44 protein-coding genes are annotated in these 56,299 nt (G+C 74.4%); 24 read left to right on the forward strand and 20 right to left on the reverse strand.

The genetic code is table 11. From position 1 onward, the window contains the following. The 4 genes from ACFQRF_RS26525 to ACFQRF_RS26540 all read left to right on the forward strand — a co-directional run. Nucleotides 1–1,399 (forward strand): acyl-CoA carboxylase subunit beta (locus ACFQRF_RS26525; protein ID WP_379874062.1); only part of this gene is annotated, 1,399 nt, incomplete at its 5' end. A 46-nt stretch (nt 1,400–1,445) separates the two neighbouring features. Continuing rightward, nucleotides 1,446–2,438 carry a dTDP-glucose 4,6-dehydratase gene (gene rfbB, locus ACFQRF_RS26530; RefSeq protein WP_379874064.1) on the forward strand — a complete coding sequence of 331 codons (993 nt, stop codon included), beginning with the start codon at nt 1,446–1,448 and terminating at the stop codon, nt 2,436–2,438. Nucleotides 2,439–2,494: 56 nt separating this feature from the next. Continuing rightward, entirely contained in the window at nt 2,495–3,349 is an 855-nt protein-coding gene (locus ACFQRF_RS26535) for a sugar nucleotidyltransferase (RefSeq protein ID WP_379874066.1), read from the forward strand. Nucleotides 3,350–3,384: 35 nt separating this feature from the next. Continuing rightward, on the forward strand, nt 3,385–4,422 hold the full coding sequence (locus ACFQRF_RS26540) for a ketoacyl-ACP synthase III family protein (protein ID WP_379874068.1): 1,038 nt from the start codon (nt 3,385–3,387) through the stop codon (nt 4,420–4,422). A gap of 90 nt (nt 4,423–4,512) precedes the next feature. On the opposite strand, the gene ACFQRF_RS26545 is transcribed toward ACFQRF_RS26540, so the two are convergent. Then, the gene (locus ACFQRF_RS26545; RefSeq protein WP_379874070.1) at nt 4,513–4,983 is read right to left on the reverse strand and encodes a nuclear transport factor 2 family protein; all 471 of its coding nucleotides are present in this window, start codon (nt 4,981–4,983) and stop codon (nt 4,513–4,515) included. 207 nt (nt 4,984–5,190) lie between these two features. On the opposite strand from ACFQRF_RS26545, the gene ACFQRF_RS26550 reads away from it, so the two are divergent. From ACFQRF_RS26550 to ACFQRF_RS26560, 3 genes are all read left to right on the forward strand, one after another. Continuing rightward, nucleotides 5,191–5,967 carry an SDR family NAD(P)-dependent oxidoreductase gene (locus ACFQRF_RS26550; protein ID WP_379874072.1) on the forward strand — a complete coding sequence of 259 codons (777 nt, stop codon included), beginning with the start codon at nt 5,191–5,193 and terminating at the stop codon, nt 5,965–5,967. Between the two features lie 17 nt (nt 5,968–5,984). Then, on the forward strand, nt 5,985–6,935 hold the full coding sequence (locus tag ACFQRF_RS26555; RefSeq protein ID WP_379874074.1) for an aromatase/cyclase: 951 nt from the start codon (nt 5,985–5,987) through the stop codon (nt 6,933–6,935). A gap of 137 nt (nt 6,936–7,072) precedes the next feature. After that, nucleotides 7,073–7,846: a cyclase family protein gene (locus tag ACFQRF_RS26560; RefSeq protein WP_379874076.1), complete on the forward strand. Its 774-nt coding sequence runs from the start codon at nt 7,073–7,075 to the stop codon at nt 7,844–7,846. A gap of 18 nt (nt 7,847–7,864) precedes the next feature. Here the strand turns inward: ACFQRF_RS26560 and ACFQRF_RS26565 are convergent, their stop codons facing one another. Further along, nucleotides 7,865–8,821, reverse strand: a complete 957-nt coding sequence (locus tag ACFQRF_RS26565; RefSeq protein WP_379874078.1) for a Gfo/Idh/MocA family protein — start codon at nt 8,819–8,821, stop codon at nt 7,865–7,867. A gap of 604 nt (nt 8,822–9,425) precedes the next feature. On the opposite strand from ACFQRF_RS26565, the gene ACFQRF_RS26570 reads away from it, so the two are divergent. Continuing rightward, on the forward strand, nt 9,426–10,061 hold the full coding sequence (locus ACFQRF_RS26570; RefSeq protein WP_379874080.1) for a LysE family translocator: 636 nt from the start codon (nt 9,426–9,428) through the stop codon (nt 10,059–10,061). A 169-nt stretch (nt 10,062–10,230) separates the two neighbouring features. Here the strand turns inward: ACFQRF_RS26570 and ACFQRF_RS26575 are convergent, their stop codons facing one another. After that, on the reverse strand, nt 10,231–11,112 hold the full coding sequence (locus ACFQRF_RS26575) for an SDR family NAD(P)-dependent oxidoreductase (protein WP_379874082.1): 882 nt from the start codon (nt 11,110–11,112) through the stop codon (nt 10,231–10,233). Between the two features lie 92 nt (nt 11,113–11,204). Here ACFQRF_RS26575 and ACFQRF_RS26580 point away from each other — a divergent pair, with 92 nt between their 5' ends. Beyond that, nucleotides 11,205–11,807 (forward strand): TetR/AcrR family transcriptional regulator, encoded by a 603-nt coding sequence (locus tag ACFQRF_RS26580; RefSeq protein WP_379874084.1) that lies wholly within the window; start codon nt 11,205–11,207, stop codon nt 11,805–11,807. Here ACFQRF_RS26580 and ACFQRF_RS26585 read toward each other — a convergent pair. Beyond that, a complete protein-coding gene (locus ACFQRF_RS26585) occupies nt 11,792–12,376 on the reverse strand; it encodes a helix-turn-helix domain-containing protein (RefSeq protein ID WP_379874086.1) in 585 nt (194 codons plus the stop codon). The genes ACFQRF_RS26580 and ACFQRF_RS26585 overlap by 16 nt on opposite strands. 147 nt (nt 12,377–12,523) lie before the next feature. Between ACFQRF_RS26585 and ACFQRF_RS26590 the strand changes: the two genes are divergently transcribed. Together ACFQRF_RS26590 and ACFQRF_RS26595 are read left to right on the forward strand one after the other, a co-directional pair. Next, entirely contained in the window at nt 12,524–13,126 is a 603-nt protein-coding gene (locus ACFQRF_RS26590; protein ID WP_379874088.1) for a class I SAM-dependent methyltransferase, read from the forward strand. A gap of 1,170 nt (nt 13,127–14,296) precedes the next feature. Then, nucleotides 14,297–15,259 carry a chitinase gene (locus ACFQRF_RS26595; RefSeq protein WP_379874137.1) on the forward strand — a complete coding sequence of 321 codons (963 nt, stop codon included), beginning with the start codon at nt 14,297–14,299 and terminating at the stop codon, nt 15,257–15,259. Between the two features lie 159 nt (nt 15,260–15,418). Here the strand turns inward: ACFQRF_RS26595 and ACFQRF_RS26600 are convergent, their stop codons facing one another. Continuing rightward, nucleotides 15,419–15,829, reverse strand: a complete 411-nt coding sequence (locus ACFQRF_RS26600) for a RidA family protein (protein WP_379874090.1) — start codon at nt 15,827–15,829, stop codon at nt 15,419–15,421. A 78-nt stretch (nt 15,830–15,907) separates the two neighbouring features. Between ACFQRF_RS26600 and ACFQRF_RS26605 the strand changes: the two genes are divergently transcribed. Then, nucleotides 15,908–16,537, forward strand: coding sequence for a TetR/AcrR family transcriptional regulator (locus tag ACFQRF_RS26605; RefSeq protein ID WP_379874092.1), 630 nt, complete (start codon nt 15,908–15,910; stop codon nt 16,535–16,537). Nucleotides 16,538–16,933: 396 nt separating this feature from the next. Here the strand turns inward: ACFQRF_RS26605 and ACFQRF_RS26610 are convergent, their stop codons facing one another. Continuing rightward, nucleotides 16,934–17,473 carry a MarR family winged helix-turn-helix transcriptional regulator gene (locus ACFQRF_RS26610; protein WP_379874094.1) on the reverse strand — a complete coding sequence of 180 codons (540 nt, stop codon included), beginning with the start codon at nt 17,471–17,473 and terminating at the stop codon, nt 16,934–16,936. A 204-nt stretch (nt 17,474–17,677) separates the two neighbouring features. Here ACFQRF_RS26610 and ACFQRF_RS26615 point away from each other — a divergent pair, with 204 nt between their 5' ends. The 8 genes from ACFQRF_RS26615 (at nt 17,678) to ACFQRF_RS26650 (ending at nt 25,007) form a co-directional block, all read left to right on the forward strand. After that, nucleotides 17,678–18,640: an MBL fold metallo-hydrolase gene (locus ACFQRF_RS26615; protein WP_379874096.1), complete on the forward strand. Its 963-nt coding sequence runs from the start codon at nt 17,678–17,680 to the stop codon at nt 18,638–18,640. 15 nt (nt 18,641–18,655) lie between these two features. Beyond that, nucleotides 18,656–20,320, forward strand: coding sequence for an FAD-dependent monooxygenase (locus ACFQRF_RS26620; protein WP_379874098.1), 1,665 nt, complete (start codon nt 18,656–18,658; stop codon nt 20,318–20,320). Continuing rightward, nucleotides 20,295–21,497 carry a homogentisate 1,2-dioxygenase gene (locus ACFQRF_RS26625; RefSeq protein ID WP_379874100.1) on the forward strand — a complete coding sequence of 401 codons (1,203 nt, stop codon included), beginning with the start codon at nt 20,295–20,297 and terminating at the stop codon, nt 21,495–21,497. The genes ACFQRF_RS26620 and ACFQRF_RS26625 overlap by 26 nt, the downstream gene beginning before the upstream one ends. A gap of 97 nt (nt 21,498–21,594) precedes the next feature. Next, complete coding sequence (gene fahA, locus ACFQRF_RS26630; RefSeq protein WP_379874102.1) at nt 21,595–22,836, forward strand: fumarylacetoacetase; 1,242 nt, start codon at nt 21,595–21,597, stop codon at nt 22,834–22,836. Nucleotides 22,837–22,897: 61 nt separating this feature from the next. Then, on the forward strand, nt 22,898–23,032 hold the full coding sequence (locus ACFQRF_RS26635; RefSeq protein WP_379874104.1) for a hypothetical protein: 135 nt from the start codon (nt 22,898–22,900) through the stop codon (nt 23,030–23,032). A gap of 179 nt (nt 23,033–23,211) precedes the next feature. Next, on the forward strand, nt 23,212–23,349 hold the full coding sequence (locus ACFQRF_RS26640; protein WP_379874106.1) for a hypothetical protein: 138 nt from the start codon (nt 23,212–23,214) through the stop codon (nt 23,347–23,349). Then, a complete protein-coding gene (locus ACFQRF_RS26645; RefSeq protein WP_379874108.1) occupies nt 23,346–24,527 on the forward strand; it encodes a methyltransferase domain-containing protein in 1,182 nt (393 codons plus the stop codon). Before ACFQRF_RS26640 ends, ACFQRF_RS26645 begins: the two co-directional genes overlap by 4 nt. 168 nt (nt 24,528–24,695) lie before the next feature. Continuing rightward, complete coding sequence (locus ACFQRF_RS26650; protein ID WP_379874110.1) at nt 24,696–25,007, forward strand: protein kinase domain-containing protein; 312 nt, start codon at nt 24,696–24,698, stop codon at nt 25,005–25,007. Between the two features lie 133 nt (nt 25,008–25,140). Here ACFQRF_RS26650 and ACFQRF_RS26655 read toward each other — a convergent pair whose 3' ends face one another. From ACFQRF_RS26655 to ACFQRF_RS26670, 4 genes are all read right to left on the reverse strand, one after another. After that, nucleotides 25,141–30,630 (reverse strand): DUF4132 domain-containing protein, encoded by a 5,490-nt coding sequence (locus ACFQRF_RS26655; RefSeq protein ID WP_379874112.1) that lies wholly within the window; start codon nt 30,628–30,630, stop codon nt 25,141–25,143. A 158-nt stretch (nt 30,631–30,788) separates the two neighbouring features. Then, on the reverse strand, nt 30,789–31,571 hold the full coding sequence (locus tag ACFQRF_RS26660) for an SDR family NAD(P)-dependent oxidoreductase (RefSeq protein WP_379874114.1): 783 nt from the start codon (nt 31,569–31,571) through the stop codon (nt 30,789–30,791). A 30-nt stretch (nt 31,572–31,601) separates the two neighbouring features. After that, nucleotides 31,602–32,762 carry an acyltransferase family protein gene (locus ACFQRF_RS26665; protein ID WP_379874115.1) on the reverse strand — a complete coding sequence of 387 codons (1,161 nt, stop codon included), beginning with the start codon at nt 32,760–32,762 and terminating at the stop codon, nt 31,602–31,604. A gap of 29 nt (nt 32,763–32,791) precedes the next feature. After that, complete coding sequence (locus tag ACFQRF_RS26670) at nt 32,792–33,433, reverse strand: TetR/AcrR family transcriptional regulator (RefSeq protein WP_379874117.1); 642 nt, start codon at nt 33,431–33,433, stop codon at nt 32,792–32,794. A 954-nt stretch (nt 33,434–34,387) separates the two neighbouring features. Between ACFQRF_RS26670 and ACFQRF_RS26675 the strand changes: the two genes are divergently transcribed. Continuing rightward, nucleotides 34,388–34,951, forward strand: coding sequence for a septum formation family protein (locus ACFQRF_RS26675; RefSeq protein ID WP_379874118.1), 564 nt, complete (start codon nt 34,388–34,390; stop codon nt 34,949–34,951). Nucleotides 34,952–35,131: 180 nt separating this feature from the next. On the opposite strand, the gene ACFQRF_RS26680 is transcribed toward ACFQRF_RS26675, so the two are convergent. After that, nucleotides 35,132–36,193 (reverse strand): Lrp/AsnC family transcriptional regulator, encoded by a 1,062-nt coding sequence (locus ACFQRF_RS26680; protein WP_379874120.1) that lies wholly within the window; start codon nt 36,191–36,193, stop codon nt 35,132–35,134. Nucleotides 36,194–36,334: 141 nt separating this feature from the next. Here ACFQRF_RS26680 and ACFQRF_RS26685 point away from each other — a divergent pair, with 141 nt between their 5' ends. Together ACFQRF_RS26685 and ACFQRF_RS26690 are read left to right on the forward strand one after the other, a co-directional pair. Further along, nucleotides 36,335–37,597 carry a metal-dependent hydrolase family protein gene (locus tag ACFQRF_RS26685; RefSeq protein ID WP_379874121.1) on the forward strand — a complete coding sequence of 421 codons (1,263 nt, stop codon included), beginning with the start codon at nt 36,335–36,337 and terminating at the stop codon, nt 37,595–37,597. An 88-nt stretch (nt 37,598–37,685) separates the two neighbouring features. Further along, nucleotides 37,686–39,233: an AbgT family transporter gene (locus tag ACFQRF_RS26690; protein ID WP_379874123.1), complete on the forward strand. Its 1,548-nt coding sequence runs from the start codon at nt 37,686–37,688 to the stop codon at nt 39,231–39,233. A gap of 25 nt (nt 39,234–39,258) precedes the next feature. On the opposite strand, the gene ccrA is transcribed toward ACFQRF_RS26690, so the two are convergent. Genes ccrA through ACFQRF_RS26705 form a run of 3 tightly spaced genes read right to left on the reverse strand, consistent with a single transcriptional unit; the run spans nt 39,259 to nt 42,897 of the window. Then, nucleotides 39,259–40,617 carry a crotonyl-CoA carboxylase/reductase gene (gene ccrA / locus ACFQRF_RS26695; protein WP_379874124.1) on the reverse strand — a complete coding sequence of 453 codons (1,359 nt, stop codon included), beginning with the start codon at nt 40,615–40,617 and terminating at the stop codon, nt 39,259–39,261. A 34-nt stretch (nt 40,618–40,651) separates the two neighbouring features. Further along, nucleotides 40,652–41,416 (reverse strand): thioesterase II family protein, encoded by a 765-nt coding sequence (locus tag ACFQRF_RS26700; RefSeq protein WP_379874126.1) that lies wholly within the window; start codon nt 41,414–41,416, stop codon nt 40,652–40,654. 50 nt (nt 41,417–41,466) lie between these two features. Continuing rightward, a complete protein-coding gene (locus ACFQRF_RS26705) occupies nt 41,467–42,897 on the reverse strand; it encodes an acyl-CoA carboxylase subunit beta (protein ID WP_465262342.1) in 1,431 nt (476 codons plus the stop codon). Nucleotides 42,898–43,311: 414 nt separating this feature from the next. On the opposite strand from ACFQRF_RS26705, the gene ACFQRF_RS26710 reads away from it, so the two are divergent. Then, nucleotides 43,312–44,154 carry a metallophosphoesterase family protein gene (locus ACFQRF_RS26710; protein ID WP_379874141.1) on the forward strand — a complete coding sequence of 281 codons (843 nt, stop codon included), beginning with the start codon at nt 43,312–43,314 and terminating at the stop codon, nt 44,152–44,154. A gap of 19 nt (nt 44,155–44,173) precedes the next feature. Here ACFQRF_RS26710 and ACFQRF_RS26715 read toward each other — a convergent pair whose 3' ends face one another. From ACFQRF_RS26715 to ACFQRF_RS26740, 6 genes are all read right to left on the reverse strand, one after another. Continuing rightward, on the reverse strand, nt 44,174–44,905 hold the full coding sequence (locus ACFQRF_RS26715) for an SDR family oxidoreductase (protein WP_379874127.1): 732 nt from the start codon (nt 44,903–44,905) through the stop codon (nt 44,174–44,176). A gap of 444 nt (nt 44,906–45,349) precedes the next feature. Then, a complete protein-coding gene (locus ACFQRF_RS26720; RefSeq protein WP_379874129.1) occupies nt 45,350–46,339 on the reverse strand; it encodes a zinc-binding dehydrogenase in 990 nt (329 codons plus the stop codon). Between the two features lie 86 nt (nt 46,340–46,425). Then, nucleotides 46,426–47,379: a quinone oxidoreductase family protein gene (locus ACFQRF_RS26725; RefSeq protein WP_379874130.1), complete on the reverse strand. Its 954-nt coding sequence runs from the start codon at nt 47,377–47,379 to the stop codon at nt 46,426–46,428. 189 nt (nt 47,380–47,568) lie between these two features. Continuing rightward, nucleotides 47,569–48,789, reverse strand: a complete 1,221-nt coding sequence (locus ACFQRF_RS26730) for an FAD-dependent oxidoreductase (RefSeq protein ID WP_379874132.1) — start codon at nt 48,787–48,789, stop codon at nt 47,569–47,571. Beyond that, nucleotides 48,786–55,910, reverse strand: coding sequence for a type I polyketide synthase (locus ACFQRF_RS26735; RefSeq protein ID WP_379874133.1), 7,125 nt, complete (start codon nt 55,908–55,910; stop codon nt 48,786–48,788). Before ACFQRF_RS26735 ends, ACFQRF_RS26730 begins: the two co-directional genes overlap by 4 nt. Before the next feature lie 14 nt (nt 55,911–55,924). Next, a partial coding sequence (locus ACFQRF_RS26740) for an acyl carrier protein (protein ID WP_379874135.1) occupies nt 55,925–56,299 on the reverse strand: 375 nt, incomplete at its 5' end.

Genomic DNA, 56,299 nt, shown 5'->3' on the forward strand with positions numbered 1-56,299 from the left:
CCCACGCGTCCCCCACCACCGCCTCACCCGGCTCCTCGACCCCGCGACCGCCACCCCCACCAGCCCCCGCGACGACGCCGGCGTCCACACCGCCCACGGCCGCATCAACGGCCACCCCGTCACCGCCTACTGCACCGACGCCACCCGCATGGGCGGCGCCCTGGGCACCGAAGGCTGCCGCCGCATCGCCCACGCCATCGACACCGCCGCCGCCCACGGCCACCCCGTCATCGGCATCTGGCACTCCGGCGGCGCCCGCATCGCCGAAGGCGTCGAAGCCCTCCACGCCGTCGGCCAGGTCTTCGCCGCCATCGTCCGCGCCTCCGGCCGCGTCCCCCAGATCTCCATCGTCGTCGGCCCCGCCGCCGGCGGCGCCGCCTACGGGCCCGCCCTCACCGACATCGTCGTCATGACCCCCACCGCCCGCATCTTCGTCACCGGCCCCGACGTCGTACGCAGCGTCACCGGCGAACACACCGACCAGAACCACCTCGGCGGCCCCGACGCCCACACCCGCCGATCCGGCGTCGCCCACGTCCTCGCCACCGGCGAAACCGACGCCTACACCCGCGCCCGCCACCTCGCCACCCTGCTCGCCGCCCCCGGCACCTGCGCCCCCCACACCCTCCACGGCGAACCGCCCCGCCCCGACCCCCGCACCCTCCTGCCCGACCGGCCACAACGCGCCTACGACATCAGACCCCTCGCCCGCGCCCTCCTCGACACCCACCCCGACGGCACCACCACCCTCGAAGAACTCCAGCCCCGCTGGGCCCCCAACATCGTCACCGCCCTCGGCCGGCTCGCCGGCGGCACCGTCGGCGTCATCGCCAACAACCCCCTGCGCAAAGGCGGCTGCCTGGACGCCCTCTCAGCCGAAAAAGCCGCCCGATTCGTCCGCATGTGCGACGCCTTCGGGATCCCCCTCACCGTCCTCGTCGACGTCCCCGGCTACCTCCCCGGCGTCCACCAGGAATGGGACGGCGTCGTCCGCCGCGGCGCCAAACTCCTGCACGCCTTCGCCGAAGCCACCGTCCCCCGCGCCACCCTCATCCTCCGCAAGTCCTACGGCGGCGCCTACATCGCCATGAACTCCCGATCCCTCGGCGCCACCACCGTCCTCGCCTGGCCCGGCGCCGAAATCGCCGTCATGGGCGCCCGCGCCGCCGTCGACCTCCTGCACCGCAAAACCCTCGCCGCCACCCCCGACCACCAGCGCGACGCACTGCGCACCCACCTCACCGCCCAGCACCAGCACCGCACCGGCGGCCTGCAGCGCGCCCACACCATCGGCGTCATCGACGACATCATCGACCCCGCCCACACCCGCCACCGCCTCGCCCACGCCCTCGCCACAGCCCCCGCACGCCGCGGCGCACACAACAACATCCCCCTCTGACCCCCCGACCCCACGCCGCCCCACCCGCGACCAGAAAGAACCCCACGTGCGCATGCTCATCACCGGCGCCGCCGGATTCATCGGATCCAACTACGTCAGAAAACTCCTCACCGGCGCCTACCCCCGCCACACCCACGCCCACGTCACCGTCCTCGACAAACTCACCTACGCCGGCAACCCCGCCAACCTCGCCGCCGTCGCCGGCCACCCCCGACTCACCCTCGTCACCGGCGACATCACCGACACCGCCCTCCTCGCCGACCTCGTCCCCGGCCACGACACCATCATCAACTTCGCCGCCGAAACCCACGTCGACCGCTCCATCACCGGCGCCGCCCCCTTCATCCACACCAACGTCACCGGCACCCACACCCTCCTCGAAGCCGCCCGCACCGCCCGCACCCCCCGCTTCCTGCAGGTCTCCACCGACGAGGTCTACGGCTCCATCACCACCGGCTCATGGACCGAAGACCACCCCCTCCAACCCAACTCGCCCTACGCCGCCTCCAAAGCCGCCGGCGACCTCATCGCCCGCGCCTACGCCCGCACCCACGGCATGAACATCACCATCACCCGCTGCGGCAACAACTACGGCCCCCACCAGCACCCCGAAAAACTCATCCCCCTCTTCATCACCAACCTCCTCGACCACCGGCCCGTCCCCCTCTACGGCACCGGCGACAACGTCCGCGACTGGCTGCACGTCGACGACCACTGCCGCGGCATCCACCTCGCCCTCGAAACAGGCGCCCCCGGCGAGACCTACAACATCGGCGGCGGCACCGAACTCACCAACCGCCACCTCACCGGCCTCCTCCTCCGCGCCCTCGACGCCGACCCCCACCTCCTCCACCACGTCCCCGACCGCCCCGGACACGACCACCGCTACTCCCTCGACGACACCAAACTCCGCCGCCTCGGCTACACCCCCCGCGTCGACTTCACCACCGGCCTCGCCGCCACCATCGCCTGGTACCGCGACAACCGCGCCTGGTGGCAACCCCTCAAAAACCCCGCCCCCGCCGACGCCACCACCTGAACCGCCCACCACCCGCCCACACCGGGCCCGGCACCCACCTCGAAATGGGGAGAACCGTGCGGGGAATCATCCTTGCCGGCGGAACGGGAACGCGACTGCGCCCCGTCACCAACGTCGTCTCCAAGCAACTCCTGCCCGTCTACGACAAACCGATGATCCACTACCCCCTGTCCGTCCTCATGACGGCCGGCATCCGCGACATCCTCCTCATCAGCACCCCCCACCACCTCGACGCCTACACCACCCTCCTCGGCGACGGCACCGACCTCGGCATCCACCTCCACTACCGCGCCCAAGACCACCCCCGCGGCCTCGCCCACGCCCTCATCCTCGGCCGCGACTTCATCGGCGACGACCAGATCGCCCTCATCCTCGGCGACAACATCTTCCACACCCCCCACCTCGCCGACCTCCTGCAGCACGAACGCCGCCGCCTCAACGGATGCACCCTCTTCGGCTATCCCGTCCCCGACCCCCACCGATACGGCATCGCCACCCTCGACGCCCGCGGCCACCTCACCCGCATCGACGAGAAACCCGCCCACCCCACCTCCAACCTCGCCGTCACCGGCCTCTACCTCTACGACAACGAAGCCGTCGCCATGGCACACGACCTCACCCCCTCACCCCGCGGCGAACTCGAAATCACCGACCTCAACCGCGCCTTCACCGCCACCGGCCGCGCCCGCCTCGTCCCCCTCGGCCCCGACGCCACCTGGTTCGACACCGGCACCCACGACAGCCTCCTGCACGCCGCCGCATTCGTCCGCGACCACCAGCACCGCCACGGCCACCCCCTCGGCGACATCCAGCACACCGCCCACCGCATGGGCTACATCGACGACACCCAACTCGCCGAACTCACCCGCACCACCCCCACCGACCGCCACCTCACCGCCCCCCACCCCTGACCCCGGCCCGCCACCCACCCCCGAAGGACCCCGCCATGCCCACCACCGACCTGCACATCGCCGCCTGCGCCACCTGGCTGCCCCCCACCATGACCGCCCACCAAGCCCTCGCCCAGGGCCTCACCGACCAGCGCACCATCACCACCACCGGCGCCACCGCCGTCGCCGTCTCCCACCACCACTCCGGCCCCGAAATGGCCGCCGCAGCCGCCCGCACCGCCCTCGACCGCGCCGGCCCCCACCACCGCATCGACCTCCTCCTGCACGCCAGCTTCTACCACCAAGGCCACGACCTGTGGGCCCCCGCCTCCTACATCCACCACCAATGCCTCACCACCCCCTGCCCCGCCATCGAAGTCCGCCAGGTCTCCAACGGCGCCATGGCCGCCCTCGAACTCGCCGCCGCCTACCTCACCGCCGACCCCACCCGCCACGCCGCCCTCATCACCACCGGCGACCGCTTCTGCCCACCCGGCTTCGACCGCTGGCGCAGCGACCCCGGCACCGTCTACGCCGACGGCGGAACCGCCCTCATCCTCTCCCGCACCCCCGGCCTCGCCCGCCTGCGCTCCCTCGTCACCCTCTCCGCCCCCGACCTCGAACGCATGCACCGCGGCGACGACCCCTTCACCCGCGCCCCCCTCGAAATCCGCCCCACCATCGACCTCGAAACCTGCAAGAAAGCCTTCACCCGCACCACCGCCGACCGCATGCGCGCCATCAGCCGCGTCGCCACCAACCAGCACCTCGTCATCGAACAAGCCCTCACCGCCGCCGGCACCACCCTCGACGACATCGACGCCTTCGCCCTGCCCCACCTCGGCCGCCGCCGCCTCGAAGCCGGCTACCTCAGCAAACTCGGCATCGACCCCGGCACCACCACCTGGCCCTGGAGCCGCACCATCGGCCACCTCGGCGCCGGCGACCCCATCGCCGGCCTCGACCACCTCACCACCACCGGCCGCCTCACCCCCGGCACCCGCTGCCTGCTCACCAGCGTCGGCGCCGGATTCACCTGGTCCGCCGCCGTCATCGACATCACCGCCACCCCCCGCACACCGGCGACCCGATAGGGGAGCGGGCACACCTCACCCCCGGCACGACAACGCGGCCGGCACCGGCACCCCACACCGGCCCCGACCGCGCCCCAGAACCCCGCGACGCTACCCCGCGCCCACCTCACCCAGATCATCCCGCCGCACCGACCGCTCCTCCACCAGCCAGCCACCACCCCCACCCCGCACCAGCACGTCCTCACACACCGTGCTCACCTGCACCGACACCGGCCCACCCCGCGGCACCGCCAGCACCAGCGCATAACACCGCGACCGCACCCGGCCACCCGACTCCGCACCCACCTCCACCATCCCCAGCCAGTGCCGATGCCGCACCCCCGACGCCACCAACCGCTCCCACGCCGCCCCAGCCGCCGCAGCGATCACCGCCCGCCCCCGCGCCGGCTCCGGCCGCGCATCCGCCGCGAACACCCCCTCCTCCGTGAACGTCGCCGCCCACTCCTCCACCCGCCCCTCATCCAGCAACCGCATCTGCCGCGCATAGAACATCTGCACCTGCGCGAACAACTCCGCCGAACCGAACCCCTCCACCACGTCCACCCGCGACGACGACACCACTACACCCCTCCCACAACGGCCACACACCGGCCGGCCGGCCGACGCCCCCCGATCCTCACCCCCCGCCCCTGCACACCCGCTCAAACCCCGATCAAGCCACCACCACACCCGCCGCACCCGAGCGCCCACCACTTCTCAAGCCGCGTTCGAGCCACCCCCACCAACCTCGAACACAAGCCACCCCACCCCGGCCCGGAAGGAACCCCCATGACCACACCACCCCTCGCCATCGTCACCGGCGCCACCCAAGGCATCGGCCTCGCCATCGCCACCACACTCGCCACCACCCACCGCGTCATCATCAGCGCCCGCGACCCCGACCGCCTCACCCACACCCGCCACACCCTCACCGCCGAAGGCCACGACGTCCACGCCCACCCCTGCGACGTCACCGACCCCGACCACATCACCGAACTCGTCGCCACCACCACCCGCCACCACGGCCCCATCAGCGTCCTCATCAACAACGCCGGCCGCAGCGGCGGCGGAACCACCAGCGACATCCCCGACGACCTCTGGAACGACGTCATCGCCACCAACCTCACCAGCGTCTTCCGCCTCACCCGCGAAGTCCTCAAGAACGGCGGCATCCTCGACCAGCCCACCGGCCGCATCATCAACATCGCCTCCACCGGCGGCAAACAAGGCGTCGTCCTCGGCGCCCCCTACTCCGCCTCCAAACACGGCGTCATCGGCTTCACCAAAGCCCTTGGCCTCGAACTCGCCAAAACCGGCGTCACCGTCAACGCCGTCTGCCCCGGATACGTCGAAACCCCCATGGCCCGCAAAGTCCGCCAAGGCTACGCCGCCCACTGGGGCATCACCGAAACCGACGTCCTCCACCGCTTCCAGGCCAAAATCCCCCTCGGCCGCTACACCACCCCCGACGAAGTCGCCGCCATGGTCGCCTACCTCGTCTCCGACGCCGCCGCCCCCGTCACCGCCCAGGCCATCAACATCTGCGGCGGACTCGGCAACTACTGACCCCCCGAAAGGACCCCATGGCCGCCACCACCCGCACCACCGAACACACCACCACCGTCCACGCCCCCGCCGACACCGTCTACGAACTCATCGCCGACGTCACCCAATGGCCGCACACCTTCCCCCCCACCATCCACACCGAACGCATCCACGCCACCGCCGGCCACGAACACATCCATATCTGGGCCCTCGCCAACGGCGACGTCACCGACTGGACATCACGCCGCCACCTCGACCCCACCACCCGCACCATCCGCTTCCACCAGGACACCCCCCACCACCCCGTCGCCGCCATGTCCGGCACCTGGACCCTCAAACCCCTCACCAGCACCGACACCCTCCTCACCCTCACCCACGACTTCCAAGCCGTCGACAACGCCCCCCACCACCTCGACTGGATCGAACGCGCCGTCCACACCAACAGCACCAGCGAACTCGACCGCCTCAAACACGCCGCCGAAACCCGCACCACCCTCACCGACCTCACCCTCCACTTCCACGACACCCTCCACATCACCGGCGACCCCACCCACACCTACGACTTCCTCCACCGCGCCGACCTATGGCCCACCCGCCTCCCACACGTCGCCCACCTCGACCTCCACGAAACCCCCACCGGCACCCAGACCATGACCATGCACACCCAGCCCCCCGGCGGCGGCCCCACCCACACCACCCGCTCCATCCGCCTCTGCTTCCCCCCACACCGCATCGTCTACAAGCAGACCACCCTCCCCGCCCTCATGACCGCCCACACCGGCGAATGGCTCATCACCCCCGACGGCAACGGCGGCCACACCGCCACCTCACGCCACACCGTCGTCCTCAACCCCGCCACCATCCCCACCGTCCTCGGCCAGAACGCCACCACCACCGACGCCCGCACCTACGTCCACAACGCCCTCAGCACCAACAGCCGCACCACCCTCCACCACGCCAAGCACCACACCGAACACCAACCCGCCTGACCCCCGCCCAGACCAGCCCTGGTCCCCGCCACGCGCCGTACGACCCCCGAACACCCGCGGCGCCGGGCCACCCCCGGCCGCAGGCCCCAGCGGCCCGGCCCACGGGGACCAGGGCACCCCACCCACCGGAGCCACCCATGCGCATCATCGACCTCTCCACCACCATCGACGCCGACAACTGGGAACCCGACCCCATCACCCACACCCCCATGACCCACCGCCAAGGCGCCGACCACATGGCCGCCGCCATGCGCGAACACTTCAACCTCGACCTCCCCGCCGACGCCCTCCCCGACGGCGAATTCCTCAACAACGACACCTTCACCCTCACCGCCCACACCGGCACCCACATCGACGCACCCGCCCACTACGGCAGCACCGCCACCTACGGCACGCCCCGCACCATCGACCAGCTCCCCCTCGACTGGTTCCACGGTCCCGGCGTCCTCCTCGACGTCCGCACCGACCACCCCGCCACCATCGGCGCCGACCGCATCCGCACCCGCCTCCACGCCATCGGCCACCACCTCACCCCCGGCGACATCGTCCTGCTGCACACCGGCGCCGACACCCGCGCCGGCACCCCCGCCTACTTCACCCACTTCGCCGGCCTCGACCACGACGCCACCCACTACCTCCTCGACCACGGCGTCCGCGTCATCGGCACCGACGCCTTCAGCCTCGACGCGCCCTTCCCGCACATCATCGAGACCTACCGGCGCACCAACGACCCCACCGTCCTGTGGCCAGCCCACGTCGCCGGCCGGCACCGCGAGTACTGCCAGATCGAACGCCTCGCCAACCTCGGCGCCCTGCCCGCCCCCACCGGCTTCACCGTCATGTGCCTGCCCGTCAAACTCGCCCGCGCCGGCGCCGGATGGACCCGCGCCGTCGCCCTCATCGACGAGTAGCGGCCGCACCGGCCGGGCTCACTTCTCGGCGAACGCCCGGATCGCCTCCACCAGCGCCGCCTGCCGCACGATGTCCGCCCCGAACACGTCCGGCGGCACCCCGTCCCGCACCGCCGAGGCGAACGCCCCCGCGATGTTCGCGAACTGGTCGTCGGCACCCAGCGCCCGCACCTCGCGCCGCCCCTGCGTCTCCAGCCGCACCAGCGGCCGCAACTCCGGCGGCGGAGTGAACGCACGCTCCACCTGCAGATGCCCGCGGCTGCCCCACAACGCGTAGTTCGAGCGGTACCCGTGCCGGAACCCGAACTGCAGGTGCGCCGCCACCCCGCCCGGCGTCCGCAGCAGCGCGCTGCCCCCCAGATCCACCCCCGACACCGGATCCACGTCGAGCACCGACCCCACCACCTCCAGCTCGCCCAGGAACCGGCTCGCCGCCCGCACCGTGTACACCCCCACGTCCAGCAGCGCACCCCCGCCCAGCCCCGCCTGGTACCGGATGTCGCCCGGCGGCAGCGGCGGAATCCCGAACTGGCTGGCGAACAACCGCACCTCGCCCACCGCCCCGCCCGCCAGCAGCCGGTCCACCTGCGCGTGCTGCCCGTGGTACAGGAACATGAAGCTCTCGGCCAGCAGCCGCCCCGCCGCCACGGCCGCGTCCACCGCGGCCCGCGCCTGCGCCGCGTCCAGCGCCAGCGGCTTCTCCACCAGCACGTGCTTGCCCGCCCGCAGCGCCGCCTCGATCCACTCGCCGTGCAGCGACGGCGGCAGCGGCAGGTAGACCGCCTCCACGTCGTCGCGCTCCAGCAGCCGCCCGTACCCGTGCACCGCCGCGCACCCGAACTCGGCGGACATCCGCTCGGCCTTCGCCGCGTCCCGGCTCGCCACCGCCACCAGCTCCACCCGCGGCTGCCGCAGCATCGCGGGCAGCATCCGGCGGCGGGCGATGCTGGCACACCCGAGCACACCGAACCGCACCGGCCGGATCCGTCCGTGGGAGCTCAAACTCAGCCCTCTCGCCAGGGGAAACCGCACGCAGCGGACGACACCGCGCACCGGCCGGCCACCCGACGGGCCGCACGGGCCCGGAGAGTGACGCCGGTCACTCTCCGTCCAGGATGGCGCATGGGATTCGAAGCTCGGTGGAGAGCCGCTGGGCGGGTGCGCCCCGGCGGCGGCCCGGGGGAGTGGGGAGCCCCGGCCGGCCGTGCGCCCGGGTAAGGGGGCGGATAGGGCCGCGAGGCGCGGGGGATCGCGGCGGCGTCTCCGGGCGGCGGGAGAGTCGCACAAAACGCGATATATCGCCGAGACATCGTGAGCGGCCGGCCGTGGCGGCGGGGCAGGGGAGGGGCGGCCGTTCCGCCGGCCCGCGCGGGGGACCACTCCGCGGTGGCACCACCGGCCCGGCCACCACCCGCGAGCCGCCACCGAACCGGGCGACTCGCGCCGCACGACACGGCCGCCGACGCCGCCGACCAGCCGAAACACCGTCATCTGCTGCATAATGCTTTTTATGCAGCAAACCGGGGCGCCCGCCGGAGAACGCCCGCGCGGGCCACGCACACCGCCGTAACCTGGCGACATGTTCGACACTCACACGCTCGCGATATTCATCGCAGCGGGAGCAGCACTGGTGATCGCACCGGGACCGAACCTCATCTACGTCCTCACACGCAGCGTCAGCCAGGGCCGGCGGGCCGGCATCGTCTCGTCCCTCGGCGTCGAGACCGGAACACTCGTCCACATCACCGCCACGGCCGTCGGCCTGTCCTCACTACTGGCCGCCTCCGAACTCGCCTTCAACGTCGTCAAGTACGTCGGAGCCGGCTACCTCATCTACCTCGGCATCCGCGCCCTGCGCGACGGCGACCAGCTCAGCCTCACCCCGTCACCCACCACGCCGCACCGCACCCTGCCGCGCGTCTACCGCGACGGCATCCTCGTCAGCATCTTCAACCCCAAGGTCGCGCTGTTCTTCATGGCCTTCCTGCCGCAGTTCATCAACCCCGCCCACGGGCCGGTCGTCGCCCAGGTCGTGCAACTCGGCTTCATCATGGTCGTCATGGGGCTGTCCATGGACCTCGTCTACGCCCTCGGCGGCGGCGCCATCGGCGGCTGGCTGTCCCGCCGGCCCGCCCTCGCCTCCCGCCAGCACTACCTCGTCGGCGGCGTCTACCTGTCCCTCGGCGCCGCCACGGCGCTCAGCCAGCGCCACTGACCCGGCCGCCCGGACGTCAGCCCGAGCGGCCGCACGCGACATCGGCGCACCCCGGCAACCCCTTCTGGCCACGGGATTCCGAAACGCCGATAATGTACATTATGTCAAGTAAGCCGGATTCGGCCGCGCCCGCCCTCCTCCGCCCCGGGCGTCCCCGCCCCACCCGGCCTCACAACTCGACCGGCAGACCCGTCAGCCGCGCACTCGCCTCCCACAACGCGTCACACCGCGCCACATCCGTCGTATGCGCCGCCGTCTCCACCATCCTGCGCCGGACGAAGAACCGCCCACTGACACCCGCCACCTCCGGACTGCCCGCCAGCCACGCCGGCGTATCGGCACCGGCCTCCGGCCCCGGCACGAACGGCGCCAGCAGCACCGTGAACGCACGCAGCGCGCCCCGCGTCTCCCGCCCCAGCCCCGTCTCCCGGATCACCCCGGGATGCGCGCCGTTCACCGTGATCCGGGAACCGGCCAGCCGCCGCGCCAACGCGTACCCGAACATCGCGTTCATGTTCTTCGTCCGCCCGTAGGCGGCGAACGGCCGGAAACTCGGCGGCACCGGAGGCAGCCCACGGCCCGTCCGGCACTCCAGGTCGGCCAGGTCCACCGGAACCCGGGCCAGCCCCGACGGCGACGCCCCGACCACGACGAACCGCGCCGGCCGCTCCCCGATGGCCCCGGCCAGCGAGCGCAGCAGCAGGTACGGGGCCAGATGGTTCGTGGCCAGCATCCGCTGGATCCCCTCGGAGGTGACATCGCCCAGCTCGGTCACCACCGCGGCGTTGCTGACCACCACGTCCGGCACTCCGCCGGCGACGAGCCGCTCGGCGAGGCGGCGGACATCGCCCATCAGCGACAGGTCGGCGCGCTCCAGCCGCAGTTCGGCGTCCGGCACCGCCGCGGCGATCCGCCGCCGGGCCCCCTCCAGCCGCTCCGCGCTCCGGCCGACGAGCACCACGGCCCTTCCCTCAGCCGCGAGCCGGCGGGCGATCGCCTCCCCGATGCCGCCGGTCGCTCCGGTGACCACGGCCTTGCTCGCATCCGGCATGTTCCCACTCCCCCGCCCCACGGCACCACTAGGTTGACACCGTCAACCTAGCCGGACAGGTTGACGTCGTCAACCCCGGCTAGAATCGCCAGGTGGCACCCGGCACCCGAGACGCACTCATCGAAGCCGCCGCCGACCTCCTCGACCGCGGCGGCGTGGAAGCGGTCACCCTCCGCGCGGTCGGCCACCAGGTCGGCGTCTCGCACAACGCCCCCTACAAGCACTTCGCGAACAAGGAAGCCCTGCTCGCCGCGATCGCCGCCCGCGAGGCCACCCGGCTCGTCACCGCCCCCCACGGCGAGGACACCCCCGAGGCCGCACTCCGCAGAACCATGCACGACTACGTCACCTGGGCACTGGAACACCCGGCACGCTTCCGCCTCGTCTTCGGCCCCTGGACCACCGAATCACCCGAACTCGCCGCCGCCGCCCACGCCGCACATACCCGGCTCATCGGCACCGTCGCCGCGGCCCAGCGATCCGGCGTCCTCCCCACCGGCGACCCCGAACGCGCCGCATCCCTGGTCCGCGCACTCGCCCACGGAGCCGCCGACCTCGCCCTGGCCGGCCACCTCGCCGCCGACGGCAAGGGCCACGCCGACCCCCACCAGCTCATCGACGACCTGCTCGACCACCTGCGGACCGCGACCGCCGCCACCCGCCCCGCCCACGGCGGAGGTCAAGAAGGCCGGTAGCGGGCCCGCACGTGGAACCGCTCCCCCTGCGGCCCGAGGATGCTCAGATACTCCACCGGCTCCGAGTCCGCGTTGCCGAACCAGTGCGGCAGATGCGTGTCGAACTCGGCGACCTCCCCCGCAGTCAGCACCAGATCCTGATCACCGAGCACCAGGCGCAGCCGCCCGTTCAGGACGTACAGCCAGTGGTACCCCTCGTGCGACCGCGGATCGGGCTCCCGATCGGCCCGGCCGGCCGGAAGGATGTGCTTGAACGCCTGCAACCCACCGGGCCTGCGGGTCAGCGGGATGACCGTCATCCCGTAACGGGTCATCGGCCGCGGGTACACCCGCGGATCCCCACTGGCCGGCGCCCCGACGAGTTCGTCGAGCGGCACCTGGTACGCCCGCGCCAGAGGGAGCAGCAGCTCCAGACCCGGCCTGCGGTGCCCCGACTCCAGCCGGGACAGCGTGCTGACCGGGATACCGGTCGCCTCTGACAGCGCCGCCAGGGTCGCCCCGCTGCGGCGCCGCAACGCGCGCAGCCGTGGGCCGACCGCGTTGAGCACGGCGTCGAAATCCTCACTCACAGCCCAACTATGCCCGCGGTTTTGCTGTTTCCGCAAAGGATGTTGCCGCCCGGCCGCCGGAGGGTGCAGGTTGACGGCGAACGCGGTCACCACGACGCGGGGTGACCGCGCCACAGCCTCTCAACCGCCCCCACGAAGGCGAGGACAATGGACGCACAGTTCTGGGACGAGATGTACGGCAGCCGCGACCGGCTCTTCAGCGGCGCGCCGAACGGAGTGCTCGTCGCCGAGGTCACGGGGCTGCCGCCGGGGCAGGCGCTCGATGTGGGGTGCGGTGAGGGGGCCGACGCGATCTGGCTGGCCCGGCAGGGCTGGCGGGTGACCGCGGTCGACATCTCCCGGACCGCGCTGGACCGGGCCGTCGCCGCCGCCACGGACGTGAGCGGCCAGGTGGCGTGGGCCCGCGGCGACCTGACCAGCACGCCGCCGCCGGCGCGCGCGTTCGGCCTGGTGTCCGCGCAGTACTTTCCGCTCCCCCACCGGCCGGACCACCGGGCGCTGCGCGGCCTGCTGGACGCCGTCGCGCCGGGTGGCACGCTGCTCTTCGTCGGCCACGACCTGAGCGGCCTGCCCGCACGGCCGGAGGGCGGCCTGGACCCGAGCGACTACTATCAGCCCGCCGACGTGGCCGGACTCCTCGGCGACGACTGGACGGTGCTCGCCAACGAGGTGCGCCCACGGACGGCTCCCCCGCCCGCCGGGACGCACCACACGCACGACACCGTCCTGCGCGCCGTGCGCGTGCGGTGACCGTGTCCCCCGGCCCGGCCAGCGGCGCCGGGCCGGGGGACCGGCGATCCCGCTCCCCCGGCGTGGGCTCTTTTCAGGTGGGTGCGGGCGGCGTAGCCGCTCGATTGTGTTTTGAGAGGTTTTTAAGAAAACCAACGCCGTCTTTATTTCGTAGATTTTATGACTTTCCGCGCAGACCGGCGTGGTAAGGCGCGGTGGTCGCGGTGGCCTCGGATCCGGCGGATCCGGCCGCCCCATCGTCCACCGCTCCCCTGCCGCCGGGCGGAGGAGGGCGTTCCGGTTCGCGGGACGCGCGCTCTCCCCTATGGCGGGCGCCCAAGACGCACGGCGCGGCCGGTCCCCCGATCGGAGGTCCTTCCCCCGGGCGGCGACCGCAGAACCGGACTGGTCGCGTCCCTCCCCCGCTCGCGACGCGCGGACGACTCTCGCTCGCCGTTTCCCGAATGCCGCACGGTGTTCCGCGTTCCGCAATCCATCATCCCTTCACCAGCGGTTTCACCTCCGCCCAGAACACGAAGAAAAGTGCGCCGCCCGCACCGTCCGGACATCACCGGACACGTTTTCCCGCCGGAATTCGATTCCGCTGGTACGGCCCGGCGGTGAACTCCGGCCAATTCGCCGGACCCTGCTGTTCTACGTTCCGGAAATCGCCGGGCGGCCTTTTTCCCGGCACGTTCCCGGAGCCGGCCGGTGGCGGCCCCTCCCGCCGCCGCCCGTGCTCCCGCGTGCGGCCACCGGGGAGCCCGCGGCGCCGTTTCTCCATGTCAGGGGCGGTGTGTCCGCCACTCGCCGGTCGCGGACGAAAATCGCGGACCCGGCCCGCGAACGCCGGAGGCCGCCGTCTTCGGTGGATTCGAATTTCCCCGAATCCGGCGGCCGATCGCGGCCGGCCGCCGCCCGGCGTGACCAGGCCGGAATCGCGATTTGACCCCTAGGGTGATCCGCCGTGCGGCACCTGCGGCTTATCGATTCGGTTGACGCCGAAGGCGGGTTCTCCTAGGTTTCTCTATCAATTCGAGCCCGGCCGAATCCGGCTGATCGGGTGCCCCGGCAGCGCGCGGCGGGGGCACCCAACGCCGTCCCCCAACGGAAGAACGGATCGAAGGAGCATCCCCCTTGCAGGCTCACGCACGACGCAGACTCCCGCTCACCCTCGCCGCCATCGTGCTGATGACGGCCGGGCTGACGTCGGGCGCCCTGTACGTCTCGGCCGACTCCGGTACCGAGGCCGACCTTTCGGCGGCCACCGCGGCCGAGGGCCAGTGGCTCACCGGCTACTGGCACAACTTCAACAACGGGTCCACGACGCTGCCGATCAGCGAGGTCCCCGACGCGTACAACCTGATCGCGGTCGCCTTCGCCGACAACCTCGCCGGCACCCCGGGCGGCATCACCTTCAACCTGGCCAGCGGCGAACTGAACGGCTACACCGAGCAGCAGTTCAAGGACGACATCGCCGCGGTCCAGGCGCAGGGGCGCAAGGTCGTCATCTCGGTGGGCGGTGAGCGCGGCCACGTCGACGTCACCAACTCCACCGAGGCCGCGAACTTCGCGCGCACCACCTACGACCTGATGACCGAGTACGGGTTCGACGGCGTGGACATCGATCTCGAACACGGCATCAACGCCCAGTACATGGAGGAGGCGCTGCGCGCCCTGTCCGCGCAGGCCGGCCCGGACCTCATCATCACCATGGCGCCGCAGACCATCGACTTCCAGGCGCCGACCTACGGCTACCACCAGCTCGCGCGGGCGATCCCCGACATCCTCACCATCGTCAACATGCAGTACTACAACTCCGGCTCGATGCTGGGCTGTGACGGGCAGGTCTACAGCCAGGGCACGGTGGACTTCCTCACCGCCCAGGCGTGCATTCAGCTGGAGCTGGGACTGCGCCCCGACCAGGTCGGCCTGGGCCTGCCCGCGACCCCGTCGGCGGCGGGCGGCGGCCACCAGCCCCCGGCCAACGTGGTCCGTGCCCTGGACTGCCTCGAACTGGGCACCAACTGCGGTTCGTTCGCCCCGGCGCAGCCCTACGGGCCCATCGGCGGCGTCATGACGTGGTCCATCAACTGGGACGCCACCAACGGTTACGCCTTCGCCAACGAGGTCCAGGCGCGGCTCGGCACCTGAGGCGCCGGCTCCGCCTGTGGCCGCCCGGTCGTCGCGTTCCCGCGCCGACCGGGCGGCCCTCGTTCGTCGCGGGTCGCGGTCACCGCGCGGGGAGTGTCACGGGGGCCCCCGGGTGGCCTTCGCGCGCCGGGGCGAGGCGGGCGGGTTCGCCCGGCCGGCTCAGTCGATGACCGCGGTGGCCTCGATCTCGACCAGGAGGTCGGGCTCGGCCAGTGCGGCGACGCCGATCCCGGTGAGCGGCGGGACGGGGGCGGTGATGCCGAGCTTCGCCGAGGCCCGGGCGACCCCCTCCGTGAACCGGGGCATGTTCTCGGGCGCCCAGTCGACGAGGTAGACGGTCAGTTTCACCACGTCGTCGAAGGTGGCTCCGGCCTCCGCCAGGGCGGTGGCGAGGTTGAGGTAGCACTGCTCGACCTGGGCGGCGAGGTCGCCTTCACCCACTCTGCCGCCGTCGGCGGTGCGGGCGACCTGTCCGGCGATGAAGACGAGCTTGGATCCGGTGGCGATCGCCACCTGGCGGTAGAGGTCGACCTTCGGCAGTCCGTCGGGGTTGGCGAGGGTGATGGGCATGCTGACTCCTGCGTTGTGAGAGCCGTTCGGCTCGGGACGGTCGGAATATAGCATTGCAATGCTATGTATGCTGTGGGCATGGCGAGGACGAAGGACCCGGCGGTCCGCACCCTGCTCATCGAGCGGGCCGCACACCTGCTCCGCATCCGCGAACCCATCACCCTGCGCTCGCTGGTGGCCGGCACGGGTGTGTCGACGATGGCCATCTACACCCACTTCGGCGGCATGGACGGCATGTGGCGCGCCCTGCGCCAGGAGGGCTTCACCCGGCTGGCCGGCAGGTTCGCCACGGTGGCGCCGTCCGGGGATCCGGTGCACGACCTGGCCGCCCTGGTCGCCGCCTACCTCGACAATGCCCTGGAGCAACCCGACCTGTACCGGGTCATGTTCGACGCGACGTTCGAACTGGAGGACCTCAAGGCCGCCGACGCGACGCTGGAGCATCTGGTGCAGGCCGCGCGGCGGGCCCGGGACACCGGCCGGTTCCGCGCCGACGTCGACCCGCTGGAGCTGGCGATCCAGAGCTGGGCCATCGGGCACGGGCTGGTCTCCCTGGTCGCCAACGGCCCCCTTCCCCGCCCGACACTCGGCCACGGCGTTCCCATGCTGACCGCGCTGTTCGTCGGCGTGGGCGACGACCCGGGCCGGTGCCGCCGGTCGGTCGAGCGCGGCTGGCGGCTGCGCCCGGCCGGCCCGGCGGCCGGGTGACAGTGCGCCGGCCCGGTTCCCCTACGGGGCCGGGCACGAAAACGCCCCCGCCCGTCGCGAGACGGGCGGGGGCGGGGTCGCCGCAGCCGGGAGGGGCGGCGCGCAACCTGGCGCGCCCAACGGCCCCCCAACCGCGGACGCGCACTCTCAGAGTAGGTGAAACCGCAGGTCAGAGCCAGGATGTGGCGAGTAAAGAGAAGGTAGTGGACCTGCCAGCCGCTCCCCCGGGCTCCCGGCGTTCCGCCGCCGGGTTCGCGTGCCGGGTCCGGGAGATACCGGCGGCGTAGCCGCTCGAATTCGGTTTCTGTTGGGGTTGAGGGGTTTTGTGAACTTCAGGGCGATCTTGACGGTGTAGATTTTTTAATGTTCCCGGCCGTCCGCGGCGCGCGGCTCCGCTCACTCCCGGCGTTTGGCGGCGGCCGCGGCCTCGCCCGCCATGAGCTTGCCGAGCAGGGCCACCAGCGTCTCCCGCTCCCCCTCCGAGAGCGCGGCCGCCCAGGCGCTCTCCCGCGTGTTGTGCGCGGTGAATCCCCGGGCGATGGCGCCGCGGCCGGCCTCGGTCAGGCCGATCTGGACCGCGCGGCGGTCGTGGTCGGCTCGCTGCCGGGTGACCAGCCCGTCCTTCTGCAGCGTGTTGACCAGGGCGGAGACGGCGGCACGGCTCATGCCGGTGAGGGCGGCGGCGCTCTTGGCGTCCATCGGGCCGGCGAGCCAGAGGACGAAGAGCACCCGGAAGCCGGGCCAGGTCCAGCCGCTCGGCCGGTGCACGGTGGATTCGAGGTCGTAGACGATCATGCTGGTCGCGCGGTGCAGGGTGAGGACCAGGCGCATGGCCCCCGCGTCCACCGTCGGCACCTCCTGCTGCGCCCGGCGGACGGCGTGGTCCACGAAGGACCAGAAGGTGAGGCCGCCGGGGACGGCCGTCTCGTTGGTCATCTCCACAGGTTAGAGCCGCCCCCTCCCCCGCTGGGCGCGCGCGGACCACCTCCGGACAGTCCGGCGAGGCGAGTGACCCGCGCCACCGATCTTGGTAATCTGAGGCGCGTGGCCGTGTGAGTGACGCCACACCATCGTCCAATTGATCAAATATTTGATTGATGGCTTCGGGTGCCGGCCGGGAGCCGTTGGAGGTGCAGGGGCATGGCGGCGAAGCCGTTCGCATCATCGGCCGACCTCGCGCAGAAGCAGCAGACCCTGGAGGTCCTCGACGACGGTGTGTACGCCCTCACCGCGGAGGGCGACCCCAACGTCGGAGCCGTCGAGGGCGAGGACTTCCTCGTGTGCTTCGAGGCGCTGGCCACGCCCACGGCCGCGCGTGAGTGGCTGGCCGTCCTGCGGGAGCACACCGACAAGCCGATCCGCTACCTGGTGCTCTCCCACTATCACGCGGTGCGCGTGCTGGGCGCCAGCGCGTTCGGGGCCGACGTCATCATCGCGCACGACAAGACGCGCGAGCTCGTCGCCGAGCGGGGCCTGCAGGACTGGGAGAGCGAGTTCGCCCGCATGCCTCGCCTGGCGAAGGACGCCGGGTCGGTACCGGGGCTGACGTGGCCCACCCTGACGTTCAGCGACAGCGTGACGATCCACCTCGGCGGCGACCGGGGCGAACTGGTGCTGCGCCACCTCGGGCGCGGGCACACCGAGGGCGACCTGGTCGCCTGGCTGCCGCGGCAGCGGATCCTGTTCGCCGGCGACCTGGTGGAGGCCGAGGCCGCCCTCTACACCGGGGACGCCTTCCACCGCGAGTGGGCCGGGCCGACACTGGACCGCGTCGCCGCCCTGGGCGCGCACACCCTGGTCGGCGGGCGCGGGGCGGTCACCCGGGGCCGCGACGCCGTGGCCTCGGCCATCGGGCAGACCCGGCACTTCCTGACGGTGATGCTGCGCGAGGTCGGGGCGGTGCACGGGCGCGGCGGGACGCTGAAGGAGGCGTTCGAGGCCACCCACGCCGCGCTGGTGGACCGGTACGGGCGCTGGCCGATCTTCGAGCACTGCCTGCCCTTCGACGTCTCGCGGCTGTGGGACGAGCTGTCCGGCGTGGAGCGACCGGTGATCTGGACCGCGGAACGCGACCGCGCGGTCTGGGCCGAGCTGCAGGGCTGACGGCGGGGTCCGGCCATGACGGAGGAGACGCCGGTCCTGGTACTGGGCGCGGGCCCGGTCGGGCAGACCGCGGCGCTGCTGCTGGCGCGCTGGGGCGTGCCGGTGGTGCTGCTGGAGGCGCGGACGGAGCGCGAACGCGCCGGTTCGCGGGCGATCTGCCAGCAGCGCGACGTGCTGGACGTGTGGGAGGACGTCGGGGCCGGCGCGGTGGCCGAGGAGGGGGTCACCTGGGACACCGCGCGGACGTTCTACCGGGACACCGAGTTGTTCCGGGTGCGGCTGCGCGATCCGGGGGCGTCGCCCTTCCCGCCGTTCGTCAACCTCTCCCAGGCGCGGACGGAGGAGATCCTGGACGCCCGCGTGGCGGCCGAACCGCGGATCGAGGTGCGGCGCGGCCACGAGGCGACCGCGATCGCGCAGGACGCGGACGGGGTGGTGGTGCGGTGCCGGACCGCGCGCGGGCCGGTGGTGGTGCGGGGCGGCTACGCCGTGGTGTGCCTCGGCGCGCGGGCCGGATGGGCGCGTGCGGCGCTGGGGGTGGCGTTCGAGGGACACAGCTTCGCCGACCGGTTCCTGATCTGCGACATCCGGGCCGACCTGGCCGGCTGGGAACGGGAGCGCCGATTCTACTTCGACCCGGAGTGGAATCCGGGGCGCCAGGTGCTGATCCATCCGTGCCCGGGGTCGGTGTACCGGATCGACTGGCAGGTGCCGCCGGACTTCGACCTGGCGGCGGAGGAGGCGTGCGGCGGCCTGGACCGGCGGATCCGGCGTATCGTCGGGGACCGGCGTTACGAGGTGGTGTGGCGCTCGGTGTACCGGTTCCACACCCGGGTCGCGAGCCGGATGCGGGTGGGCCGGGTGCTGCTGGCCGGTGACACCGCGCACCTGGTGGCGCCCTTCGGGGCGCGCGGGCTGAACTCCGGGGTGCACGACGCGGAGAACGCGGCGTGGAAGCTGGCGTTCGCCGTCCGGGGCTGGGCGGGCGGCGACCTGCTGGAGAGTTATGAGGTGGAGCGGCGCGCGGCGGCGGTGGAGAACGCCGAGGTGACCGGCCGGACGATGCGGTTCCTGGTGCCGCAGGACGAGGCGGGGCGGCGGTGGCGCGCGGACGTGCTGCGGCGGGCGGTGTCGGATCCGGCGGCGCGGGCGCTGGTGGACTCCGGGCGGCTGTTCGAGCCGTTCTGGTACGCGGACTCGCCGTTGACGACGCCGGATCCGCTCCGCCCCGTCCGGGGGCGGCCCGGGCGTGGAGCCGCGCCGCCGCCGGGGCCGGGGGTGCTGGTGCCGGACGCGGTCGTGGAGGTGCCGGGGGTGGGCCGGACGCGGTTGCGGCGGCTGGCCCGCGGCGGGCTGACGGTGCTGGCGGCGGCGCGTGAGGAGGCGGCCGCGGCGCTGGCGGTGGCGCGCACGGTGTGCGGTGCTCCGGTGGCGGGGTTCGGGCTGGCCGAGATCGATCGGGACGGCGTGCTGCGGGCGGCGCTGGGGGTGCGGCCCGGCGAGGTGTGGCTGCTGCGGCCGGACGCCCACGTGGCCGCGGTGCTGCCGGCCGGCGACGCCGCGGCGGTGGGCGCGGCGGTTTCCGCGGTGGTGGGCCGGTCGCCGGCCCGGGACGGGCAGGTGTCGTTGGCGTCGCCGAGAGAGGAGACGGGAGATGGCGTACTACCGGCGAGTGGGTGAGGTGCCGCGGACGCGGCACACCCGGCTGCGCAATCCGGACGGCGGGCTGTACTACGAGGAGCTGATGGGTGAGGAGGGGTTCTCCTCGGATTCGTCGCTGCTGTACCACCGGGGTGTTCCCTCGGCGATCGTCGACGCGCGGGTGTGGGAGCTGCCGGACCAGGCGCGCACCCCGAACGCGCCGCTGCGGCCGCGGCACCTGCGGTTGCACGGGCTGTTCGACGCGGAGTGGAAGAACGCCGACGTCGTGACGGGCCGGCGGCTGGTGCTGGGCAACGACGACGTGCGGATCAGTTACGTGGCGGCGGGGGCGGCGTCGGAGCTGTACCGCAATGGTGTCGGTGACGAGTGCGTGTACGTGGAGGCGGGCCGTGGCACGGTGCAGACGGTGTTCGGTGTGCTGGAGGTGGGGCAGGGCGACTACGTGGTGCTGCCGCGGGCGACGACGCACCGGTGGGTGCCGGAGGGGGACGAGCCGCTGCGGGCGTACGTGATCGAGGCGAACGGGCACATCGCGCCGCCGCGGCGGTACCTGTCGCGGTACGGGCAGTTCCTGGAGCACGCGCCGTACTGTGAGCGGGATCTGCGGGGGCCGGCCGAGCCGCTGCTGGTGGAGGGGTCGGACGTCGGCGTGCTGACCAAGCACCGGGGTCCGGGCCCGGGTGGGCTGGCGGGGACGCGGCACACGTTCGCGCGGCACCCGTTCGACGTGGTGGGCTGGGACGGCTGCCTGTACCCGTTCGTGTTCAACGTGGCGGACTTCCAGCCGATCACGGGGCGGGTGCACCAGCCGCCGCCGGTGCACCAGGTGCTCGAGGGGACGAACTTCGTGGTGTGCAACTTCGTGCCGCGGAAAGTGGACTACCACCCGGAGTCGATCCCGGTGCCCTACTACCACTCCAACGTGGACTCCGACGAGGTGATGTTCTACTGCGGCGGCGACTATGAGGCGCGCAAGGGGTCGGGTATCGGCCCCGGGTCGGTGTCGCTGCATCCGGGCGGGCACGCGCACGGCCCGCAGCCGCGGGCCTACGAGGCGAGCGTCGGTGTGCACTTCTTCGACGAGCTGGCGGTGATGGTGGACACGTTCCGGCCGCTGGAGCTGGGTGAGGGCGGGCTGGCCGCCGAGGAACCGGGGTACGCGTGGTCGTGGGCCGGGCGGGGGCCGGAGCGCTAGTCCCGTCCGGACGGCGGGCCGTCGGCGATGTGCGGACGGCCCGGGGCGGCGGCGTGGCGGGCACACCTGTGGTGAGTGGCGGGCCGGGAGGGGCTGGATGGCGGCGGAGTGGCTGGACGTGCCGGCGGGCTCGGCGTTCGGGACGGCGAATCTGCCCTATGGGGTGTTCAGCATCGGGGCGGAGCCGGTACGGCGGGTCGGGGTCGCGGTGGGCGACCGGGTGCTGGACGTCGGCGCGGTGGCGCGGGCGGTGCGGGCGGACTTCGCCGGTCTGCTGGGCGCGGAGTCCCTGAATCCGCTGCTGGCCGCCGGGCCGGCGGTGTGGCGGTCGGTGCGCGCGGCGGTGCGCGGCTGGCTGAGCGGCGCCGTGCCGGCGGAGACGGTGCTGCCGCACCTGGTGGACCGGGCGGCGGTGCGGCTGCACCTGCCGTTCGAGGTCGCGGACTACGTGGACTTCTACTCGTGCGAGCAGCACGCGGTGAACGCGGGGCGGATCTTCCGCCCCGACGCGGAGGAGCCGCTGCCGCCGAACTGGCGGCACCTGCCGATCGGTTACCACGGGCGCGCCGGCACGCTGGTGGTGTCGGGGACCGATGTGGTCCGGCCGTCCGGTCAGCGGCGGGAGCCGGGCCGGGAGGGGCCGGTGTTCGGCCCGTCGGCACGGCTGGACTTCGAGGCCGAGGTGGGGTTCGTGGTGGGGGTGCCGAGTCCGCGCGGCCGTGGGGTGCGCGTGGCCGACTTCGCCGAGCACGTGTTCGGGGCGTTCCTGGTCAACGACTGGTCGGCGCGGGACCTGCAGGCGTGGGAGTACGTGCCGTTGGGGCCGTTCCTGGGCAAGTCGTTCGCGACGTCGGTGTCGCCGTGGGTGGTGCCGCTGGCGGCACTGTCGGCGGCCCGGGTGGCGCCGCCGCCGCGGGATCCGGAGCCGCTGCCCTACCTGCGGGACGCCGAGGGCGACCCGTGGGGGCTCGATCTGCGCCTGACGGTGCGGCTGAACGGCCATGTGGTGTCGCGGCCGCCGTTCGCGCGCATGTACTGGACGCCGGCGCAGCAGCTGGCGCACCTGACGGTGAACGGGGCGGCGGTGCGAACCGGCGACGTGTTCGCGTCGGGGACGGTGAGCGGGCCGGAGCGCGGCGAGTGGGGGTCGCTGCTGGAGCTGTCGTGGAACGGGGCGGATCCGGTGCGGCTGCCGGACGGGCGGGAGCGGGGGTTCCTGCGCGACGGTGACGTGGTGTCCATCAGCGCGACGGCGCCGGGTCCGGGCGGCGCGGTGGTGGGGTTCGGCGAGGTGACGGGGCGGGTGCTGCCCGCCGTCGGGAATGGGCCGAACGCCTGACAGCCGCGCCTGCGGAGAGTTACTGTTCCGGTGCATAGCGTCGATCGAAGAGGGGGCCGGCATGGGTGTACACGGTGACCGGGAGCCGACCGACACCAGCCGTCGCTTCGAGCGGGACGGCACGGAGCCGCCCAAGAACGGCCAGGGCGACCCGGCGCCCACGCAGAACGGCGGCGCTCGCGCCCCCGGTGGGTGACCACGGAGAACGTGAGGCCGACTCGGATCCGCACCGCCCACGACGCCATCCAGGCACCGTCCCTCGTCTCGCTGCGTTGCGGGCGGCCGGTTCGGGCCACTGAGAGCGAACGCGGGACGCGCCCGACTCCGCAGAGTTACCGTTCCTGATGAGCCGCCTCGAACGAGACAGGAGATTCTATGGGTACGCACGGCAACCCAGACCAGCCCGCCGACATCAAGCCCGGCGGCGAACGAGACGGCGACAAGCCCAGCCGGCACGGTAGCGGCGAGCCCATGCCGGAGCAGAGCGGCGACGGCACCAGGCCGGGCCAGTGACGCAACCCGGTGCCGGGATCGCCCGGGCACTGACCGTCAAGGGCGCCATCCAGGACGAGGTGTGGCACCGGGCGGTGCTCGCGGTGGACCGCGACGCGTTCGTCCCCGACACGGTGTGGGTCCCTGACGACGATGAGCCGGGGTGGGAGCGGCCCGTGACTCGGGGAGACCCCGAGTTCGATCCGCTACTCGCCGGCGACTGGGCGCTGGTCACCCAGGTGGACGACGGGAAGCCATCCGGACCGGACGGCCGGGGCAGGGTGCCCAGCAGCAGCCTCTCCCAGCCCTCGCTCGTCGTTGCGATGCTCCAGGCGCTGGACGTCGCCGACGGGATGCGGGTGCTGGAGATCGGCACCGGCACCGGGTACAACACCGCGCTGCTGTGTGAACGGCTCGGTGCCGACCGGGTGACGTCCGTCGAAGTGGACCCGGCCGTGGCCGGGCAGGCCGCGGCGAATCTGCGCGCGGCCGGGTACAAGCCCCATCTGGTCGTCGGCGACGGTGCTGTCGGCGTGCCGGGCCGCGCCCCTTTCGACCGCGTGATCGCGACCGTCGCCGCCAAGCGGGTGCCGATGACGTGGATCACCCAGACCCGGCCGGGCGGGGTCATCGTCACGCCGTGGGGGCCGGGGTTCGACTCCGCCGCGCTGCTCCGCCTGACCGTGTCCGGGGACGGGTCCGCGCGGGGGCGGATGGTCGGCGACGCGCCGTTCATGTGGCTGCGTGATCAGCGTTTCGGCGCCGAGCCGTGGCACGTCCACGTGGACGAGGACTCCCCCGACGCCGTCGCCGGTACGGTGCTGGTCAACCCGCGGGTGGTCACCGACCGCCACCCGGGCTGGCGGGTCGTGCTCGGCCAACTCGCTCCGGGCCTGGGCTACGCCTCGTTCGACGCCGATCCGGAGAACACGGCCGCCGCCGGGGAAGCGAGCGTGTACGTGTACGACCGGGCGGGTTCGTGGGCGTTGGGCGAGTACACGCCCGCCGGTCCCCCGTACGAGTCGCGCCGGGCCGGTCCCCGGGATCTGTGGTCGGAGATCGCCGCCGCGCGTGAGGTGTGGGAGCGGGCGGGGCGGCCGGCGCGGGAGCGGCTCGGCCTGACGGTGACGGCGGACGGCGGCCATGTGCTGTGGCTGGACGGCCCGGAGAACCCGATCGAGGCGCCGCCGCTCCTGTGATGGTGCGAGCGCCGTGTGCGGGGCTGCCGGGCTGCCGACGGCGCGGTGCGGGAAGCGCCGTGTTCCGGGCGGTCCGCGCCTTGGGGCCGCTGCCCGGGCCGAGCCCGCGGGTGCTCGCCGACGGGATGGCCGAGGCGCTTCATCCACCGCGACCTCAAGCCCGGCAACGTGCTGCTCGCCGAGGACGGCCAGCGGGTCATCGACTTCGGCATCGCCCGCGCCACCAGCGGCACCGCCGCCATCCGGTCCATCATCGGCACGCCCGGCTTCATGTCGCCCGAGCAGATCCGGGGCGAGCCGGTCACCCCCAAGAGCGACATGTTCGGCTACGGCGCCGTTCTCGCGGGGCGCTGGCGGCGGCCCGCGAGTGGGGGGCGGGTGATGGTGCTCGGATGTCCGGAGTGCTGCCCGCGGCTCGGGTTCGTGCCGGCGTCGTGGCCGGGGAGCCGGGCGCCGTTCATGTGCCGGACGCGGCGCTGATGGCGCCGCCGTTGCGGTACCGGGGCCGGCCGGGGTGATCGGCCACCCCACGGCGTTCGGGGTGTGCCGCTGCCGGTGGGGGGCGGCCGTATGGGCCGCTCCCCCACCGGTTCCGGGCGTGGGCGGGCCGTGGTCAGGTGGTGCCGTCGGCGGTGCGGGCCCGCTCGGTTTCGGTCCAGGCGGGGTGGAACAGGTCGCGGACGGGCACGGCGGGCAGGTGGCGGAGCAGGCGGGGGCCGGCTCCCGGGATGCGGGCCGGTTTGGCGGCCTCGACGCCGTTGCCGATCCACGACGTGGCTTCGGCCCACGGTCCGGGGGCGAAGAGGGTGCGTTCGGCGCCCTCGCGTTCCTCGGCGGTCAGGAGTCCGGTGCCGCGCAGTTCCTCGGCCGCGGCCGCGTGCCGCTCGGCGTCCCAGCCGTTCCAACGGGCGACGCGCGCGTCGTCGGGGTCGGGCAGTGTGATGAGTTGCAGGTAGAGGCGGGCGGCGTCCTGGCTCAGCCCGTGGGCCTGGGAGACGCGGTCGACGAGGTCGGGGACGCAGGCCAGCGGGTCGTGCGGGTGGCCGGCGTCGGGTGCGGTGTCGAGCTGGTCGGCGATGCCGGCGCTGGCGTCGGCGAGCAGGAACCGCACGTCGGCCACGGGAGTGTCCGGGAGCACGGTGTTCCAGCGGCGGGCGCGTGGCGCCGGGACGGTGGGTTCGAGTGCGGCGAGGCGGTCCAGGAGCGGGTCGGCGGGGCCGGTGAGGGCGGCCGGGCGCAGCCACAGTTCGTATCCGGTTCCGGCCGGGGTCAGCTCCAGGGCGGGGCCGACGGCCAGCCGGGTTCCGGCCGCCCGGGTGGCGGTGGTGCCGGCGGCCTCCTCCACGCGTGCGACGGGCAGGCTCTCGTTGACGCGGACGAGGAGGGCGGGGTCGGTGCAGGCGGCGCGCAGGCGGCGCAGGTGTGCGGCGACGGTGCGGGCGGCGGGGGTGCCGGGGGTGAGCCGGTAGCCGAGTGCGGCCGCGGCGGGCAGGACGCCTTCCACCGTGGGCCGGCCTTCGGGCGCGAGCAGGGCGAGGAAGGCGGGCGGGCCGCCGAACGGGGGGTGGTCCAGCACGATCTCGTGCCAGGTGTGCCCGGGGACGTGGTCGAGCACGGGGTGCCGGTGCAGCCATCGCGCGACGGCGGCGTCGATGTCGATCCCGGTGGTCCACAGGGCGGCGGGGTCGTCCGGCATGGCCGCGTTGAGGATCGCCTGGTGCTCGTCCTCGTCGCTGATGGCGTCGAGCACCCGGTGGGCGCTCTGGATCCGGCTCTGGGTGAGGCCGAGGTCGGTGAAGTGGGTGTGGTCGGCCTGCCAGTACCGGCCGTTGTAGTTCTCCCGGTCGAAGTCGACGCTGGGCGACAGCAGCAGCGCGGCCTGGGCGAGGGGGAGGCCGGTGGCGTCGGCGAAGGCGAGCACGGCCTGGCGGCGGCCGGGTGCGGGGCCGCGCTGCTGGATCAGGCCGGCGGCGGCGGTGAGCTTGTGCGGGTCGCCCCAGCCGCGGCAGACGCGCTCGCCGGGCCTCGGGTCGCGGGCGGCGGGGTCGGGGGTGTAGCGCAGGCAGACGGTGTGGGTGGCCTCGCGCGCGGTGCGGGCGTACAGGGTGCGGTCGAGCGCGAGAACGCCCGTGGGCGGGTTCGCGCGGGAGTACACCGCCTTGGGTGTCACGTGGGCCTCCCATAGCAGGCTCCAGGTGCCGTCGGTGGTGATGAGTTCGGGGACGTCGGCGAGGTCGCGGAGCTGCTCGGCGCTGGCGGCGGCCCGGTCTTCGGCGCACCAGGCGGCGCGCAGGACGGTGGCGGCGAGGCGGCCGAGCTGGTCGGGAAGGCCGTGGGCGAAGGTGGTGTCGATCGTGCCGACGGGGTCGCGGTGGCCGCCGGGCAGCCCGGCCGCGGCGCGGGCGGTCGCGGCGAGGCGGGCCAGGGCGGTGGCGCGGTCGGAGCGGCGCGGTTCGACGGTGATGGCGGGGAGTTCCGGGGTGCCGCCGGTCGTGGTGGCCGGGCCGGCCGGGTCCGTGGCGCGTTCCTGCTCGTGCGCTCCGGCGGTGGCCGGCGGTGCGGTGCCCAGGTGCGCCGGTGCCGGGAGGTCCAGGCGGGCGGCGAGGGCGTGCGTGCGTTCCCGGCATTCCACGGCGGTCCACACCAGGGCGGCGATGCCGAGCCAGAGCCGGTCGTGGGTCACTTCGGGGAGCAGCGGGCGCAGTAGCGGCACGAGCCGGAGCAGGGCCTGGTGGCGTTCGGGTGCGTGGCTTCGGGGCGGCCGGCTGTCGGTGAGGTGCGGGATCCGGGCGGCGAGGTCGGCGGGCACGGCGTCGAGCAGCCGCCGGGCGGTGGCGGGGTGGGCGGCGCGCAGTGCCCGGGAGCCGCCGGGGTCGCGGGGTCGCAGGTGCCGCCACCAGCCGGGGGGCGGGACGAGTTCGGTGCCGGCGGCGTAGCGGTGGTTGCCGGGGGCGGCGGTGATGCCGCCGCTGCGGTTGGGCAGCCAGTTGGCGCCCATGATGTAGCGTCCGACGGCGCGGCCGTCGGGGTCGCGCAGTTCGATCACGCGGTCGGGGGCGCGGTGGACGGTGAGGTCGGTGGTGGCGTGCGGGAACCGCACGGTCTCCTGGTGCGCGGCGCGGCGTGGGGTGGCGGCGGGGTGCGGCGGGCGTCCGGTCAGGTCGGTGTCGTGCGGGCAGTCGGGTCCGCCGTGGGCGGTGCTGACGACGTCGTCGCCGACGACGGCGAGGCAGACGTTGTTGGCGAGGGACGCGAGGCCGCCGAACGGGTGGGGCGCCGGCAGTCCGGTGCGGCGGCGGCCGAGGCGGCCGGGCAGGACCGCGGCGATGGTGACGCCGTCGCGTGCGGTGCGGTCGACGAGCAGCAGGTCGGGGCCGCTCTCGGCGAGGTTGCACAGGTGGAGGGGGCCGTCGTAGCCGGTGAGGGCGGGGAGGTGGAGTTCGTCCAGGACGCCGGCGCGCAGGGTGGTGGCCAGGGCGGTCGCGGGGTCGGCGCCGGTGACGATGGCGTGGAGGGTGTCGCGGGTGCCGCGCGGGACGCCGTGCAGGGTGAACCGTTCGGTGTCGCGCAGGGCGGTGTAGAGCCGGGGCAGGGCGCCGTCGGCGGTGGCGTGGTCGGTGAGGATGGCGGCGATGACGTCGTTGGTGCCGGGGGCGTCGGCCAGCGCGGTGGCGGCCGCGCGGTCGTCGGCGATGGCGATGGGGTCGCCGACGTAGCTCTTCTCGGTCTGCGGGTTCTCGCTGGGCCGGCCGAATCCGAGGATGCCGGAGGGTTCGCCCTGGATGGCGGCGCGCAGCGCGGGCCCCCAGTGGGGGTGGGCGGCGGTGGCGGCGAGGTCGGGGCGTTTGGCCTTGGCGATCCAGGCGGCGAGGGGCAGCGGGGTGTCGCCGTGCGGTGTCTCGACGGGGACGCCGCAGGCGAGGGCGAGGTCGAGCAGGGCGAGGTCGGCGCCGTTGCGGGCGTAGAGGTGCGGCAGGTGGCAGGTGCGGCCGGCGTCGCGGAGGAGGCGTCCGGCGTCGCGTAGGAGTTCGGGGAGGCCGTCGACGGGCAGGGTGAGGCCGGCGTACTGCTCGGTGAGGCGGTGCACCCAGGTCTGGGCGTCGGCGGCGGTGATGCCGGGGTGGCCGGTGAACGGGGCGTCGGCGCCGATGCCCGCCATGGTGGAGACGATGCGCCGTGCGGCGGTGGCTTTGGCCTTGGCGGAGGTGCGGGCGGGGGTGGGCACGATCAGGGTGAGGGCGCGGCGGGCCTCGGAGTCGGTGCGGGCGAGGTGGTGCAGCAGTGCTGCCAGGGCGGTCCAGACGGAGTCGGGTGCGTCCTGGAGGGTGCCGTTGGCGAGCATGGCGCGGGCGGCGCGTTCGTCGGCGGCGCGTTCGGCCGGGTCGGTGGCGGTGCCGGGGGTGATGTGGGCGGCCGTGGCGAGGGTGACGAGTCCGGTGGCCAGGGCGGGGGCGGCGCGGTGTCCGGCCTCGCACCACGCGGTGATGAGGCGGCGCTGCCACTGGTAGGCGCCGGCGGGGTCGAGGCGGGCGGCGAGCGCGGTGTGGTGGGTGGCGAGGCTGGCGGGCAGGACGCCGCGGGGCAGCCGCAGGTGGGAGTCGATGACGTCGGCTTCGTCGGCGGGCGGGGTGTGCGTCTCGGCGGCGCGGGCGCGTTCGAAGAACCGGACGGCGTAGGCGTTGCTGCCGACGTCGGCGAGGATGCGGGAGCACTCGTCGAGGTAGAGGGGGACGAGTTCGGGTGTGCTGCCGGCGAGATCGTCGGCGGTGCGGGTGAGCGCGTCGGTGGCGCGGCCGGGTTTGGTCTCGGCGAGGGTGGCGTTGCTGCGCAGGCCGGGCAGCAGGGCGACGATGCGGTCGCGGTGGGCGGGGTGCCGGTTGAGGGCGCGGGCGAGGAAGCCGAGGGGGCGGGCGCGGACGGTGCCGATCTCGGTGTCGCCGGTGGAGGTGAGGCCGAACTGGGCGAGGGCGGCGTGTTCGGCGGGGGCGGCGGCACGGCGGGCGGTGGTGACGACGGGCTCGTCGAGGGCGTCGTGGGTGTGGCGGCAGGCCAGGAGGGTGTCCTCGCCGGCGCCGGTGGGCGGGCCGGTGACGATTCCGCCGGCGTGCAGGAGGGCGGCGCGGGTGCGGTGCGGCCGGTGCCGCGCGGCGGGGGCGGGCGGGGCGGCGGTCTCGGTGGAGAGGTCCCGGCGGCGGCGGTGGCGGGTGCAGAAGTTCTGGTACTCCTCGGCGGCCGAGCGTTCGCGGTCCTCGGGCGCGGTGCGGTTGGCGTAGAGGGTGGTGAGGATGCGCACGCCTTCGGACCAGGCGATGTCGCCGATGGCGTGAGCGGGGCGGGACCAGGTGAGGCCGTCGAGGTAGGTCGAGGCCTGGGGGCCCTGCCAGCGCAGGTTGACGGTGACGTGGACGGGTTCGCCGTCGTGGTCGTGGACGGTGAAGTGGGCGGATTCACCGCGGATGCGGCCGCCGAGGCGGATGACCTGCTGTTCGAGCTGGGAGCCCCACTCGTAGGTGGCGAAGGCGAAGGCGTCGATGGCGGTGACGTCGTGGTCCATGTCGGCGGGGCGGCGCCAGACGTCGCGCAGGAGCTGGGGGATGTCCTGGTCGGCGTCGATGGCGACGGCGAATTCCCGCCAGGCGGGGAGGTCGTCGCCGAGCAGGACGGGGTGGACGACGCAGATGGCGGTGGTGTCGGTCCACCGGGTCTCGCCGTCGAGGTCGACGGCTCCGGTGCCGCGGTCGGGGTCGGCGGCGCGGAGCAGTCCGCAGCGGGTGAGGTCGGGGCGGTCCCCGGTGACGGGGGCGACGACCAGGTCGGTGAGGGCGCGCCGCCACACCGGGTCGGGCCACACCGCGTGCAGCAGGCGGGTGGGGACCGGCAGGGAGCGCAGCATCCAGGTCTCGGCGGTGGTGCGGACGGCGCTGTCGTGCTCGGTGAGCCAGCCGAGGAGTTCGGTAAGGGGGGCGACGTCGGGGTGCTTGCGGAGTTTGGCGGGTACCCGGGCGAGTTCGCGGCCCTTGGCGTTGCGGCACGCCAGGGCGGCCGTGCGGCCGGTGCCGCGTACCGTGATCTGATAGCCGTCGCCGACCGTGATCCAGCCCATGTGCGTCCCCGTTCCGCTGCGTTGCGTGGCGTTCCGGCCGTCCTGGCCGTGTGGTGTGCCGATTTTGGACGGTGGCGGGGACATTCCGGTTTCGTGCCGGTGGTGCCGCTGGTGCCGGGGGCGGGTGTGCCGGCCGCTTCCGCCCCCGGCGGGTGGGGTCAGGCCGCGGCGGGTGGTCCGTCGACGGTGGTGCCGGTGAGCGGGTCGTAGTAGGGGTAGGGCCGGGGCGGGGTGCCGGCCATGACGATCCAGGCGGCTCCGGTGCCGCCTTCGGCGATGACGTGCTCGGCCGCGGCGGCGACGTCGTCCGGGGCCATGATGTCGTCGACGGGCAGCCCCACCTTGGCCAGGGCGGGGAGCAGTGGCCGGACCAGTGGGGTGTCGACGAAGCCGGGGCACAGCGCGTTGACGGTGATGTGGTGCGGGGTGAGGACGGGGGCCAGGGAGCGGACCACGCCGACGACGGCGTGCTTGGTCGCGGTGTAGGTGACGTTGCCGGGCGAGGGGATGAGGCCGGCGAGGCTGGCGGTGACGAGGATCGCACCCCCTCCGGAGGCCTGGAGCGCGGGCACGGCGGCGTGCGCCCCGTAGACGACACCGTCGAGGTTGACGCTGACGCCGCGGCGGTGCGCCTCGACGTCGAGTGCGGCGTCCGGGCCGCCCAGGGTGCCGGTCCCGGTGCCGGCGTTGAGGTGGGCGATGTCGAGGCGGCCGTACCGTTCGAGGGCGACGGCGACGGCGGCCTCGTTGGCGGCGGGGTCGGCGACGTCGGCCTGGACGTGGTGGCCGCCGACGGCCTCGGCGACGCGGCGGCCGTTCTCGGTGTCGATGTCGGCGACCACCACGCGGCCCCCGGCGGCGGCGATCCGCCGGGCGACGGCCTCGCCGATGCCGCTGCCGCCGCCGGTGATGAGTGCGACCTTGTCCTGGAAAGTGCTCATGGGTTCCTCTCCGGTGGGTCGGGCCGCGGTTCAGAGTACGCGGCGGGCGTACGGGATTCCGCGGACGAGCGCGGCGAGCGCCCAGCACAGCGGCACGCAGATGAGGGCGGCCACCGCGAACTTGGCGATGCCGATGGCCTGCCAGCCGCTGAGGGCGTATCCGGCGGCGACGAGCACCAGCGGGTGCAGGACGTAGACGGCGAAGGCGTTGTCGGAGAGGAAGCGGCCGAGGCGGCCCTGGCGGTTCAGGCGGGCGCTGAAGAGGGCGAGCAGCGCGGTGATCATGCCGGCGGCGAAGACGTTCTCCCAGGCCGCGTTGGCGAGCGACTGCCACGATCCGGGCGCGGCCTCCAGCAGCTGCCGCGCGAACGGCAGGAAGACCAGCGTGCCGGCCACCGCGACGGCGAGGCCGGTCCAGCCGGCGGCGGCCGGGACCCGCCCGGTCCAGCCGCGCCGGGCGGCGAGGACGCCGACCGCGAACAGGGCGATGTACTGCGGCAGGAAGCCGGGGCTGGGCAGGCCGACCACGGGCCAGTAGACGGCGGGGTTGACGCTTCGCCACAGGTAGGTGATGAGGGTCAGGGCGACGACGAAGCCGATGACGGCCAGCGGCCCGGGGCCCGGGCGGGGCGCGGGCGGGCCGGCGGGCTCGGCCGGGGCGGCGGTGCGTCCGGCGCGGACCCGGCGGAGCAGGACGTATCCGATGGTCAGGGCGAGCAGTACCTCGACGAACCACAGCGGCCCGGGGTCCCAGCTGACGAGGTAGAAGAACCAGTACGGCATGTCGTGTCCCGCGGCGCGCAGGTCCTCGTAGGTGCCGGTGGTGAGCAGCGGGCGGAGGAACAGCAGGAAGCCCAGCAGGGGTACGCCCAGGCGCACGAGCCGGTCGCGCAGGAAGGGGCGGGGGCCTTTGCGGTCGAGGGATCCGGGGACGAAGAAGCCGGAGATGAGGAAGAAGAGCCCCATGAAGTAGGCCTGGTTGGCCACGACGAATAAGTCCAGCGCGGCCGCGGACGGGTCGGTGGCCGGTTCGCTGTAGAACCACAGGCCGAAGGTGCCGTAGGTGACGGCGACGTGGTGCAGGACGACGAGGACGGTCAGCGCCACGCGGATGTTGTCGACGAAGTGCAGCCGGGGGCGGCGCGGGGCGGTGCGCGCCGCGGTCTCGGGGGGCCGGGTGGAGTGGGCCATGGTGGTCGGTTCCTTCTGTTCGGAGGGGGTCAGCGGGGGCCGGGGGCACGGACCGCGTTGACGAGGAGGTCGGCGAGCTGCTCGGCGTGGCCCATGAGGTCGTGGTCGGGGTGGACGGCCCAGTAGCCGAACATGGCGTCCACGGCGGCTTGGTGGGTGACGGCCATGACGCGGGCGTCGAATGCGCGGAACTCGCCGTTCTGCTGGCCGGAGCGGTAGAGGTCCTCCAGAGCCTGGTAGAGCTCTCCGCTGGTGGCGATGCCGTACGCGGCCTTGCCGTCCGGGCCGCGGTGGTGGCCGAAGATCTCACCGAGGGCGATGACCTGGTCGCGGTGCTCGCGCATGTACTCGGCGGCGCCCAGGACGTGGGCGCGCACGGCTTCGGTGACGGTGGGCTGGGCGAGGATGCGGGGCACCATGTGCTCGGTGACGTCGGTGTAGACGCGGGTGACGACCTCGCGGACGAGCTCGTCCTTGCCGGCGAAGTGGTAGGAGATCACTCCCTTGCTGATTCCGGCGTGTTGGGCGATGCGGGCCAGCGAGGCGGCGGGGTAGCCGTGTTCGGCGATGGTGGCGATCGCCGCGGCGATGATCTGGGTGCGGCGGGCCTGTTCGATGAACGACCGCTCGCCGTCCCCGTTCTGACCGCTCGGCTGATTCTTTGACCGCATGGCCAAAAATTAGCACACGCGGCCAGTCGATGCCGCCTCCCGCACGGGGGACGGTGTGGGGGCCAGCCTGAGCGGCTGCGGAGCGGGAAAAGCATCCGAGCGGCTGCGGAGCGAAATAAGCCGAGGGGCGGACAGGTCGGCCCCGGGGGCGGCGTGGCCGGCGGGGGCTCGCTCGCCGGGGCCGAAGGCCGTGGCGTCACCATCGGGTGACGTCAGGGACTGAGGGGGCTCCCGGCAGACCCACGTCGGCGCACCGCGCATCGATCGGCCGAACGGCCGGCCCTGGATCAGTGGCGTCCGGATCCTGTCGACGATCGCACCCGTGCCGCCGTCCGTGATCGGTTCGTCACGGAGGAGTCGCCGGTGGAGCACCGCGGCGGCAGCGGCGGGGACGTCGAGCGAGCGGTCCCCGGATGGCGTCGTCGGACGTAAGGGCCGGTCGACGCCTTCCGTTGCGTGCGCCGGTACGTCTTCGACGGTTCGACGCAGGGAGTCGGCATAACGCCGGCGGAAGGGGTCGCAGACCTCCGGCCGCTCCCGCCATCGCGAGAGCCGCGACCGGATCGGCGCGCGAGGAAGCCGGGCCGGCTCAGCCGGGCGGCGCGGCGCCGGAACCGGGGCGGAGCAATGGCGCCGGGGGCCGAGAGAGATGTCCGACGGGTGTTCGCCCCACGTTTCGATGACGGGAACCGTTCGGCGGCACACTCCGTCAGAGGGTTCGGACGCGGTTCACGGCGCCGGGTGCAGCCAGCACTCACGCTCCGTGACCTTCGGCTGTTCACGCGCCCCGGACGGCGGCGGGCGGGATCGGTTCACCCGAACGGACTCCCGAATCCGACAAGTCGCCTACCAGCGGAAATGTCGTCCAGGTCGGGAACAGTCCGTCAACCGTCTGAAGGGTCTGTTATGTTTACCCGCACCTTAGCCCCCTGAATCGCTTTGGAGCTATCAGTAATGTCCCAGCCGTTCGGCGCCTACCTGCGCGCCTTCACCCTTGGTAGTGTCGCCCTCGGTGCCGCCGTCACGCTCTCCGCCTGTGGCGCCCTGCCCGGCCTGGGCGCCCCGGCCCAGCAGCCCGCCGACAACGGCGCCTCCACCGGCACGGACGCCGGCACCGGCGCCGACACCGGCAGCGAGGCCCCCGCCGCGGGGGCCGAGGACGCCGATGTCTTCGACATCGCCGTCGGCGACTGCCTCAACGACGCCGCCATGACCGGCGAGGTGCAGGAGGTGCCGGTCATCTCCTGTGACCAGCCGCACGACTCCGAGGTCTACGCCAGCGTCATGATGGACGACGGCGCCTTCCCCGGTGACGAGGCCGTCAACGCCGAGGCCGAGACCGAGTGCGACGCGGAGTTCACCAACTTCGTCGGCCTCCCGTACATGGAGTCCGTGCTGCTGTACTCGTGGTACGTGCCCACCGAGCAGTCCTGGGCCGGCGGCGACCGTGAGATCCTCTGCCTGATCTCCTCCCCCGACGGGCAGACCACGGGCAGCCTGCAGGGCGCCAACCGCTGACCGAGCGGACTCGACCGCCGGCACCCCGCTGATGGCGGGCGGGACCGGCGCCTTCCCCTCGTGCCCCGGCCTTGCCCCGCCGGGGACAGTCCCCCGCCTTCCCCTCCCTCTTCCCGCCGCTCTCCGCTGCCCCGTTGCGTGCGCGGCGGCGTGGCCACGCTCCCCGCTCGCCGGTGCCGTTCATCGCGCGCTCCCCCGCGCCGCCGGTCCCGGCTCCGCCCACTGGGCCATGGGCACGACCCCCACACAGCGCCCCGCCTCGTCCAGCAGCCGCCCCATGTGCTTCACGGTGGCCAGCACGACCGCGCGGTCCTCGATGGTCAGCCGCGCGAGGCGCCCGGACAGATACGCCTCCAGCGCGTGCACCTCGGTCACCCCGCGCAGCCACACGTCGATGATGAGGTTGTGCGGCCCCGCCGCCACCATGCAGGAACGCACCTCCGGCACCCCCGCGAGCACCCGGCTCACCTCGTTGAGGTGTTCCGCGGGCGCCGAGGCGAGGTAGATCGCCGACACCGGCCATCCCGACAGCGGGCGCGCGATGTCGCAGCGCAGCACCACGCGGGATCCCACGAGCGCCCGCAGCCGGCGCCGGACGGTGGCCACACTCGTTCCCGCCCGGGCGGCCAGGTCGTTCAGCGGCATGCGGCCGTCGATGCCCAGCAGCTCCATCAGCCGGCCGTCGACCTCGTGCCACGGCGCCATCGGCCCCACCGGCGCCGGAACCGCGCGCTCCATCCGGCGCCGCTGCTCGGCGTCCAGGCTGCGCAGCCGCCAGCGGCTGCCTTCGACGGGCATCATCGTGGCCACGTGCGTGCGGGTGGACTTCACCCCCGTGATGGGCGACACCTCGCGGGCGAGGTAGCGGGCCAGCTCGTCCAGCCCGGCGGCCTGCACCGTGACCACGATGTCACGGCCGCCCGCCGTGCGCTTGACGTTGACGGCGGCCCGGTGGGCGGCCAGCTGCCGCGCGACGTCATCGCTGGCGCCCGCCACGGTCTCGATCTCCACCGTGGCGATGACGACGTTGCTTCCCTCGGCCGGGCGCGAGTGCGCCGTCACCCAGGCCAGGCCGCGGTCCGCCAGCCGCCGCCACCGCCGTGACACGGTCACCGGATCCACGCCCAGCACCTCGCCCACCAGGGTCCACGGCGCGCGGGGATGGATCTGCAGCGCGTTCACGATCCCGCGGTCGAGCTCGTCGATGTCCTCCAGGACGGCGGCGGTTTCCTGCGTTCCCATGGATGGCATATTCCTGCGTCGTCCCGCTCGCTTCAAGGAAAAAACTGCAGGTTAACGCAGTCGTGACACTCCGATTCGACAGTCGGGTGTCCAGCCGGATCGTCCGGTGTCCTCTGTCCCCGTACCTGGGAAGGCCACGGCTTGAACACCACCATCCACGCCTCCAGCGCCCTGCGGATCGAACGGGCCCGCCTGATCGACGGAACCGGCGCCGCGCCGATCGACGACGCGGTCCTCGTGGCCGGCGATGACGGTGTCATCGGCTACGCCGGCCCGGCGGCCGGCGCCCCGGCCCCCGCCGGTGAGCGTGTCATCGACGCCGGCGGGCGCACGGTGCTGCCCGGCTTCTTCGACTGCCACGTGCACCTGGGCTTCCAGCACGGCCGCAGCCCCGGCCGGCGCGCCGAGGAGGACCCGGTGCTGCAGATGCTGGGGACCGTGCGGCGGCTGCGGGAGACGCTGGACGCCGGCATCACCAGCGCCCGCGACCTGGGCGGCCTGCCCGCCGGGTTCCGCACCGCGGTGGAGCAGGGGCTGGTCGAGGGGCCGCGGCTGCAGACCGCCGTGCGCATCATCGGCCACACCGGCGGGCACAGCGACGTGCGGCTGCCGGACGGTCACGACCTCAGCGGCGGCATGAGCGAGATCGCCGACACCGAGGACGAGGTGCGGCTGGCGACGCGGCGGGTCATCCGCGCCGGCGCCGACCTGATCAAGGTGTGCGCCACCGGCGGCATGGGCAGCCCCTACGACCAGCCGGACGACGAGGAGCTGACGGAGGCGGAGATCCGCGCCGTCATCGACGAGGGGCGCCGGCACGGCGGGCGGGCGGTCGCGGCGCACGCCCAGGGCACGGCGGGCATCATGACCGCGCTGCGGGCCGGCGTCACCAGCATCGAGCACGGCTACGGCATGGACGACGCGGCCTGCGACCTGGCCGGTGAGACCGGTGCGTTCGTGGTGCCGACCCTGTCCACGGTCTACGCCGGCATCAACAAGGAGACGATGCCCGACTACCACTACCAGAAGAAGATCCGCTGGTCGGGGATCACCAAGACCAACATCGCGCGGGTGATCGAGCGGGGGCTGCCGGTGGCGCTGGGCACCGACGCGGCCGTCGGCCCGCACGGGGTGAACCTGATGGAGCTGAGCTATCTGGTGGACCTGGGGATGACGCCGATGGGCGCCATCATCGCCGGGACGCGCACGGCCAGCGAGCTGCTGGGGGTGTCCGGCCGGCTGGGCACCCTGGAGGCCGGCAAGCTCGCCGATGTGGTGGTGTGCGACGGCGACCCGCTGCGCGACATCACCGTGCTCGGCGACCCCGGCAACGTGGTCTGTGTCGTCCAGCAGGGCGTCGTCCGCAAGGACCTGCTGCCCGCTCCGGCCCGCACCGCCGCCTGACGTCCGCTCCCCCTCCCCCATTCGCGGGCGGCGCCGGCCCGGCCGCCGCCCGTTCTCCCCATCTCCCCTCCCTTTTCACGAGGAAGCCATGAACGCCGACATCGACGCGACCGCGAAGCGGTCCGCGCTGCTGGATCGCGTGCTGGGCGGCATCGAGTGGGCCGGCAACCGCCTCCCGCACCCGGTGCTGCTGTTCGCGCTGTTGTTCGTCCTGCTGGCCGTGGTGTCCACGGTCCTGGAGCTGACCGGTGTCAGCGTGACCGTCCCCGGCACCGACGAGACCCGCGCGGTGCAGGGCCTGCTGAGCGGTGACGGCCTGGCCTGGCTGCTGGAGAACCTGGTCGGCAACTTCGCCGGGTTCCCGCCGTTCGCCACGGTGCTCGTCCTCATCATGGCGGTCGGGCTGGCCGAGAAGACCGGCCTGCTGGAGACCGCGGTGCGGGCGACGCTGGCGCGGGCGCCCCGCGCGGTGCTGCCGTACGCGGTCGCGTTCGTGGCCTGCCAGGCGCACATGATGAGCGACGTCGCCATGGTCGTGATCCCGCCGCTGGCCGCGATGCTGTTCCGCAGCGCCGGGCGGCACCCGGTGGCGGGACTGCTCGGCGGGTTCGCGTGCACCGGCGCGGGGTACGCGGCGGGGTTCACGGTCGGGTCGCTGGACGCGCTGTACGTGGGCATCACCCAGCAGGCGATGACGGTGCTGCCCGAGGCCGCCGGGGTGCACGTCAACCTGCTGTCCAACTACTTCTTCACCGCGGCCAGCAGCGTGGTCCTGGGCCTGCTCGGCGGGTTCCTGATCGCCCGGGTGCTGGAGCCGCGGCTGGGGACGTGGAGCGGCGGCACGGCCACGGACGGCGCCGGCGAGCCGGTGGTCTCGGCGCGGCAGCGGCGCGCGCTGCTGGTGGCCGGCGCGGTGCTGGCCGGCTACGTGGCGCTGGTGCTGACGGTGTGGCTGTGGCCGGGCAGCCCGTTGCGCGGGGAGGACGGCGCCCTGGTCCCCTCGCCCGGGCTGTCGGGGATCGTGCCGATGTTCTTCGGCGCGTTCGTGCTCACCGGCCTGGCGTACGGGGTCGTGGCCGGGACGGTGCGGTCCAGCGGCGACGCGATCACGATGGCCGGCGAGGCGGTCAAGGGGATGTCGGGCTACGTGGTGCTGGTGTTCGTGGCCGCCCAGGTGATCGCGCTGTTCGAGTGGTCCAACGTCGGGGTGGTGCTCGCGGTGAAGGCCGCCGCGCTGCTGGAGTCGGTCGGGCTGACCGGGTTCGGGGCGATCGTGCTGTTCATCCTGCTGGCCTGCCTGCTCAACCTGTTCATCACCTCGGGGTCGGCGTTGTGGTCGCTGATGGGCCCGGTGTTCGTCCCGGCGTTCATGCTGCTCGGGCTGGACCCGGCGCTGAGCCAGGCGGCGTTCCGGATCGGCGACTCGGCGACCGGCATCATCACGCCGATGAACCCGTACCTGCTGCTGGTGCTCGCCATGCTGCGGGAGTACGAGCCGGACGCCCGGCTGGGCACGCTGATCTCGCGGCTGTCGATCTTCGTGGTGCCGTTCCTGGTGGTCTGGACGGTGCTGCTCGGCGCGTTCTACGTGTTCGACCTGCCGCTGGGGGTCGGCAGCGGCATCCGGCTGCCGTGACCCGCGGCCCCGGCCGGTCGCGCGTTCAGACGGCGGCCGGCCGGGGCGCGGCGCGGAACGCGGTGATGCCGGCCAGGTGCCGGTCGCGCAGCTCCGGGTCGCGCACGCCCAGGCCGTCGGCCGGGGCGAGGCAGCGCACGCCGACCTTGCCCTGGTGCCGGTTGCGGCGCACGTCCAGCACGGCGGTCGGTGTCTCCGCCAGCGGGTAGGTGACGGACAGCGTCGGGTGGAGGTGACCGCGGGCGAGCAGCCGGTTGGCCTGCCATGCCTCCCGGTAATTGGCGAAGTGGGTGCCGACGATGCGCTTGAGGTGCATCCACAGGTAGCGGTTGTCGTAGCTGTGCGTGTAGCCGCTGGTGGAGGCGCAGGTGATGACGGTGCCGCCGCGCCGGCACACGTAGACGCTCGCGCCGAAGGTGTCGCGGCCCGGGTGCTCGAAGACGATGTCGGGGTCGTCCCCGCCGGTGAGTTCGCGGATGCGCTGGCCCAGGCGCCGCCACTCCTTGGGGTCGGGGGTGTGCTCGTCCCGCCAGAACCGGTAGTCCTCGGCAGTGCGGTCGATGACGAGCTCGGCGCCCATCCGGCGGGCGAGGGCGGCCTTCTCCGGGGAGGAGACGACGCAGACCGGCACGGCGCCGCCGCGCAGCGCGTACTGGGTGGCGTAGGAGCCGAGCCCGCCGGTGGCGCCCCAGATGAGGACGGTGTCGCCCTGCTTCATGGCGGCGCCGTTGCGGGAGACGAGCTGGCGGTAGGCGGTGGAGTTGACCAGGCCGGAGCAGGCGGCCTCCTCCCAGGTGAGGTGGGCCGGCATGGGCATGAGCTGGTTGCCGCGCACCAGGGCGATCTCGGCGAGTCCCCCGAAGTTGGTCTCGAAGCCCCAGATCCGCTGCGCGGGGTCGAGCATTGCGTCGTCGTGGCCGTCGGGGTGCTCCAGGTCGACGGACAGGCAGTGGGCGACCACCCGGTCTCCCGGGCACCAGGCGTGCACGCCGGGGCCGACGCGCAGGACGACCCCGGCGAGGTCGGACCCGAGCACGTGGTAGGGCCGGTCGTGGCGGCGGCCGAGCTCGGAGGTGCGGCCGTAGCGGCGCAGGAACTCGAAGGTGGGGACGGGTTCGAAGATGGACGACCAGACGGTGTTGTAGTTGACCGCGCTGGCCATGACCGCCACGATCACCTCGCCGGGGCCGAGGTCGGGCACGGGCACCTCGTCCAGGTGCAGGGAGGCGCGGGGGTCCTTCTCCTCGCTGGGGGTGCCGGCGAACATGTCGGTCTCGTCGGCGTGCACGGTCACGGCCCGGTAGCTCTCGGGCAGCGGCAGTGCGGCGTAGGCGGCGGGGTCGCGTTCGTCGGCGAGGACGGCGCTGAGGATCTCGGCTGTCATGTCTGTTCGCCTCTCTGTCGGGGCCCGCGCGTGGTCACCGCCCGGGGGACGGGACCGAGCGCACCGCGGCGCGGACCAGGTCGGTGACGGCCCGCTGGTGCGCGGTGAGGTAGAAGTGGCCGCCGGGGAAGGTGTGCAGCTCGAACGGCCCGCTGGTGTGGCCGCGCCACGCCTCGGCTTCGGCGCGGGTGACGCGGGGGTCGTCGCGGCCGACGAGCACGGTGACGGCGCAGTCGAGTTCGGGGCCGGGACGGTGCCGGTAGGTCTCGGCCGCGGTGTAGTCGGCACGGATGGCGGGGAGCACCATGCGGAGGAGTTCCTCGTCGGCGAGGACCTGGTGGGCGGTGCCGTCGAGGAGGCGCAGTTCCCGCAGCAGGCCGTCGTCGTCCATGAGGTGCACCCGTTCGTCGCGGTGGGTGGCGGGGGCGCGGCGGCCGGAGGCCAGGAGCGCGGCCGGTGCGGGGCCGCCCGCGGCGGTGAGCCGCCGGGCGGCCTCGTACCCGAGGAGCGCGCCCATGCTGTGGCCGAAGAGGACGAGCGGGCGGCCGTCGAGCGTGCCGAGCACGGCGGCGATCCGGTCGGCGAGTTCGCCGAGGTCGGTGACGCACGGTTCGGCGCGCCGGTCCTGCCGGCCCGGGTACTGGACCGCGACGACCTCGCAGTCGGCGGCGAGCGCGGCGGAGAGCGGGAAGTAGAAGCCGGCGGATCCTCCGGCGTGCGGCAGGCACACCAGGCGGGCGCCGTGTGGGGGGCCGGGGTGGAAGCGGCGCAGCCACCGGTCGGCGTCTTCTGCGGGCACGGTCGGGGTCCTGTTCTGGTCGTGGGCGGGCCGGGTGTGGTGGGGCGGGCTCAGAGGGGGATGTTGCCGTGTGCGCCGCGGCGGGCGGGTGCGGCGGCGAGCGCCTGTGCGATGCGGGTGCGGGTGCGGGCGGGGTCGATGACGGCGTCGACGACGCCGATGGCGCGGGCGCGGTCCACTCCCCCGGCGGCGGCGGTGTGCTCGGCGACGAGCCGGGCGCGCAGGGCCGGGCGCTCGTCCTCGGGGGCGGCGGCCAGCGTCTTGCGGTGCAGCACGCCGACCGCCGCCTCGGCCCCCATGACGGCGACTTCGGCGCCGGGCCAGGCCAGGACGGCCGTGGCGCCCAGGGACCGGGAGTTCATGGCGATGTAGGCGCCGCCATAGGACTTGCGGGTGACCAGGGTGACGCGGGGCACGACGGCCTCGGCGAAGGCGTGCAGGAGTTTGGCGCCGCGGCGGACGACGCCGCCCCACTCCTGGTCGACGCCGGGGAGGTAGCCGGGCACGTCGACGAGCACGAGCAGCGGCACCCCGAAGGCATCGCACATGCGGACGAACCGGGCGGCCTTCTCCGCGGACAGCGAGTCCAGGCAGCCGCCTTTGCGCAGCGGGTTGTTGGCGATGACGCCGACGGTGCGCCCGCCGAGCCGGCCCAGCCCGGTGACGACGTTGGGGGCCCAGCGGGCCTGCAGTTCCTCGAAGCCGCCGTCCTGCGCCGCGTCGAGCAGGGCCCGTACGAGGGGCCGCACGTCGTAGGCGCGGCGCGGCTGGGCGGGCAGCAGGCCGCGCGGGTCGGGCACGTCGCCGACGGCGTCGGCGTCCATGCGGCCCTGGCGGGCCAGCAGGGCGGTGATGGCGCGGGCCCGCGCGTAGGCGTCGGCCTCGGTGGCGGTGGTGACGTGCGCGACGCCGGACCGGCGGCCGTGCGCGTCGGTGCCGCCGAGCCCGGCCATGTCGATGGTCTCGCCGGTGACGCTGCGGACGACGTCCGGGCCGGTCACGAAGAGGCGGCCGGTGTCGGCCATGATCACGACGTCGGTCAGGGCGGGGCCGTAGGCGGCGGCTCCGGCGGCCGGGCCGACGACCACGGATATCTGCGGGACGCGGCCGGAGGCGCGGGTCATCGCGGCGAACATCCGGCCGACGCCGTCCATGGACTGCACGCCGTCGGCGAGGCGGGCGCCGCCGGAGTGCCAGATGCCGAGGACCGCGCGTTCCTCGGCCGCGGCGGTGTCGATCGCCTGGATGATCCGGTCGGCGCCGGCCGCGCCGAGGGCGCCGCCCATCCGGGTGGCGTCGGTGCAGTAGGCGAGGACGTCGGCGCCCCGGATACGGCCGCGCACGGCGCGCACCTCGTCGGTGTCGGCGCCGGCGAGCGGCCGGATCGAGCCGGCGTCCAGCAGCCGGGCGAGGCGGACGCCGGGCGACCGGGGGTCGGCGCCGTCGGTGTCACTCGGTGGGGAGGAGGTCAGCACCGTCACGGTTGCCCCTGGAAGGTCGGTGGTCGGACGGGGGTGCGCGCGACGCGGCGGGGAGTCCGGGCCGGCCGGTGCCGGGACGCCGGCACGGTCGCCGGGTCGGGGGCTGCCGCTCGGGTCGGCCATCACGCAAGCTACCGGCGGCGGCCCCCTACCTCCCACCCCTTACCCACCCCTATCCCGCGCGGACGGACCGCTACCGCCGCCTGCCCGGCCGCGCGGGCGTGGCCGGGCCGCCGCGGCTCCGCCACCCGGCGGGCGCGCGGCGGGCGGCGTCTGCGATGATCGGGCCGGCGGCGGGCCCGCCGGTGTCCGGGGAGCGTGCGAACGAACTGAGGGCCGGTGATGTGCGGTGTCGGTGCGGTACACGGTGGGGGCGGCGTGGTGAGCGGCGCGGGCGGCGGGTCCGCGCGGCTGATGGCGGTCAGCGACCTGCACGTGGCGTTTCCGGAGAACCGGCGGATCGCGGCGGAGATCGAGCCGCGGTCGGCGGCGGACTGGCTGATCGTGGCGGGTGACGTGGCGGAGCGGGCGGCCGACGTGGAGTGGGCGCTGCGGCGGTTGCGGGACCGGTTCGCGGTGGTGGTCTGGGTGCCGGGCAACCACGAGCTGTGGACCCCGCGAGAGGATCCGGTGCGGCTGGCGGGCGAGGAGCGGTACCGGTACCTGGTCGACATGTGCCGGCGGATCGGGGTGCTCACCCCGGAGGACCCCTACCCCGTCTTCACCGGCGCGGGCGGGCCGGTGACGGTGGCGCCGCTGTTCCTGCTGTACGACTACACCTTCCGGGTGGCGGGCACGTCGACCAAGGAGGAGTCGCTGGCGCGGGCGCACGAGGCCGGGGTGGTGTGCTCGGACGAGTTCCTGCTGCGCCCCGACCCCTATCCGAGCCGGGACGCCTGGTGCCGGGCCCGGGTGGAGTGGACTCGGGCGCGGCTGGAGGAGTGCGATCCGGAGCTGCCGACCGTGCTGGTGAACCACTTCCCGCTGGTGCGCGAGCCGACCCGGGTGCTGCGCTACCCGGAGTTCGCGCAGTGGTGCGGCACGGAGCTGACCGCCGACTGGCACCTGCGCTACCGTGCCGCGGCCGTGGTGTACGGCCATCTGCACATTCCCCGCACCACCTGGTACGACGGGGTGCGGTTCGAGGAGGTCTCGATCGGCTACCCGCGCGAGCGCCGCGGCCGGGGGCTGCCGCGGGGGGTGCTGCGGCAGATCCTGCCGGCCGGCGAGGACGCCGATGCCGGCGCGGTGTTCTGACCGCGTCTGGGCACACGGCTCAGGAGAGCCGGTCCGGGTAGCGGGTGGGGGCGATGCGGGCGCCGTCCGGGGCGATGATGGCGTCGCCGTGGACGGCGGCGAACATGCCGGCGGTGTCGTCGGTGACCACGGAGCGCCGGTCGCCCCTGGCGGCCAGGGTGAGCCGGCCGAGTTCATCGAGGGGGTACACGTCGGGCCCCGCGATGTCGAGGGTGCCGTTCAGCGGGCGGCCGGCGGCGACTTCGGCGACGATGCGGGAGACGTCCGCGGCGGCGATCGGCTGGATCGGCGTGCGGGGCAGGCGGACGGTGTCGCCCTCGGTGGTCATGGCCAGGATCGCGTCCATGAACTCCATGAACTGCGTGGCCCGGACGATGGAGTACGGGACCGGCCCGGCCTTGAGGATGTCCTCCTGCAGCACCTTCGCCCGGTAGTAGTCCAGGCCGGGAACCCGGTCCGCGCCGACGATCGAGAGGATGACGAAGTGCCCGGCCCCGGCCCGCTCGCTCGCGGTGAGCAGGTTGCGCATGGAGGTCCGGAAGAAGCCGAGCGAGGCGGCGTCGAAGGTCGGGGAGTTCGTCAGGTTGACGACGACGTCGGCGCCGGCCACGGCCGCCTCCACCCCACGGCCGGTGACGACGTCCACGCCCGTGGACAGCGAGTGCGGCACGGCCTGGTGCCCGGCCGCGTTCAGGTTCGCCACGACCCGCGACCCGATCAGCCCGGTTCCCCCGATGACCGCGACGTTCATGAGATGTGCCCGCTTCCGGTGCTCGCTGCCCTCGGGCGCCCGGCGCCGTGCGGCGCCGCCGGCCGGGCGTGTCCGGGATCGGCGCGCGGCGGTACCGGCGCACTCGCGTGTCACGCCCTTCGGCGGGACCGAGCCCGCACGGTGCCGATGAGATCCCCGAGCATCCTACGGCCGCCGGCCCGGCCGTCCGCGTAGCCTCGCCGGACCGCGTGCCGACCTGCCCGCCGCAACCCCGGGCGAGCGGCGTCCGCACCCGCGTGGCCGGGTTAGTTCACAACGAACCGGGTCCCGGCCGGTCCCGCTCCCCCGACCGCCGCGAACCGCACCGTGCGCGTCCGCCACTGTCGGCGGCCCCCGGACGCGCGGCGGCGTGCGGCCAGGCCCAGGGGCACCGCCGCGTCCCCGGGGGTTCCGGCTAGGTGCGAACCGGGGTGACGGGCGGCATCACCCGCGGCCGGGCAGCACGAGGACCTTGCCGGAGACGCCGGCCTCCAGGGTGCGGAAACCGTCGGCGGTCCGGCGCAGCGGGAAGCGGGCGGCGACCTCGCTCACGGCCTCGGGGCGGCGGGCGGCGAGGTGCAGCGCGGCGGTGACCAGGCCGACGACGTCGGCGTAGCCGGACACGTAGGCGGCGGCGTTGAACTTGGTGAGGAAGACCCCGCCGGCGGTGTAGAGGCGGTGGAGGCCGGCGTCGGGCACGGGTCCGGACAGCTCGCCGTAGGTGATGAGGCAGCCGCGCGGGGCCAGCAGGCCGAGGCTGGTGGTGAAGGTGGCGGCGCCGATCGGGTCGAACACGGCGTCGGCGCCGCGCCCGCCGGTGTGGGCGCGCACCGCGGCCGCCACGTCTTCTGCGGCGCGGTCCACGACGCGGGCGGCGCCCAGGGCCCGCACGGCCGTTCCGCGCGCGCCGGTGGCCACCCCGACGACGTCGGCGCCGCGTTCGGCGAGGATCGCGACGAGGAGCCGGCCCACCGCTCCGGCCGCTCCCCACACCACGGCGGTGCGGTTCTCCAGCGGCCACACCCGGGCGAGCGCCCCGGCGGCGGCGCCGGCGTGCGCCAGGCCGGCGGCCTGTTCGAGTCCGAGCCCGGGCGGTACGACGGCGAGGCGGTCGGCGGGGACGATGACGTGGCTGGCGCAGGCGCCGGTGATGCCGGCGCCGCAGACCCGGGTTCCGGCGGTGAGGGTGGTGCCCGGGCCGGTGGCCACGACGGTGCCGGCACACTCCAGGCCCACCGGGTGCGGGAACGGCCGGGTGACGACGTAGCCGCCGGACCGGATGAGCGTGTCGGCGTGGTTGAGGCCGACGGCCGCGACCTCGACGAGAACCTCGCCGGCGCCCGGGGGCGGCAGGTCCTCGGAGCCGACCTCGATCGTGTCCGGCCCGCCGGGGGCGAGCGCGCGGGCGACCGTCCGGTGCGGGGGGATGTCCATTGCTGCCGCCTTTCTGGTGGTTGGGTGGCCGGAGGCCCGGGGAGCGGACCGGCGGTGGCGGGGCGTGGCGGGGTGGACGGCCGGGCTCAGGGCAGCACGACGAGCCGGCGGCCGCGCACCTGCCGGGTCCACGCGGCCTCGATGTCGCGCAACGGCACCGTCTCGTGGTCGACGCTGATGTGGCCCCGGGCGGCGTGCGCCATGACCGTGGCGTACAGCTCCCGCATGTCGTCGGCGGGCGGCACCGGCGCGGGGCTGATGGAAAGGCCGGTGCGGCGCAGCGCGCCGGCCCGCAGCGTGATGCCGGCACCGGCGCTGCTGCCGAGCTGGAGGTAGCGGATGCCGGAGCGGGCGATGAAGGAGCGCGGCAGCGCGTCGAGCAGGATCTGGGCCGGGCGGCCCCAGAGGTAGTCCAGGACGACGTCGTAGCCGGTATCGCCGGCCTCGCGGGCGAAGGCGGCGGCGAGCTCGGCCTCGGGCCGGTCGAGCTGGACGGTGGAGTCGGCGCCGGCCTCCCGCAGGGCGGTGAGGGCCACGGGGTCGCGGCCGGCGGCGACCACCCGGCCGGCGCCCAGGGTCTTGGCGATGCGCACGGCGCAGGTGCCGGTGACACCGGTCGCGCCCAGGACGAGGACCGTCTCCCCCGCCGCGAGCCGGGCGCCGCGGGTGATGGCGATCCAGGCGGACAGCGCCGGGTGGACGAGTCCGGCGGCGGCGGTGTCGCCGAGGCCGTCGGGCACCGGGAAGCAGAACTCCCGGGGGGCGACGGCGTACTCGGCCATGGACCCGTACGGTGCGCGCAGCACGCCGAACGCGACCCGGCTGCCGTCCTGAAGGACGCCGATCCCCTCCGTCCCGCAGACGAACGGCGTCCGGCGGGCACCCGCGTAGTCGCGGTCGGTGGTGACCCACTTCGCCAGCGGGGTGAGGGCGGCGGCGCGAACCCGCACCAGCGCCTCGCCCGGTTCCGGGGTCGGCGGCGGGAAGCGGGTGCAGCGGGGCGGCTCGCCGAAGGCGTGCAGCACTGCGGCGTGCATCATCGGGGCTCCTCGGTGGGTGCTCCGCCGGTGGGGCGGAGGGGAACGGTCTCGGGCGCCGGCCGGCCGGGGCCCATGGGGGCGGCGCGGGGCCGGGCGATGGCCGCGCCGGAGCGGGGGCGGCGGCCGGTGTGCCGCCCCCGCGATCGCGGTCCGGGGTGGTCGCGGGCCGCCGTGGGACGGCTCGCCGGGTCAGGCCGGAACGCCGCCGGGTCGTGGCGGCGCGGGCAGGTCGCGGTTGAGGTAGTTGCTGAGCGAGCCGACCTGCGCGAGGTTGAGCCGGGTGGCGGGCAGCCGGTCGCCGAGGAGCCGCAGCAGCCACGGCGGCGCGGGGACCGTGCGCCGGCCCATCATCCGGGCGAGGCGCCGCATCCGGCGGATGCGGGGCAGCCGGGCCTGCTCGTAGCGGCGCAGCCGCTCGGCGGGGGTTCCGGTCCCGGTGAGGGCGTGGCCGAGCACCCAGGCGTCCTCCAGGGCCTGGTTCAGCCCCATGCCGAGGCGGGGCGGCACGGCGTGCGCCGCGTCCCCGGCGAGGGTGACGGGGCCGGTCCCCCACGTGCGCGGGATGCGGTGCAGGATGTGCGGGAAGACGCCGACGTCGGCGTCGGTGATGGACTCCAGCAGCTGGGGCAGCACCGGGGCGGTCCAGTGGCCGAACCTGGCGCGCAGCGCGGCCACCGGCGACGCGGGGGCGCCGGGGCCGGCGGTGCCGCCCCCGGCGGGCGGGGGCGCGGCCTGGCCGTCGGTCCAGGGCACCTCGAAGGCCCAGTAGACGAGGCCGTCGCCGACCGGGTGCATGACGCAGATGCCCTCGGTGCCGAAGACGCTGAACACGCGGTGCCCGTTGGCGAACTCGCCGGGCACCGGGGTGATGCCGTGCCAGGTGGCGTCGCCGGTGGGGGCGGCGGGGTCGGGGCCGAACAGGTGGGCGCGCACGGCGGAGCGGTGGCCGTCCGCGCCGATCACCGCGTCGCCCCGCGCCTGGCCGCCGTCGGCGAAGGTGACGGTGACGGGCTCGCAGGGGCCGGCGCGCTCGGTGACGGCGACGCACCGCCGCCCGTACCGGACGGTGCCCTCGGGGACCAGTGCGGCGAGGCGGGCGAGGACGCGGCCGCGGGTGCTGACCAGGATGGGCGAGCCGTGGACGGCGGCGATCTCGGCGAGCCGGACGGTCATGGCGGGCCGGCCGTCGTGGGCGAGGCCGTTGATCGCGTCCATCCGGGCGCCCAGGCCGTCGAGATCGACGCCGAGTTCGCGCAGCAGCGCGGTGCCGTTGGGGAACAGCAGGACGCCGTTGCCGCTGAGCCGCGGCGCGTCGGCGCGTTCGTACACCTCGACCTCGTGTCCGGCCCGGGCGAGCGTGATCGCGCTGGCCAGGCCGCCGACCCCGGCTCCGATGATCAGGACTTTCATGGTGTGCTCCGCATGTTGTCGGCCGGCCCGGGAGGGCTGGGTGTGGGGTGGTCGGTGTCCGTGCCGGTGGTGAGCCAGGCGGCGACGGCCTGCGCGGTGGTCGCGGAATGGTCCTCCAGGATGGAGAAATGGTCGCCCGGGACGTCGACGGCGGTGTGCGGTGGTTCCCAGAAGGAGCGCCACTCCCCGTCGGGGTCGATCCCGGCGAACGGTTCGCCGGCCCGCACCAGGAGCGTGGGGGTGGTGACCGGGCGGGGCCGCCAGCCGGCGAAGATGCGCGAGTAGCAGCCCATCGCCGACAGCTTGACGTCGCTGAGCAGGTCGGCGTCGCTTTCGCGGTCCACCATGGCGCCGCCCATCGCGTCGCCCAGGCCGGTGCGTTCCATGTGCTCCGGGGAGGAGCTGTCGAGCAGGACGAGGGCGGCGGGCGCGGGCCCCGTCTCCGCCAGTTCGCCGGTGACCGCGTGCGCGAGCCAGCCGCTGGCGGATCGGCCGACGAGGACGAACGGTGCCGTGCCCAGGTGGCGGCGGACGGCTTCGGCCTGCAGGCGGGCCAGCGCGTCGAGGTCGGCGGGCAGCGGCTCGCCGTCGGCGAAGCCGGGTTCGCGCAGGGCGAGCACGTCGCGGTCGCCGCGGAAGTGGGCGGCGAAGCGGGCGTACTCCTGGGGGCCGGCGACGGGGCTGAAGGAGGGCAGGCAGACCAGGGCGGGCCCGGTGCCGCCACGGGCGAGCCGGACGGGATCGGGCGGGTCGGGCAGCCGGGTGCGGTGGAACGCGGGGCGGATGCGGGAGGCGGCCTCCAGGAGGTGGGTGGCCTCGGCGATGCGGCCGCGTTCGCAGGCCTGGAGGTAGAGGGTGGCGAGCGGGCCGAGCGGTGCGGTGCCGGTCCCGGCGGCGGTGCCGGTGGGTTCCTCGGCGAGCCGCGCGGTCACGTGGTCGGCGAGGTCGGCCGGTGTGGCGTGGTCGAAGAGCAGGCTCGCGCCGAGCCGCAGGCCGGTGGCGGCGGCGAGGCGGTCGCGCAGTTCCACGGCGCTGAGCGAGTCCAGGCCGATCTCCAGGAAGGGCCGGCGGTCCTCGACCGCCTCGGGTTCGGGGTAGCCGAGGACGGCGGCGGCGTGCGCGCGCACGAGGTCCAGGACGGCGGTGCGGCGCTGGCCGGCGGGAAGGTCGGCGAGCCAGGGGCCGGTCATGGGGTGGGCCGGTGCGGGCGGCTCCGGCGTGGGGGCGGTGGCCGGGTGCCGGGTGCTGGTGGGCGCGGCGTCCTCCAGCCAGTACCGACGGTGGTCGAAGGCGTAGGTGGGCAGCTCGGCCGGGCGGGGGCGGCGCGCGCCGAACAGCCGGGACCAGTCGGGGCGGACGCCGCGCAGGTGCAGGGTGGCGACGGCGGTGACCAGGGCGTGCGGCTCGGCGCGGTCGGCGCGCTGGGCGGGCAGGAAGGCGGCCGGGTCGGCGTCGTCGGGCAGGCAGTCGCGCGCCATGGGGGTGAGCACGGCGGCGGGCCCGATCTCGACGAAGGTGCCGGCTCCGGCGGTGTGCAGCCGGCGCACGGCGTCGGCGAACCGGACGGGACTGCGGACGTGCCGGACCCAGTAGTCGGCGGTGGTGATCTCGGCGGGGTCGGCGGCCTCGCCGGTGAGGTCGGAGACGACCGGGATGCGCGGCTCGCTGTAGTGCACCTGCTTGGCGACCGTGCGGAACTCGGCCAGCATCGGTTCCATCAGCGGCGAGTGGAACGCGTGGCTGACCCGCAGCCGGCGGGTGCGGACGCCCCGGTCGGTCAGGTGGGCGGCGAGTTCGGCCACGGCGGGTTCCCGGCCGGAGAGGACGGTGGAGCGGGGGCCGTTGACGGCGGCGACGGAGAGGTCGTCCGCGTGCGCGGCCAGCAGCGGCGCGATCTCCTCCTCCGCGGCCCGTACCGACAGCATCGCCCCGCCCTCGGGCAGCGCCTGCATCAGCCGGGCGCGCGCCGCCACCAGCGCACACGCGTCCTCCAGGGAGAACACCCCCGCCACGTGCGCCGCGGCCAGCGCGCCGATGGAGTGGCCCAGCACCAGCGCCGGCCGCACGCCCCAGTCGGCGAGCAGCCGGGCCAGCGCGGTCTCGAAGGCGAACAGCGCGGTCTGGGTGTAGACGGTGCGGTCGAGCAGGCCGGCCGCCGTGGTGCCGGGTGCGGCGGCGAGCACGTCGCGGAGCGGGACGTCGACGTGTCCGGCGAGTTCGGCGTCCAGGCGGGCGGCCACGTCATCGAACACCTCGGCGAACACGGGGTGGTGGTCCCGCAGTCCGGCGCCCATGCGCGGGCGCTGCGCGCCCTGCCCGGAGAACAGGAACGCGGTCTTGCCCGGCTCGGGTCCGGCACGGTGCTCGGCGACCCCGGCGGCGGGCTCGCCCGCCGCGAGCGCGCGCAGCCCCTCGGCGAACGCGGCGCGGTCGGCGGCCACCACGACGGCCCCGTGCCGGAACACCTCCCGGCCGGAGGCGAGGGTGGCGCCGACGTCGGCGGGGTCGAGGCCGGGGCCGCCGGTGACGTGGTCGAGGAGCCGGGCGGCCTGGCGGCGCAGCGCGGTCTCGGTCCGGGCGGACAGGATCCATGGGAGCACGGTCGCCGGAGCGCTCGGTGCGGGTCCGGCCGTGTCGGTGGGGTCGGGCGGCTGTTCCAGGATGACGTGGGCGTTGGTGCCGCTCACCCCGAAGGAGGACACGGCGGCCCGGTGCGGCCGGCCGGTCTCGGGCCACGGCCGGTGCTCGGTGAGCAGTTCGACGGCGCCCGCGGACCAGTCGACGTGCGGTGAGGGCGCGTCGACGTGCAGGGTGCGCGGCAGTTCGCCGTGCCGCATGGCCAGCACGGTCTTGATGACGCCCGCGACCCCGGCGGCGCCGAGGGTGTGGCCGATGTTGGACTTGAGCGAGCCGAGCAGGAGCGGCCGGCCGGCGGGCCGGTCCTGCCCGTAGGCGGCGATCAGCGCCTGCGCCTCGATGGGGTCGCCGAGCCGGGTGCCGGTGCCGTGCGCCTCGACGGCGTCCACGTCGGCGGGGGTCAGCCGGGCCGCGGCCAGCGCCTGGCGGATGACACGCTGCTGCGACGGCCCGTTCGGGGCGGTGAGACCGTTGCTGGCGCCGTCCTGGTTGACGGCGGTGCCGCGGACGACCGCGAGGACGGGGTGGCCGTTGGCGAGGGCGGTGGAGAGCCGTTCCACGACGAGCACGCCGACCCCCTCGCCCCAGCCGGTGCCGTCGGCGGCGGCGGCGAACGCCTTGCACCGGCCGTCAGCGGCCAGGCCGCGCTGCCGGCTGAACTGGATGAACGCGTCGGGGGTGGACATGATGGTGACACCGCCGGTCAGCGCCATGTCGCACTCGCCGTTGCGCAGTGCCTGGCAGGCCAGGTGCAGCGCCACCAGCGACGACGAGCACGCGGTGTCGACGGTGAGCGCGGGCCCCTCCAGCCCGAGGGTGTAGGCGACCCGGCCGGAGAGCACGCTGATGGCGCTGCCGTTGCCGAGGTAACCCTCCAGCCCCTCGGGGACGGCGCGCAGCCGGGTCGCGTAGTCGGCGGAGACGACGCCGGCGTAGACGCCGGTCCGGCTGCCGCGCAGCGAGGCCGGTGGGATGCCGGCGCGTTCCAGGGCCTCCCAGGAGACCTCCAGCATGAGCCGCTGCTGGGGGTCCATGGCGAGCGCCTCGCGCGGGGAGATGCCGAAGAAGGCGGGGTCGAAGTCGGCGGCGCCGGCCACGAATCCGCCGGAGCGGGTGTAGCTGGTGCCGGGGTGGTCGGGGTCGGGGTGGTAGAGGGCGTCGAGGTCCCAGCCGCGGTCGGTGGGGAAGTCCGTGATGGCGTCGCCGCCCGCGGCCAGCAGCCGCCACAGGTCGTCGGGGCCGCCGACGCCACCCGGGAGCCGGCAGCCCATTCCGACGATGGCGATCGGCTCGGCGGGGTCGCCGGGGCCGGTGGCCGGTGCCTCGGCGGGAGCGGTGCCGCCGAGGAGTTCGGCGCGCAGCGTCTCGGCCAGTGCGGCCGGTGTGGGGTGGTCGAAGACGAGGGTGGCGGGCAGCCGCAGGCCGGTCGCGGTGTCCAGCCGGTTGCGGAACTCCACCGCGGTGAGGGAGTCGAAGCCGAGTTCCTGGAAGGGCCGGTCGGCCGGCACCGCGTCGCGGTGGGTGTGCCCGAGGACGGCGGCGGCGTGCGCGCGGACGAGGCGCAGCAGGGCGGCGTCGCGCTCGCCGGCGGGCAGTGCCGCGAGGCGCCGGGCGAGCGGGACGTCCTTGGTGGCGGTCTCCGGTGCGGTGTCGGCGGCGTCGGGCGCGGGGGTGTCCGCGGCGGTGGCCGGGCCGGCCGGCCAGTACCGCTGGCGCTGGAAGGGGTAGGTGGGCAGCTGGACGGGGCGGGTGCCGCCGCCGGGGATCAGCGGGGCGAGGGAGGCGGCGCCGCGGGTGTGCAGCGCGGCCATGGCCTCGATCAGGGTGTGGTCCTCGGGCCGGGTGCGGCGCAGCGCGGGGACGAACAGTGGGGCGGCGCCGGTGGCGGTGGCGGGCAGGCAGTCGCGGCCCATGGCGCTGAGCACGCCGTCCGGGCCGAGTTCGAGGAACGTGCGCGCGCCGAGGGCGTGCGCGCTCCGGACGGCGTCGGAGTACCGGACGGGACAGCGGATGTGCCGGACCCAGTAGTCGGCGGTGGTGATCTCGGCGGGGTCGGCGATTTCGCCGGTGAGGTCGGAGACCACGGGGATGCGCGGCTCGGCGTAGCCTACCCGTTCGGCCACGGCGCGGAACTCCGCCAGCATGGGTTCCATCAGCGGCGAGTGGAACGCGTGGCTGACCCGCAGCCGCCGGGTCCGGACGCCGCGCTCGGCGAGCACCCCGGCGATCCGCTCCACCGCGGCGGCCGTCCCGGACAGCACGGTGGCCTGCGGGCCGTTGACCGCGGCGACGGAGAGGTCGTCCGCGTGCGCGGCCAGCAGCGGCGCGATCTCCTCCTCCGCCGCGCGTACCGACAGCATCGCCCCGCCCTCGGGCAGCGCCTGCATCAGCCGCCCGCGCGCCGCCACCAGCGCACACGCGTCCTCCAGGGAGAACACCCCCGCCACGTGCGCGGCCGCCAGTCCGCCGATGGAGTGGCCCAGCACCAGGGCCGGCCGCACGCCCCAGGACTCCACCAGGCGGAACAGTGCCGTTTCCAGCGCGAACAGGCCCGCCTGGGTGTAGACGGTGCGGTCCAGCAGGCCGGCGTCGGGGGATCCCGGCTCGGCGGCCAGGACGGCGGCGAGCGGCCGGTGCGCGGCCGTTCCGGGTGGGCCGCCGGCCAGGTGCGCGTCGAGCGGTTCGCAGGTGCGGGCGAGCACGGCGGCGAACTCGGGAAAGGCCGCTGCCGCGGCGCGGCCCATCCCGGCGCGCTGTGCGCCCTGCCCGGAGAAGAGCAGCGCGGGCCGCCGGGTGCCCTCGGCGGTCCCGGTGAGCACGCCCGGGGCGGGCTCGCCGGTGGCGACGGCGTCGAGTCCGGCGAGCAGCCCGGCGCGGTCCGCCGCGATGACGACGGCGCGTTCCCGGAAGGCCGAGCGGGCGGTGGCCAGGGTGTGCGCGACGTCGGCGGGGTCGAGGCCGGGGCGGTCGCGCAGGTGCGCGGCCAGCCGGCCGGCGTGCGCGCGCAGCGCCGCGGGCGTCTTCGCCGAGACGGGGCAGGCGAGCGGGTACGCCGGCCGTTCGGCGGCGGTGGTGACGGTGGTGGCGCCGGGTTCGGCGGGGGCCTGTTCCAGGATGGCGTGCGCGTTGGTGCCGCTGATGCCGAAGGAGGAGACGCCGGCGCGGCGCGGCCGGCCGGTCTCGGGCCACGGCCGGTGCTCGGTGAGCAGTTCGACGGCACCGGCCGACCAGTCGACGTGCGGTGAGGGCGCGTCGACGTGCAGCGTGCGGGGCAGTTCGCCGTGCCGCATGGCCTGGACCATCTTGATGACGCCGCCGACCCCCGCGGCGGCCTGGGCGTGCCCGATGTTGGATTTGAGCGAGCCCAGCAGGAGCGGCCGGCCGGCGGGGCGGTCCCGGCCGTAGGCGGCGAGCACGGCGTGTGCCTCGATGGGATCGCCCAGGGTGGTGCCGGTGCCGTGCGCCTCGACGGCGTCCACGTCGGCGGGGGTCAGCCGGGCCGCGGCCAGCGCCTGGCGGATGACGCGCTCCTGGGCGGGGCCGCTGGGCGCGGTGAGGCCGTTGCTGGCGCCGTCCTGGTTGATCGCCGACCCGCGGACGAGGGCCAGCACCGGGCGGCCGGCCCGCCGGGCGGCGGAGAGCCGTTCCAGCACGAGGACCCCCACCCCCTCGGCGAAGCCGGTGCCGTCGGCGGCGGCGGCGAACGCCTTGCACCGGCCGTCGGCGGCCAGGCCGCGCTGCCGGCTGAACGCGATCCAGCCGTCCGGTGTCGACATGACCGACACTCCGGCGACGAGGGCCCGGTCGCAGTCGTCGTCGCGGAGCGCCTGGCAGGCCAGGTGCAGCGCCACCAGCGACGACGAGCACGCGGTGTCCACCGTCACCGCCGGCCCCGCCAGGCCGAGTGTGTAGGCGACGCGCCCCGAGAGAACGGCGCCGCCGGAGCCGGTGGCGAGGTAGCCGTCGACCCCGCGCGCCAGTTTGGCCTGCAGGGCACCGTAGTCCTGGCCGTGGCTGCCGGTGAACACTCCGGTGCGGCTGCCGCGCAGCGCCAGCGGGTCGGTGCCGGTCCGCTCGACCGCCTCCCAGACGGCTTCCAGCAGCAGTCGCTGCTGCGGGTCCATGGCGATGGCCTCGCGCGGGGAGATGCCGAAGAAGTCGGCGTCGAAGTCCGGGGCGTCGTGCAGGAAGCCGCCCTCGCGGGCGTAGCTGGTGCCGGGGTGGTCGGGGTCGGCGTCGAAGAGCCGGTCGAGGTCCCAGCCGCGGTCGGCGGGAAACTCCCCGATCGCGTCCCGCCCGGCCGCCACCAGCTCCCACAGCTCCTCGGGTGTGCCGACGCCGCCCGGGTAGCGGCAGCTCATCGCGGTGATGGCGATCGGTTCCCGGGCGCGTTCGCCGAGCCGGTGGTTCTCGTGGCGGAGCCGCTCGTTCTCCTTCAGCGAGGCGCGCAGGGCCTCGACCACCCGGTCCGCGGGCGTGGTCATGGATTCCTCCCGTGTCATGCTCCGGCTCCGCCGAGCGCGCGGCCCACGAGTTCGTCGACGTCCAGTTCGTCGATGGCCCGCCCGTCGTCCGCCCCGTCGGCGGGCGCGGGGGCCGGGGCGGTGGTGCCGGCGCGGGCGAGTCCGGTGAGGGTGTCCAGCAGGCCGGCGTCGCGGAGCCGGGCGAGGGGGATGGTGGCCAGCAGCGCGCGCAGTTCCGCCTCCTCCACGGCGCCGCCGTCCGGCCCGCCGGGCTCGGGACCGGGTTCCCCGGGCAGCAGTTCGGCGTGCAGTTCGGCGGCGAGCGCGTCCGGGGTGGGGTGGTCGAAGACGAGGGTGGCGGGCAGCCGCAGGCCGGTGGCCGCCGTCAGCCGGTTGCGCAGTTCGAGGGC

The organism is Marinactinospora rubrisoli (assembly GCF_042664915.1).
GTDB classification, from domain to species: Bacteria; Actinomycetota; Actinomycetes; order Streptosporangiales; family Streptosporangiaceae; genus Marinitenerispora; species Marinitenerispora rubrisoli.

Coding starts and splice junctions, on each gene's coding strand:
- ACFQRF_RS26590 (WP_379874088.1), top strand. CDS start 12,524: ATGGACGCACAGTTCTGGGACGAGATGTACGGCAGCCGCGACCGGCTC.
- ACFQRF_RS26660 (WP_379874114.1), bottom strand. CDS start 31,571: ATGAGCACTTTCCAGGACAAGGTCGCACTCATCACCGGCGGCGGCAGC.
- ACFQRF_RS26680 (WP_379874120.1), bottom strand. CDS start 36,193: ATGGGAACGCAGGAAACCGCCGCCGTCCTGGAGGACATCGACGAGCTC.
- ACFQRF_RS26620 (WP_379874098.1), top strand. CDS start 18,656: ATGACGGAGGAGACGCCGGTCCTGGTACTGGGCGCGGGCCCGGTCGGG.
- ACFQRF_RS26670 (WP_379874117.1), bottom strand. CDS start 33,433: ATGCGGTCAAAGAATCAGCCGAGCGGTCAGAACGGGGACGGCGAGCGG.
- ACFQRF_RS26595 (WP_379874137.1), top strand. CDS start 14,297: ATGACGGCCGGGCTGACGTCGGGCGCCCTGTACGTCTCGGCCGACTCC.
- ACFQRF_RS26690 (WP_379874123.1), top strand. CDS start 37,686: ATGAACGCCGACATCGACGCGACCGCGAAGCGGTCCGCGCTGCTGGAT.
- ACFQRF_RS26575 (WP_379874082.1), bottom strand. CDS start 11,112: ATGCCGGATGCGAGCAAGGCCGTGGTCACCGGAGCGACCGGCGGCATC.
- ACFQRF_RS26600 (WP_379874090.1), bottom strand. CDS start 15,829: ATGCCCATCACCCTCGCCAACCCCGACGGACTGCCGAAGGTCGACCTC.
- ACFQRF_RS26665 (WP_379874115.1), bottom strand. CDS start 32,762: ATGGCCCACTCCACCCGGCCCCCCGAGACCGCGGCGCGCACCGCCCCG.
- ACFQRF_RS26720 (WP_379874129.1), bottom strand. CDS start 46,339: ATGGACATCCCCCCGCACCGGACGGTCGCCCGCGCGCTCGCCCCCGGC.
- ACFQRF_RS26610 (WP_379874094.1), bottom strand. CDS start 17,473: ATGACCAACGAGACGGCCGTCCCCGGCGGCCTCACCTTCTGGTCCTTC.
- ACFQRF_RS26570 (WP_379874080.1), top strand. CDS start 9,426: ATGTTCGACACTCACACGCTCGCGATATTCATCGCAGCGGGAGCAGCA.
- ACFQRF_RS26540 (WP_379874068.1), top strand. CDS start 3,385: ATGCCCACCACCGACCTGCACATCGCCGCCTGCGCCACCTGGCTGCCC.
- ACFQRF_RS26725 (WP_379874130.1), bottom strand. CDS start 47,379: ATGATGCACGCCGCAGTGCTGCACGCCTTCGGCGAGCCGCCCCGCTGC.
- ACFQRF_RS26550 (WP_379874072.1), top strand. CDS start 5,191: ATGACCACACCACCCCTCGCCATCGTCACCGGCGCCACCCAAGGCATC.
- ACFQRF_RS26655 (WP_379874112.1), bottom strand. CDS start 30,630: ATGGGCTGGATCACGGTCGGCGACGGCTATCAGATCACGGTACGCGGC.
- ACFQRF_RS26615 (WP_379874096.1), top strand. CDS start 17,678: ATGGCGGCGAAGCCGTTCGCATCATCGGCCGACCTCGCGCAGAAGCAG.
- ACFQRF_RS26735 (WP_379874133.1), bottom strand. CDS start 55,910: ATGACCACGCCCGCGGACCGGGTGGTCGAGGCCCTGCGCGCCTCGCTG.
- ccrA (WP_379874124.1), bottom strand. CDS start 40,617: ATGACAGCCGAGATCCTCAGCGCCGTCCTCGCCGACGAACGCGACCCC.
- fahA (WP_379874102.1), top strand. CDS start 21,595: ATGGCGGCGGAGTGGCTGGACGTGCCGGCGGGCTCGGCGTTCGGGACG.
- ACFQRF_RS26625 (WP_379874100.1), top strand. CDS start 20,295: ATGGCGTACTACCGGCGAGTGGGTGAGGTGCCGCGGACGCGGCACACC.
- ACFQRF_RS26555 (WP_379874074.1), top strand. CDS start 5,985: ATGGCCGCCACCACCCGCACCACCGAACACACCACCACCGTCCACGCC.
- ACFQRF_RS26730 (WP_379874132.1), bottom strand. CDS start 48,789: ATGAAAGTCCTGATCATCGGAGCCGGGGTCGGCGGCCTGGCCAGCGCG.
- ACFQRF_RS26635 (WP_379874104.1), top strand. CDS start 22,898: ATGGGTGTACACGGTGACCGGGAGCCGACCGACACCAGCCGTCGCTTC.
- ACFQRF_RS26675 (WP_379874118.1), top strand. CDS start 34,388: ATGTCCCAGCCGTTCGGCGCCTACCTGCGCGCCTTCACCCTTGGTAGT.
- ACFQRF_RS26640 (WP_379874106.1), top strand. CDS start 23,212: ATGGGTACGCACGGCAACCCAGACCAGCCCGCCGACATCAAGCCCGGC.
- ACFQRF_RS26605 (WP_379874092.1), top strand. CDS start 15,908: ATGGCGAGGACGAAGGACCCGGCGGTCCGCACCCTGCTCATCGAGCGG.
- ACFQRF_RS26715 (WP_379874127.1), bottom strand. CDS start 44,905: ATGAACGTCGCGGTCATCGGGGGAACCGGGCTGATCGGGTCGCGGGTC.
- ACFQRF_RS26710 (WP_379874141.1), top strand. CDS start 43,312: ATGGCGGTCAGCGACCTGCACGTGGCGTTTCCGGAGAACCGGCGGATC.
- ACFQRF_RS26560 (WP_379874076.1), top strand. CDS start 7,073: ATGCGCATCATCGACCTCTCCACCACCATCGACGCCGACAACTGGGAA.